47 protein-coding genes and 3 tRNA genes (2 of these 50 cut by a window edge) are annotated in these 56,927 nt (G+C 67.2%); 21 read left to right on the plus strand and 29 right to left on the minus strand.

The genetic code is table 11. The features are described from left to right. The 3 genes in view from ACZK2R_RS06785 to ACZK2R_RS06795 are tightly spaced (at most 7 nt apart) and all read right to left on the minus strand, a layout consistent with a single transcriptional unit that may run on beyond the window. Nucleotides 1–1,903, minus strand: partial view of a fimbria/pilus outer membrane usher protein gene (locus tag ACZK2R_RS06785; protein WP_180838115.1) — the 5' portion only. The gene continues 476 nt to the left of window position 1, outside the view; the window shows 1,903 of its 2,379 coding nt (coding positions 1–1,903); its start codon is at nucleotides 1,901–1,903; its stop codon lies off the left edge, out of view. A 7-nt stretch (nucleotides 1,904–1,910) separates the two neighbouring features. After that, a complete protein-coding gene (locus ACZK2R_RS06790) occupies nucleotides 1,911–2,660 on the minus strand; it encodes a fimbrial biogenesis chaperone (RefSeq protein ID WP_049399527.1) in 750 nt (249 codons plus the stop codon). Continuing rightward, nucleotides 2,660–3,190 (minus strand): Csu type fimbrial protein, encoded by a 531-nt coding sequence (locus ACZK2R_RS06795; protein WP_032127934.1) that lies wholly within the window; start codon nucleotides 3,188–3,190, stop codon nucleotides 2,660–2,662. Before ACZK2R_RS06795 ends, ACZK2R_RS06790 begins: the two co-directional genes overlap by 1 nt. 173 nt (nucleotides 3,191–3,363) lie before the next feature. On the opposite strand from ACZK2R_RS06795, the gene map reads away from it, so the two are divergent. The 6 genes from map to dapE are packed head-to-tail and all read left to right on the plus strand — an operon-like array spanning nucleotide 3,364 to nucleotide 10,380. Continuing rightward, nucleotides 3,364–4,206 (plus strand): type I methionyl aminopeptidase, encoded by an 843-nt coding sequence (gene map, locus ACZK2R_RS06800; protein WP_478487914.1) that lies wholly within the window; start codon nucleotides 3,364–3,366, stop codon nucleotides 4,204–4,206. Nucleotides 4,207–4,226: 20 nt separating this feature from the next. Next, nucleotides 4,227–6,836, plus strand: coding sequence for a [protein-PII] uridylyltransferase (locus tag ACZK2R_RS06805; RefSeq protein ID WP_478488030.1), 2,610 nt, complete (start codon nucleotides 4,227–4,229; stop codon nucleotides 6,834–6,836). After that, a complete protein-coding gene (gene dapD / locus ACZK2R_RS06810; protein WP_180838117.1) occupies nucleotides 6,836–7,975 on the plus strand; it encodes a 2,3,4,5-tetrahydropyridine-2,6-dicarboxylate N-succinyltransferase in 1,140 nt (379 codons plus the stop codon). The genes ACZK2R_RS06805 and dapD overlap by 1 nt, the downstream gene beginning before the upstream one ends. A 2-nt stretch (nucleotides 7,976–7,977) precedes the next feature. Next, on the plus strand, nucleotides 7,978–8,844 hold the full coding sequence (locus ACZK2R_RS06815) for a hypothetical protein (protein ID WP_180838118.1): 867 nt from the start codon (nucleotides 7,978–7,980) through the stop codon (nucleotides 8,842–8,844). A 31-nt stretch (nucleotides 8,845–8,875) separates the two neighbouring features. Beyond that, entirely contained in the window at nucleotides 8,876–9,247 is a 372-nt protein-coding gene (locus ACZK2R_RS06820) for an arsenate reductase (RefSeq protein WP_180838119.1), read from the plus strand. After that, nucleotides 9,244–10,380, plus strand: coding sequence for a succinyl-diaminopimelate desuccinylase (dapE, locus tag ACZK2R_RS06825; protein ID WP_180838120.1), 1,137 nt, complete (start codon nucleotides 9,244–9,246; stop codon nucleotides 10,378–10,380). Before ACZK2R_RS06820 ends, dapE begins: the two co-directional genes overlap by 4 nt. Nucleotides 10,381–10,446: 66 nt before the next feature. On the opposite strand, the gene ACZK2R_RS06830 is transcribed toward dapE, so the two are convergent. Continuing rightward, a complete protein-coding gene (locus tag ACZK2R_RS06830; RefSeq protein ID WP_180838125.1) occupies nucleotides 10,447–11,325 on the minus strand; it encodes a tetratricopeptide repeat protein in 879 nt (292 codons plus the stop codon). Between the two features lie 339 nt (nucleotides 11,326–11,664). Here ACZK2R_RS06830 and asnB point away from each other — a divergent pair, with 339 nt between their 5' ends. After that, a complete protein-coding gene (gene asnB, locus ACZK2R_RS06835; protein WP_180838121.1) occupies nucleotides 11,665–13,356 on the plus strand; it encodes an asparagine synthase B in 1,692 nt (563 codons plus the stop codon). A 100-nt stretch (nucleotides 13,357–13,456) separates the two neighbouring features. Beyond that, the gene (locus ACZK2R_RS06840) at nucleotides 13,457–14,842 is read left to right on the plus strand and encodes a cation:proton antiporter domain-containing protein (RefSeq protein WP_180838122.1); all 1,386 of its coding nucleotides are present in this window, start codon (nucleotides 13,457–13,459) and stop codon (nucleotides 14,840–14,842) included. A 92-nt stretch (nucleotides 14,843–14,934) separates the two neighbouring features. On the opposite strand, the gene ACZK2R_RS06845 is transcribed toward ACZK2R_RS06840, so the two are convergent. Beyond that, nucleotides 14,935–17,262, minus strand: a complete 2,328-nt coding sequence (locus ACZK2R_RS06845) for a penicillin acylase family protein (RefSeq protein WP_125893856.1) — start codon at nucleotides 17,260–17,262, stop codon at nucleotides 14,935–14,937. 123 nt (nucleotides 17,263–17,385) lie between these two features. Between ACZK2R_RS06845 and bfr the strand changes: the two genes are divergently transcribed. Then, nucleotides 17,386–17,874, plus strand: a complete 489-nt coding sequence (bfr, locus tag ACZK2R_RS06850) for a bacterioferritin (protein ID WP_004151115.1) — start codon at nucleotides 17,386–17,388, stop codon at nucleotides 17,872–17,874. A gap of 342 nt (nucleotides 17,875–18,216) precedes the next feature. On the opposite strand, the gene parC is transcribed toward bfr, so the two are convergent. Both parC and ACZK2R_RS06860 read right to left on the minus strand, forming a co-directional pair. After that, nucleotides 18,217–20,460 carry a DNA topoisomerase IV subunit A gene (gene parC, locus ACZK2R_RS06855; protein ID WP_121503835.1) on the minus strand — a complete coding sequence of 748 codons (2,244 nt, stop codon included), beginning with the start codon at nucleotides 20,458–20,460 and terminating at the stop codon, nucleotides 18,217–18,219. 60 nt (nucleotides 20,461–20,520) lie between these two features. Continuing rightward, a complete protein-coding gene (locus ACZK2R_RS06860; protein ID WP_180838123.1) occupies nucleotides 20,521–21,402 on the minus strand; it encodes a helix-turn-helix domain-containing protein in 882 nt (293 codons plus the stop codon). A gap of 172 nt (nucleotides 21,403–21,574) precedes the next feature. On the opposite strand from ACZK2R_RS06860, the gene emrR reads away from it, so the two are divergent. Genes emrR through emrB form a run of 4 tightly spaced genes read left to right on the plus strand, consistent with a single transcriptional unit; the run spans nucleotide 21,575 to nucleotide 26,292 of the window. After that, entirely contained in the window at nucleotides 21,575–22,018 is a 444-nt protein-coding gene (gene emrR / locus ACZK2R_RS06865) for a multidrug efflux system transcriptional regulator EmrR (RefSeq protein ID WP_125893862.1), read from the plus strand. Next, complete coding sequence (gene emrC / locus ACZK2R_RS06870; protein ID WP_049463707.1) at nucleotides 22,015–23,508, plus strand: multidrug efflux transporter outer membrane subunit EmrC; 1,494 nt, start codon at nucleotides 22,015–22,017, stop codon at nucleotides 23,506–23,508. Before emrR ends, emrC begins: the two co-directional genes overlap by 4 nt. An 11-nt stretch (nucleotides 23,509–23,519) precedes the next feature. Then, a complete protein-coding gene (gene emrA / locus ACZK2R_RS06875) occupies nucleotides 23,520–24,698 on the plus strand; it encodes a multidrug efflux MFS transporter periplasmic adaptor subunit EmrA (protein WP_125893864.1) in 1,179 nt (392 codons plus the stop codon). A 7-nt stretch (nucleotides 24,699–24,705) separates the two neighbouring features. Further along, nucleotides 24,706–26,292 carry a multidrug efflux MFS transporter permease subunit EmrB gene (emrB, locus tag ACZK2R_RS06880; RefSeq protein ID WP_032127920.1) on the plus strand — a complete coding sequence of 529 codons (1,587 nt, stop codon included), beginning with the start codon at nucleotides 24,706–24,708 and terminating at the stop codon, nucleotides 26,290–26,292. A gap of 110 nt (nucleotides 26,293–26,402) precedes the next feature. Here emrB and ACZK2R_RS06885 read toward each other — a convergent pair whose 3' ends face one another. The 3 genes from ACZK2R_RS06885 to ACZK2R_RS06895 form a co-directional block, all read right to left on the minus strand. Continuing rightward, complete coding sequence (locus ACZK2R_RS06885; protein ID WP_125893866.1) at nucleotides 26,403–26,681, minus strand: hypothetical protein; 279 nt, start codon at nucleotides 26,679–26,681, stop codon at nucleotides 26,403–26,405. A gap of 324 nt (nucleotides 26,682–27,005) precedes the next feature. Continuing rightward, nucleotides 27,006–27,090 (minus strand) — tRNA-Leu (locus ACZK2R_RS06890). Nucleotides 27,091–27,140: 50 nt separating this feature from the next. Then, a complete protein-coding gene (locus tag ACZK2R_RS06895; RefSeq protein WP_125893868.1) occupies nucleotides 27,141–28,040 on the minus strand; it encodes a LysR family transcriptional regulator in 900 nt (299 codons plus the stop codon). A gap of 99 nt (nucleotides 28,041–28,139) precedes the next feature. Here ACZK2R_RS06895 and ACZK2R_RS06900 point away from each other — a divergent pair, with 99 nt between their 5' ends. Beyond that, on the plus strand, nucleotides 28,140–28,886 hold the full coding sequence (locus ACZK2R_RS06900; protein ID WP_107433349.1) for a sulfite exporter TauE/SafE family protein: 747 nt from the start codon (nucleotides 28,140–28,142) through the stop codon (nucleotides 28,884–28,886). A 78-nt stretch (nucleotides 28,887–28,964) separates the two neighbouring features. Here the strand turns inward: ACZK2R_RS06900 and ACZK2R_RS06905 are convergent. Both ACZK2R_RS06905 and ACZK2R_RS06910 read right to left on the minus strand, forming a co-directional pair. Next, a tRNA-Leu gene (locus ACZK2R_RS06905) sits at nucleotides 28,965–29,049 on the minus strand. Nucleotides 29,050–29,212: 163 nt separating this feature from the next. Continuing rightward, nucleotides 29,213–29,297, minus strand: a tRNA-Leu gene (locus ACZK2R_RS06910). Between the two features lie 128 nt (nucleotides 29,298–29,425). Here ACZK2R_RS06910 and rnr point away from each other — a divergent pair. The 3 genes from rnr (at nucleotide 29,426) to rlmB (ending at nucleotide 33,347) form a co-directional block, all read left to right on the plus strand. Further along, nucleotides 29,426–31,891 carry a ribonuclease R gene (gene rnr, locus ACZK2R_RS06915; protein ID WP_125893870.1) on the plus strand — a complete coding sequence of 822 codons (2,466 nt, stop codon included), beginning with the start codon at nucleotides 29,426–29,428 and terminating at the stop codon, nucleotides 31,889–31,891. Nucleotides 31,892–32,015: 124 nt separating this feature from the next. Then, a complete protein-coding gene (locus tag ACZK2R_RS06920) occupies nucleotides 32,016–32,510 on the plus strand; it encodes a GFA family protein (RefSeq protein WP_125893872.1) in 495 nt (164 codons plus the stop codon). Between the two features lie 93 nt (nucleotides 32,511–32,603). After that, entirely contained in the window at nucleotides 32,604–33,347 is a 744-nt protein-coding gene (gene rlmB, locus ACZK2R_RS06925; protein ID WP_005408775.1) for a 23S rRNA (guanosine(2251)-2'-O)-methyltransferase RlmB, read from the plus strand. Between the two features lie 159 nt (nucleotides 33,348–33,506). Here the strand turns inward: rlmB and ACZK2R_RS06930 are convergent, their stop codons facing one another. The 3 genes from ACZK2R_RS06930 to ACZK2R_RS06940 are packed head-to-tail and all read right to left on the minus strand — an operon-like array spanning nucleotide 33,507 to nucleotide 38,139. After that, nucleotides 33,507–34,946: an efflux transporter outer membrane subunit gene (locus tag ACZK2R_RS06930; RefSeq protein WP_049463608.1), complete on the minus strand. Its 1,440-nt coding sequence runs from the start codon at nucleotides 34,944–34,946 to the stop codon at nucleotides 33,507–33,509. Further along, on the minus strand, nucleotides 34,943–36,901 hold the full coding sequence (locus ACZK2R_RS06935; RefSeq protein WP_180838436.1) for a MacB family efflux pump subunit: 1,959 nt from the start codon (nucleotides 36,899–36,901) through the stop codon (nucleotides 34,943–34,945). Before ACZK2R_RS06935 ends, ACZK2R_RS06930 begins: the two co-directional genes overlap by 4 nt. Continuing rightward, nucleotides 36,898–38,139 carry an efflux RND transporter periplasmic adaptor subunit gene (locus ACZK2R_RS06940; RefSeq protein ID WP_180838437.1) on the minus strand — a complete coding sequence of 414 codons (1,242 nt, stop codon included), beginning with the start codon at nucleotides 38,137–38,139 and terminating at the stop codon, nucleotides 36,898–36,900. The genes ACZK2R_RS06935 and ACZK2R_RS06940 overlap by 4 nt, the downstream gene beginning before the upstream one ends. 204 nt (nucleotides 38,140–38,343) lie before the next feature. Between ACZK2R_RS06940 and ACZK2R_RS06945 the strand changes: the two genes are divergently transcribed. From ACZK2R_RS06945 to ACZK2R_RS06955, 3 genes are all read left to right on the plus strand, one after another. Then, nucleotides 38,344–39,072, plus strand: a complete 729-nt coding sequence (locus ACZK2R_RS06945) for a response regulator (RefSeq protein WP_005408779.1) — start codon at nucleotides 38,344–38,346, stop codon at nucleotides 39,070–39,072. A gap of 6 nt (nucleotides 39,073–39,078) precedes the next feature. Beyond that, nucleotides 39,079–40,488: an ATP-binding protein gene (locus ACZK2R_RS06950; RefSeq protein WP_032127908.1), complete on the plus strand. Its 1,410-nt coding sequence runs from the start codon at nucleotides 39,079–39,081 to the stop codon at nucleotides 40,486–40,488. 177 nt (nucleotides 40,489–40,665) lie between these two features. Continuing rightward, nucleotides 40,666–43,692 (plus strand): two-component regulator propeller domain-containing protein, encoded by a 3,027-nt coding sequence (locus tag ACZK2R_RS06955; protein ID WP_180838438.1) that lies wholly within the window; start codon nucleotides 40,666–40,668, stop codon nucleotides 43,690–43,692. Nucleotides 43,693–43,787: 95 nt separating this feature from the next. Here ACZK2R_RS06955 and rnt read toward each other — a convergent pair whose 3' ends face one another. The 11 genes from rnt to pstS (ACZK2R_RS07010) form a co-directional block, all read right to left on the minus strand. After that, nucleotides 43,788–44,372, minus strand: a complete 585-nt coding sequence (rnt, locus tag ACZK2R_RS06960) for a ribonuclease T (RefSeq protein ID WP_005408782.1) — start codon at nucleotides 44,370–44,372, stop codon at nucleotides 43,788–43,790. Nucleotides 44,373–44,607: 235 nt separating this feature from the next. Next, entirely contained in the window at nucleotides 44,608–45,129 is a 522-nt protein-coding gene (locus ACZK2R_RS06965; RefSeq protein WP_180838439.1) for an HvfX family Cu-binding RiPP maturation protein, read from the minus strand. A 27-nt stretch (nucleotides 45,130–45,156) separates the two neighbouring features. Then, on the minus strand, nucleotides 45,157–45,912 hold the full coding sequence (locus ACZK2R_RS06970) for an HvfC family RiPP maturation protein (protein WP_125895760.1): 756 nt from the start codon (nucleotides 45,910–45,912) through the stop codon (nucleotides 45,157–45,159). Beyond that, nucleotides 45,905–46,780, minus strand: coding sequence for an HvfB family MNIO-type RiPP peptide maturase (locus tag ACZK2R_RS06975; RefSeq protein WP_180838440.1), 876 nt, complete (start codon nucleotides 46,778–46,780; stop codon nucleotides 45,905–45,907). The genes ACZK2R_RS06970 and ACZK2R_RS06975 overlap by 8 nt, the downstream gene beginning before the upstream one ends. Beyond that, nucleotides 46,767–47,126 carry an HvfA family oxazolone/thioamide-modified RiPP metallophore gene (locus ACZK2R_RS06980; RefSeq protein ID WP_125895762.1) on the minus strand — a complete coding sequence of 120 codons (360 nt, stop codon included), beginning with the start codon at nucleotides 47,124–47,126 and terminating at the stop codon, nucleotides 46,767–46,769. The genes ACZK2R_RS06975 and ACZK2R_RS06980 overlap by 14 nt, the downstream gene beginning before the upstream one ends. 205 nt (nucleotides 47,127–47,331) lie before the next feature. Continuing rightward, a complete protein-coding gene (phoU, locus tag ACZK2R_RS06985) occupies nucleotides 47,332–48,039 on the minus strand; it encodes a phosphate signaling complex protein PhoU (RefSeq protein ID WP_008265615.1) in 708 nt (235 codons plus the stop codon). Between the two features lie 97 nt (nucleotides 48,040–48,136). Continuing rightward, nucleotides 48,137–48,967: a phosphate ABC transporter ATP-binding protein PstB gene (gene pstB, locus ACZK2R_RS06990; RefSeq protein ID WP_005408788.1), complete on the minus strand. Its 831-nt coding sequence runs from the start codon at nucleotides 48,965–48,967 to the stop codon at nucleotides 48,137–48,139. A gap of 19 nt (nucleotides 48,968–48,986) precedes the next feature. Then, nucleotides 48,987–49,850 carry a phosphate ABC transporter permease PstA gene (gene pstA / locus ACZK2R_RS06995; protein WP_032127902.1) on the minus strand — a complete coding sequence of 288 codons (864 nt, stop codon included), beginning with the start codon at nucleotides 49,848–49,850 and terminating at the stop codon, nucleotides 48,987–48,989. Further along, entirely contained in the window at nucleotides 49,850–50,818 is a 969-nt protein-coding gene (pstC, locus tag ACZK2R_RS07000) for a phosphate ABC transporter permease subunit PstC (RefSeq protein WP_049421601.1), read from the minus strand. Before pstC ends, pstA begins: the two co-directional genes overlap by 1 nt. Before the next feature lie 82 nt (nucleotides 50,819–50,900). Next, nucleotides 50,901–51,989, minus strand: a complete 1,089-nt coding sequence (gene pstS / locus ACZK2R_RS07005) for a phosphate ABC transporter substrate-binding protein PstS (RefSeq protein ID WP_125895763.1) — start codon at nucleotides 51,987–51,989, stop codon at nucleotides 50,901–50,903. Between the two features lie 511 nt (nucleotides 51,990–52,500). After that, entirely contained in the window at nucleotides 52,501–53,517 is a 1,017-nt protein-coding gene (gene pstS, locus ACZK2R_RS07010) for a phosphate ABC transporter substrate-binding protein PstS (RefSeq protein ID WP_180838441.1), read from the minus strand. 551 nt (nucleotides 53,518–54,068) lie between these two features. On the opposite strand from pstS (ACZK2R_RS07010), the gene ACZK2R_RS07015 reads away from it, so the two are divergent. After that, nucleotides 54,069–55,301 (plus strand): porin, encoded by a 1,233-nt coding sequence (locus ACZK2R_RS07015; RefSeq protein WP_032127900.1) that lies wholly within the window; start codon nucleotides 54,069–54,071, stop codon nucleotides 55,299–55,301. A gap of 81 nt (nucleotides 55,302–55,382) precedes the next feature. On the opposite strand, the gene nth is transcribed toward ACZK2R_RS07015, so the two are convergent. The 3 genes in view from nth to ACZK2R_RS07030 are tightly spaced (at most 4 nt apart) and all read right to left on the minus strand, a layout consistent with a single transcriptional unit that may run on beyond the window. Next, on the minus strand, nucleotides 55,383–56,081 hold the full coding sequence (nth, locus tag ACZK2R_RS07020; RefSeq protein ID WP_258015816.1) for an endonuclease III: 699 nt from the start codon (nucleotides 56,079–56,081) through the stop codon (nucleotides 55,383–55,385). Then, complete coding sequence (locus tag ACZK2R_RS07025) at nucleotides 56,081–56,434, minus strand: hypothetical protein (protein ID WP_049399879.1); 354 nt, start codon at nucleotides 56,432–56,434, stop codon at nucleotides 56,081–56,083. The genes nth and ACZK2R_RS07025 overlap by 1 nt, the downstream gene beginning before the upstream one ends. Before the next feature lie 4 nt (nucleotides 56,435–56,438). Beyond that, on the minus strand, nucleotides 56,439–56,927 hold the 3' portion of the coding sequence (locus tag ACZK2R_RS07030; protein ID WP_180838442.1) for an enoyl-CoA hydratase-related protein. It continues 294 nt past the right edge of the window; only the last 489 of its 783 coding nucleotides appear in the window; its start codon lies off the right edge, out of view — the gene reads right to left on this strand; it ends in the stop codon at nucleotides 56,439–56,441.

Genomic DNA, 56,927 nt, shown 5'->3' on the forward strand with positions numbered 1-56,927 from the left:
CAACACCATTGGTGCTGATCACCGCGAATGCATCGGAGACCTCGCGGGTGGCAAACGCGTGCCCGCCCATCCAGACCAGGCTGCCACTGGCGCTGCCGTAGGCATAGTTGAGCCCGCCCTGGCGCGAGGCCCCGAAGGAGTAGCGGCCGACGTCATTGAGGATGCCGACTTCGGCCAGGCCGCCACTGCCGTCCTCGCCGTGGCGCACCTGCGCGCGCCAACCGATGCCGCCTGCACTGCCATCGCCGGGCACCGGCTGGGTGACGTCGGCCACCCAGGTCTGGCTGTCGCCATTGCGCTGGCTGGACAGGCTGGCCTGGCGGTTGTTGCCCAGGCTGGCGGTTACCGACAGATAGATGCTGCGGTCATCACTCTGGTCCAGGTTCTGGTTCACCGAGAGGTAGGCTGACCAGCGCTGGCTCCAGGTCCGCGACCAGAACAGGCTGGCGTAGCGGTTGTCTTCGCCATCGGGGTAGCGCAGGCGCAGGTAGCTGGCGCTGAGCGTGCCCAGCCGCAGCAGGTCGGCGCCGACCGTGGCCTGTTCGCTGATGCTGGGTGGCAGGTTGCCCTGCAGTGCGCCCAGGTCGCGGTAATCACCATGGCTGCGCACGGTGCGCAGATTGACGTTGAGTCGGCGGTTGTTCCAGCTGTAACCCAGCGCCCACTGGCCACCCTGCAGGCCCTGGTAGTTGCTGTGCGCATAGGCGGCGTTGAACACGCCCGCGCCGCCGAGCAGCCACCCGCCGCCGATGCCGGCCTGGGCCAGGCCACCGCCGCCTTCGGCATGCGCTTCACCGGTGAAGGTATCGCTGATGCCGCCGCGCCAGCTGGCACTGGCCACGGTGCGGTCGTCGTAGGCGAAGGAGCGCTGGCCGAAGTCCTCGCGCAGTTGGCCAACACCGACCGACCAGTCCGACAGGCCCTTGGCCAGCAGTTGCTGGGTGCCATAGAAGCTGAAATCCAGGGTCTGCATGCGGCCGAATGCGTCGGTGACCACCACCTGTGCGCTGCCGGTGCCGCTGATGCCCGGCTGTGCGGCCAGCTGGAACGGGCCGACCGGGACCTGGCCGCTGTACTGGCGCAGGCCATCGACGTACAGCTCGACCGTGGACGGCACCACCGCCTGGCCGAGGAAACTGGGCGTGGGGGTCAGCACGCGATAGGGCTGCAGGCCGTAGTTGCGACCGATCTGCAGGCCACCCAGGCGCACCGGACGGGTCCAGTCGACGAAGCCGCTGTAGAAATCGCCGACCTCCAGCGTCATCGCCTGGTCGGGGAAATCCAGGCTCCAGCGCGTATCCAGGCGCACGCTCTCCCCTCGCCAGCGACGGTCGCCAGGCTGCTGGTAGCGCCTGCTGACCGCGGTGTTTTCGAAGGTGCCGTTGCCGACGCCGAACAGGCGCAGTTCGGAGCTCAGGCTGAGGTTGCCCAGCGTATCCACCCGGCTGCCATACACGTCGTAGTTGAGCAGCAGTCCGGGTGAGGCACTGCCTGCGGGCGCGCGTGTCTGCGGGCGGCTGAGCACGGTGGTTGGCAGGGTCAGCTGGTCCAGTGGCACGTCCAGCGCCAGGGTCTGCAGGCGTGCGTCATAGCGCACCACCGCGCCGCTGATCTGGTCCAGGTACACCGGTGCATCGCCGTGGGCGTTGAAGCCGAGCTGGCGCAGTACGTCGGGGCTGGCCTGCAGGCGGCCACGGTTCTCGATGAAAGGCAGCAGTCCGCGTGGGGTGCTGTTGAGCGAAACGTCCAGGTACAGCGTCTGGTTGGCGGTCAACGGTGTGGGCGGTGGCAGCATCGCATCGGCGGAGATGCCTGATACATCGGCGGTGGCGGTAGCCGCTGCACCGGACACATCGGCGGCTTGGGTCGCCGCAGGAGCCAGGGCAGCAAGCAGCGCGCCCATCAACGCCTCAGCGAGCCGATGGGGGCGACAGCGGCGTCTGTTCCGACTCGCCATTGAGCTTGGCCGTGATCTGGTCGTTGTCGCGGTCGATCGCCGTGCGCTCGATCGGCCAGCGCATCACCTGCCCGGGCAGCACGTAACCCAGCAGTCCGGGATGCACGATGCGTGGGCGCGTGGGGCTGCCCAGCGCAAGATCGGCGATCTGCGCATAGCTGTTGCCTGCGTTGGCCACCTCGACGCCGTTGCGGCCATCGGGCAACTGCACCAGGCGGGCCTGCAGCTGCGGCGCAAGCTTGCCGGCGGCGGGCTGCACGAACACCGGTATCGAATAGCGCAGCACGAACTGCATGCCGTCGGCGCGGGTGGCCAGGTCGGGCACCTCGTCGACAATCAGCCTGTAGTACTGCTGTGCCGGCGGTGGCGTCCTGTCCGGACGCATCACCCGGACCAGCTGCTGCTGCCCGGCAGCCAGTTCCTGCATCGGCGGGGTGACCACCAGTTCATCGGTGGGCAGCAGTTGCTCCTGGCCGTCCTGCTGCACCCAGCGGAACACCCGAACCTGCAGCTTCACCGGCGAGGTGCCACTGTTGGTCAGCCAAAGCTCGCCGGCACGCTGGCGCGCTTCCAGCTGCAGGCTGGTCGGGGCGACCTGCAGGCTGGTGGCTTCGACCGGGGCGGCGAATACCAGGCTCAGGACGAGCAGCGCCACGCCGGTGGCGCGCCACGGGCGGGGTCCGGCCATGCGGGCGTGCTCCATCAATAGGTGATCGTGGCGGTAACCGTATCCAGGTAGTTGCCGGTCGCCGGGTTGTTGGTGCTCAGGTTCAGGATCTGGCCGTAGACGATGTAGGGCACGGCCAGGCCGGTGCCGATGCCAGCCTGAGTGTTGGTGCCGGAGGTGGCACCCCAGACCAGGGTGTGCGCGGCGTCCTGGTAGAGCTGGTAGCCGACGTAGTTGTTGGCGGTCACCGCGGCGTTGGTGTTCTTCATCCGGCGAGTGGTGACGTCATTGGCGGTGCTGGCATTGGCACCCGCATTCAGTGAAATCGTGTACGGGGTCAGTGCCGAGCACTGGGCGGTCACCGTGCCCTGGCCCAGGGTGGGGGTCGCGGTGGTCGAGGCCGCCGTGCCGAAGTCAACGTTGGTGGCGGCAGCAGCCGTGATCGTGCAGGCCTTGGTCACCACCAGGGTGACATTGAAGGTGGTGGTGTCTGCGGCCAGGGCCGGGCCGGACAGCAGCACCCCGGCCAGGGCCCAGGCAAGCGGGGAACGAAGCGCGGATCGCATGGACAACCTCCCTGACCCGAAGGTCCGTTGAACAAGGCGAAGGCGGCACGTTCGGCACCGCTTCGGCGACGGTGACCCCAGCTTAGGAGGCGTAAGTGTCTGTATTCCGTGATAAACAGGGAGGCGAAAGGGGGGCGGCGATCACGCTTTCACTTTCCTTGCCGGAACCGTGCATGGCCCGGATCGCCAGTTGGGTGGCGTTCGTTCAGATTGTGGCCGGATCGGCGATAATGGGGGCCATGAGCGTGAATCTGAAAACCCCGCAGGAAATCGAGATGATGCGAATCGCCGGCCGCATGGCCAGCGAAGTGCTCGACATCGTCACCCCCCACGTCAAGCCCGGTGTCACCACCGAGGAACTGGACCGCATCTGCCACGACCACATCGTGAACGTGCAGGGCGCCGTTCCGGCCAACGTCGGCTACCGCGGCTTCCCGAAGACCGTGTGCACCTCGGTCAACAACGTCATCTGCCATGGCATCCCCAGCGAAGGGAAGGTGCTCAAGGATGGCGACATCATCAACATCGACGTCACCGTTATCAAGGATGGCTGGCACGGCGACACCAGCCGCATGTACTTCGTCGGCACCCCGTCGGTGATGGCCCGCCGCCTGGTGGAAACCACCTACGAAGCCATGTGGCGCGGCATCCGCGCGGTGCGTCCGGGCGCGACCCTGGGCGACATCGGCCATGCCATCCAGAGCTATGCCGAAGGCGAGCGTTTCAGCGTGGTGCGCGAGTACTGCGGCCACGGCATCGGCAAGGTCTACCACGATGAACCGCAGGTGGTGCATTACGGCCGCCCGGGCCAGGGCCTGGTGCTGCAGCCTGGCATGACCTTCACCATCGAGCCGATGATCAACGAGGGCACCCGCTACAACAAGGTGCTGCCGGATGGCTGGACCGTGGTGACCAAGGACCGCAAGCTGTCGGCACAGTGGGAGCACATGATCGCGGTCACCGAGACCGGCGTGGACGTGCTGACCCTGTTGCCGGGCGAGTCGCAGGTCTCCTGAGGATGCTGCCGGCGAGTTCGCTGCTGGACACGCCGGCCGCGTCGCTCAACGACCCGGACTGGGCTGCTGCCGCGCGCCAGGCGCTGCAGCAGGCCGACGCGCGCCTGTACCGCCGCTTCGACCAGCGCGACAACATCGAGCGCCTGCTGGCGCTGCGCGCGCGCGCTGCCGACCATCTGATCCGCCTGGCCTGGCAGCGCTGCCTGCCGGCCGACAGCGGGCTGTCGCTGTTCGCGGTCGGCGGCTATGGCCGCGGTGAACTGTTTCCGCGTTCGGACATCGACCTGCTGGTGTTCGGCGATCCGCCGGCACAGCTGGCCCATGAGGCGGCGCTGGCGCGCCTGTTCGCGCTGCTATGGGATTGCGGGCTGGCCGTCAGCCATGCGGTGCGTTCTGCATCGCAGTGCCGCGAGGCGGCAGTGGACCAGACCGTGCTGACCGCGCTGATCGAGGCGCGCCCGATCCTGGCCGATGATGTGGCGCGCCGCGCGCTGCGCGAGGCCGTCGACGATCGTGAACTGTGGCCGGCGCGCACCTTCTTCCTGGCCAAGCTGGAAGAGCTGCGCAACCGACACCAGCGCTTCGGCGATACCGCCGACAACCTGGAGCCGGACCTGAAGGATGGCCCCGGCGGCCTGCGCGATCTCAATACGCTTGGCTGGATGGCGTTGCGTGCCTTCGGCGTGCGTGACCTGGAGGCGCTGGTCGGGCTCGGCCATCTGGGCGCAGACGAAGCGGCAGCACTGAAGCGCGAACGTGCGGTGCTGGCGCGGCTGCGCTTTGGCCTGCATCTGGTCGCGCGTCGCCCGGAAGAGCGCCTGCGTTTTGATTACCAGAAGACCCTGGCGGCACGCCTGGGCTTTGAAGACGATGCCGAGAACCTCGGTGTCGAGAAGATGATGCAGGGCTTCTACCGCGCCGCGCTGGTCGTGCGCCGGATCAGCGACCGCCTGCTGCAGCGCTTCGAGGAACAGTTCGATGGCGAGGCGCAGCCGGAGCCGCTGACCGTGGGCTTTTCCCTGCGCCGTGGTTACCTGGCGGCCAACGAAGCCGACTGGCCGCGCGGCGACATCGGCCAGGTGTTCGCGCTGTTCGCCAGCTGGGCCAACAATCCGCAGGTGCGCGGCCTGCATTCGCTGACCGCGCGTGCGCTGGCCGAAGCGCTGCCACTGCTGCCGGCTTACGACCAGGCTGATGCCGATGCACGCGAGCAGTTCCTGGCGCTGCTGCGCGGCCAGCGCCCGGTCGATACGCTCTCGCGCATGGCGCGGCTGGGCGTGCTTGGCCAGTGGATTCCCGCGTTCGCCCAGGTCAGCGGGCGCATGCAGTTCGACCTGTTCCATGTCTACACCGTCGATCAGCACACGCTGATGGTCCTGCGCAACATCGGCCTGTTCGCCAGCAGTCGCGCCGACGAGCGCTTCTCGATCGCGCACGAAGTGTGGCCGCGCCTGCGCAAGCCCGAGCTGCTGCTGCTGGCCGGCCTGTTCCATGACATCGCCAAGGGCCGTGGCGGCGACCATTCGGAGCTGGGCGCGGTGGACGCGCGCGCGTTCTGCCAGGCGCATGCGCTGAGCACGTCCGACACCGAACTGGTGGCGTGGTTGGTCGAACAGCACCTGCGCATGTCGGTGACCGCGCAGAAGCAGGACATCGCCGATCCGGAGGTGATCCATCGCTTCGCCACCCTGGTCGGCAGCCGCGACCGCCTGGACTACCTGTACCTGCTGACCTGCGCCGACATCGCCGGCACCAGCCCCAAGCTGTGGAATGCATGGAAGGACCGCCTGCTGGCCGACCTGTACTTCGCCACCCGGCGCGCGCTGCGCGAGGGGCTGGAACACCCGGTGCCGGCGGCCGAGCGCGTGGCCGAAGCGCGTGACAGCGTGCGCGCGCTGGTGCGCGAGCGGGGTTACGACGATGCCACCATCGATCGCCAGTTCGCGGTGATGCCCGACGAAGGCTTCATCCGCCTGCGCCCGGAGCAGCTGGCCTGGCAGGCTGCCGCGCTGGTGCCGGTGAAGCAGGGCCAGGCGCTGGTGAAGGTACGCCGGATCAGTGTCGACGATCCTGCGCTGGAAGTCTTCGTGCATTCGCCGGACCGCGACGGCCTGTTCGCCGCGATCGTGATGACGCTGGACCGCAAGGGCTACGGCATCCACCGCGCACGCGTGCTGGACGGTCCGGCCGATACCATCTTCGATACCTTCGAAGTGAACCCGGCCGATACCTTCGCCGATGGCAGCAGTGCCAACCTGGAAGCGGCGCTGCGCGAGGCACTCAGTGGTGACCTGTCGCGCCTGCGGCCGTCACGCCGGGTGGTGCCACGGCAGCTGCGGCACTTCCGCTTCGCCCCGCGCATCGAATTCCGCGATGAGCCGGGCGCAACCCGTTTCGCCCTGGTCGCCCCCGACCGCCCCGGCCTGCTGGCCGATGTGGCGTTCGTGCTGCGCAATCAGGGCCTGCGCGTGCATGATGCGCGCATTGCCACGTTCGGCGAACGCGCCGAAGACACCTTCGTGATCAGTGACGAACACGACCTCCCCCTGACTGAACCTGCCCGGCAGCAGCTGCATGACGCGATGCTGGCCTGCCTGGACCCTGATCGAAACGCCGGAGACCCCGCCTGATGGCCACCAAGCCCGCCAAGAAGACCGCCGCGACCCCCAAGAGCGCAGCGGCCCGGAAACCTGCTGCTGCCGCACCGGCCGCGAAGAAGACCCCAGCGCCGAAGAAGGCCGCTGCGGTGAAGGCCCCGGCGAAGAAAGCGGCTGCGGTGACGGCCCCGGCGAAGAAAGCGGCTGCGGTGACGGCCCCGGCGAAGAAAGCGGCTGCGGTGAAGCGTGCTGTGAAGAAGCCGGCGCCGTCCAAGAGTGCCGAAGCGGTCCGCGCCGAAACCATCGCCCGCAAGTCGCTGCGCAAGCCTTCAGCCCCGGGCGTGGAAGAGCTGAAGTTCGGCATCGAGAGTGCCTTCGAGCGCCGCGCTACCTTGACCCTGCACGAGCTGGAAGGCTCGACCAAGCCGCTGGTCAACCGCGTGATTGACGGCCTGGAGAGCGGTGAGTTCCGTGTTGCCGAGCCGGACGGCCAGGGTGGCTGGAAGGTCAACGAGTGGCTGAAGAAGGCCGTGCTGTTGTACTTCCGTGTTAATGACATGGCCGTGGTCGACGCCCGTCCGGCGCCGTTCTGGGACAAGGTCGAATCGCGCTTCGCCGGCTATGACGAGGCGAAGTTCCGCCGTGGCGGCGTGCGCGTGGTGCCGGGCGCGATCGCCCGCCGCGGCACCTACTTCGGCAAGGACGTGGTGCTGATGCCGAGCTTCACCAACATCGGCGCCTATGTCGGCGAAGGCACCATGGTCGACACCTGGGCCACCGTCGGTTCCTGCGCGCAGATCGGCCAGCACTGCCACCTGTCCGGCGGCGCCGGCATCGGCGGCGTGCTGGAGCCGCTGCAGGCCAGCCCGACCATCATCGAGGACCACTGCTTTATCGGTGCGCGCTCGGAAGTGGTGGAAGGCGTGGTGGTCGGCCACCACAGCGTGATCGGCATGGGCGTGTTCCTCAGCCAGAGCACCCGCATCTACAACCGTGCCACCGGCGAAATCACCTACGGTTACATCCCGCCGTACAGCGTGGTGGTGTCCGGCTCGCTGCCGAGCAAGGACGGTACCCATTCGCTGTACTGCGCGGTGATCGTCAAGCAGGTTGATGCCAAGACCCGCAGCAAGACCAGCGTCAACGACCTGCTGCGCGGCCTGGCCGACTGAGGATGACGGCGCCGGAGGATCTGGCGCAGTCCGCGATCTACCAGCATCCGTCCGACACCCTGTTCGGGCGGATGCTGCCGCGCCTGCTGCACGCCCCGCGCTGGACCCGGCTGCGCCGCGCGCTGTCGCGGCGCTGGCCGATGCCGGCGCTGGTCAGCGATGTACGCGACGTGGTCTACGTGAGCTGGTGGATCGACGTACGCCACGCGCCGATGCCACCACCAGGCCATCACTACGTGGTCCACGCCGGGCGCACGCCCTACACCATCCTCAGCTACCGGCACGGGCACTTCGGGCCCGCGCTGGCCGGGCCGCTGCGTTTGCTGATGCCGTCTCCCAGGCAGAGCAACTGGCGCTGGTACCTGCGTCGCGACGACGCTCCGGATGGGGCGCCGGTGGTGCTGTTCGATCGCAACGTGATGGACCAGCTGGCCTTCGTCGCCGGCGCGCGCGCTTTCAGCGATGCCATGCAGCCGCACCTGTCGGTGCGCTTCACGCATGCGCTGGATGCCGAAGGGAGTGGCCACACACGGATCGAGGGCGGGCAGGGCAGTGCCCCGGCGCTGCACCTGCAGTGGCAGGCCGCCGCGGGCTGGGACGATGCCGGGTGGGCGGCGGCCTTCGGCAGCCATCAGGCCCTGCTGCGTTTCCTGACCTGCCAGGACGAGGCCATCGCCCGTACCTGCGACGGCCGCTGGGCCAGCACCCGCATCGCGCTGCCGGTGGAGATCGACAGCCTGCAGCCCCTGCGCCTGATCGGTGAGCAGCAGTGTCCGCGGCTGCAGGCGATGGACTTGGCGCTGCAGGAAGGGCTGGCCTTCCGGCTGCCACGGGTGCCGTTCCGGGTCGTGTCCGAGCGCCTGTTGTGAGATTCTGGCCCTCTGTTTTCCAGCATCACAGATGGCCATGAGCACCACTGTCTACGGTTTGAAGAACTGCGATACCTGCAAGAAGGCGACCAAGTGGCTGGACCGCTTCGGCGTGCCTTACACCTTCGTCGATTACCGCGAGAACAAGCCGAGCCCGGAAACACTGCTGGCGTGGGCTGGGCAGCTGGGGGGCCTGGCCGCGATGGTGAACAAGTCGTCCACCACCTGGCGGCAGTTGCCGGACAACCGCAAGGCCGCCGACTCCGAGGCCGAATGGAAGCTGCTGCTGCGTGAATACCCGCAGCTGATCAAGCGCCCGCTGGTGGTCACGGCCGATGGCACGGTCAGCCAGGGCTTCAGCGACAACGGTTTCAAGGCACGCTTCGGCGTGGGTGACGCATGAGTGCGGTCCTCGACCTGACCTGCGAACTGATCGCACGGCCTTCGGTGACACCGGACGATGCCGGCTGCCAGGCACTGCTGGCGGCACGCCTGAAGCAGGCCGGGTTCCAGTGCGATCACCTGCGCCTGGGCGAGGTCGACAACCTGTGGGCGACCCACGGCCAGGGCGCGCCGGTGCTGGTGCTGCTGGGCCACACCGACGTGGTGCCGACGGGCCCGCGCGAGGCCTGGGCCAGCGACCCGTTCACGCCGCAGATCCGTGACGGCGTGCTGTACGGCCGTGGCGCCGCCGACATGAAGGGCAGCGTGGCGGCGTTCGTGGTCGCCGCCGAGCAGTTTGTCGCTGCGCATCCCGATCACCCTGGCACGCTGGCGGTACTGCTGACCAGCGACGAGGAAGGCGATGCCATCGACGGTGTGCGTCACGTTGCACGGCTGTTCGCCGAGCGCGGCCAACGCATCGACTGGTGCATTACCGGAGAGCCATCGTCTACCTCGACGCTGGGTGACCTGCTGCGCGTAGGCCGTCGTGGCAGCCTGTCGGCCAAGCTGCGCGTGCAGGGCGTGCAGGGGCATGTGGCGTACCCGGAAAAGGCGCGCAATCCGATCCATCAGGCGGCACCGGCACTGTCCGACCTGAGCGCAAGGCGCTGGGATGAAGGTTATGAGAGCTTCCCGCCGACCAGCCTGCAGATCTCCAACATCCATGCCGGCACCGGTGCCAACAACGTGATTCCCGGCGAGCTGGAGGTGGATTTCAACATCCGCTACAACCCGCACTGGGATGCACCGAAGCTGGAGGCGGAGATCACCGCATTGCTGGGCCGCCATGGCCTGCAGTACACGCTGAAGTGGCACCGCAGCGGCGAGCCGTTCTACACCCCGGAAGGCACGCTGCGCGCCACCGCGCGTGCGGTGCTGGCCGAGCACATCGGCCGTGCGCCGGAAGAAAGCACCGGCGGCGGCACGTCAGATGCACGCTTCATCGCGCCACTGGGTGCGCAGTGCATCGAAGTGGGGCCGGTCAACGCCAGCATCCACCAGGTGGATGAGAACGTGCGCGTGGACGATCTGGAAGCGTTGCCGGGGCTGTACCAGCGCCTGGTGGAACGGCTGCTGGTGGGAACCCCATGACGGAATGAATCCCGCGAGGGTGGGTGCCGACCGTTGGTCGGCACGCCTCCCGCCGGGGCCGCTTCTCTACTCTGAAAAAATAAAGAACGGCGGCTCGACCGCTTTCTTCCAGTAACTTGGCGCGGCCATGTAGAAGTGTTGCGCCTCGGCTCTGGCGAACCAGCGCGCCGCCGCGTCGGTGTCTTTCTCCACACCCGGCGCACTGCGGCCCAGCAGCAGACCGGCGAAGTACTGGCCGAACACATTGCCCTTCTCACCGGCGCGCTGGTACAGCTGCAGCGCACGCGCCGGATCGCGCGGCAGTCCCATGCCTTTCTCCAGCAGCGCGCCCAGGTCGACCTGCGCTTCGGCGTCGCCGTGCTCGGCACGACGCTGGATCTGCGCCACCAGCGGATGCACGGTGTCACCCTGTGCGGCCACCGCATCCGGCAGTCGCGACGACGAACTCGGGTAGCGCTCGTAGATCATTCCGCGCAGGTCCCAGCGCAGCGCCTGCTGCGCGTCGCCTCGCTGGCGGTAGGCCTTGGCGAGCCCGTAGAATGCATAGGGATTGCCGTGGTTGGCAGCCGCCAGATAGGCGCGTTCGCCACGTCGCCAGGACGCGCGCAGGACAGGTGCAGGGTTGATGTGGGGGCTGTCGGCATGCTGCAGCCTGCCGGAGATCCAGATCCGGCCCAGTGCTTCTTCCGCTTTGGTGTTGTGGAAGGTCCAGGGCGTGACCGCGGCAGCACGCTCGTAGTAGGCGACGGCGCGCGGATCGTTGAAACGTTCGAAGGTCTGCGCGGTGTCCCAGGCTCCGTCGAAGCTGCCGTCGGTGCCGCGTTGCTCCAGTGCCTGCTGCTGCGCCAGCGGCAGCGTGGAGGGCGGAGGCAGGGTCTGGCAGGCGGCCAGGCCCAGGCAGAGCAGGGCGGCCAGCGCCGCGTTGCGTCCAGTGCGGTGTTGCATTTCCATTACACGTTTCACGGCGGGCCATTATGCGCGCCGGGGAGTGGTTGCCAACGCAACGGTTGCGCCGTGCCGGAAACCGGGGTAGGGTCGATGCCATGTCGATCCGCCTGGCCACCGCCGTCAATAACAACAACCGCAATAATCTGCGCGCGAATAATCGTGCGCGGCCGATGCGGGACTGCGCCCTGGGTAGATAGACAGCAACACACGCCCGGACACCAGAAAACCCGCATCAGCCGATGCGGGTTTTTTTGTGCCCGGGCGCAGCCCCACCCGGGCCTGGATGGCCGGTCGAACACCCTCCCACCCGTGAAATCCCCCAACAGGAGCTCTCCCATGTGTTCGATCTTCGGAATCTTCGGCCTGCAGGCCGGTGACGATCTTCCCGCCCTGCGCCGCCATGCGCTGGAACTGTCGCAGCGCCAGCGCCACCGTGGCCCGGACTGGAGCGGCGTATACCTCGACGAAGGTGCGCTGCTGGTCCATGAGCGGCTGGCCATCGTCGACCCGGCCGGTGGTTCGCAGCCGCTGCTGTCGGCCGATGGCCAGCTGGCGCTGGCGGTGAACGGCGAGATCTACAACCACCAGGCATTGAAGGCGGCGCTGACCACCGCCTACGACTTCCAGACCGGCTCGGACTGCGAGGTGATCAATGCGCTGTATCGCCAGGGCAGTTCGCCGGCGCAGTGGCTGGAACAGCTCAACGGCATCTTCGCCTTCGCGCTGTGGGACCGCGACAGCGGGCGCGTGCTGGTGGCGCGTGACCCGGTGGGCGTGGTGCCGCTGTACTGGGGCCACGATGCCCAGGGGCGCCTGCGGGTGGCCTCGGAAATGAAGGCGCTGGTCGATACCTGTGCCGACGTCGCACAGTTCCCGCCGGGTCACTACTTCGACAGTGCCAGCGGTGAGCTGGTGCGCTATTACCAGCAGCCGTGGCGCGACTACGCTGACGTGCAGGGCCGCCAGGCCGACCTGGCCGAACTGCGCCAGGCCTTCGAGCATGCGGTGGAGCGCCAGCTGATGAGTGACGTGCCGTACGGCGTGCTGCTGTCCGGTGGCCTGGACTCGTCGCTGGTGGCGGCCGTTGCCGCGCGCTATGCGCGTCGCCGCATCGAGGATGGCGGGCAGACCGAAGCCTGGTGGCCGCGCCTGCATTCGTTCGCGATCGGCTTGAAGGGTTCGCCGGATCTTGCTGCTGCGGCGATCGCTGCCGAGGCTCTTGGCACCGTGCATCACGGCTTCGAATACACCTTCGAGGAAGGCCTCGACGCGCTGCCGGAAGTGATCCGCCACATCGAAACCTACGACGTCACCACCATCCGCGCCTCGACGCCGATGTTCCTGCTGGCACGGCGGATCAAGGCGATGGGCGTGAAAATGGTGCTGTCCGGCGAGGGCAGCGATGAGATCTTTGGTGGCTACCTGTACTTCCACAAGGCGCCGGATGCACGTGAATTCCACGACGAGCTGGTGCGCAAGCTGGACGCGCTGCACAACTACGACTGCCTGCGCGCCAACAAGTCGATGATGGCCTGGGGCGTGGAGCCGCGCGTGCCGTTCCTCGATCGTGAGTTCCTTGATGTGGCGATGCGCTTCGATGCCGCGCACAAGATGGTCGGCGCCGGCTTCGGTGGGCGCCGCATCGAGAAGGCGGTGCTGCGCGAAGCATTCGAGGGCTACCTGCCGAACAGCATCCTGTGGCGGCAGAAGGAACAGTTCAGCGATGGCGTTGGCTACGGCTGGATCGACGGGCTGAAGGCGCATGCCGAAGCACAGGTGAGCGACCGTGTACTGGCGGCGGCCGACAAGCGCTTCCCGCACAACCCGCCACAGACCAAGGAGGCGTACTACTACCGCCACCTGTTCGAGCAGTTCTTCCCGAGCCGTGCGGCCGCCGAAACCGTCCCGGGCGGCAAGTCGATCGCCTGTTCGTCGCCGGCCGCCATTGCCTGGGACGCCAGCTTCGCCGCGGCGGCAGATCCGTCGGGCCGCGCGATCGCCGGGGTGCACGAACAAGCACTGGCCTAAGCCCTCAAAAAGGGGACGGAGGGGATTAAGTCGTTTGTGCCACTAACGACTTAATCCCCTCCGTCCCCTTTTTGTATGATCGCCCCCTGCGCATTGGGGAATGTTCATGGACGTACAGGCAGGTGGCGACGTGCCGCCCACGAAATGGGGATGGCGTTATCTGGCCTGGGCCGGGGTGCCGTTGCTGGCTGGCGTACTGCTGGCGCGGTATGCCGGGCCGGCGGCACCCGAGGCGGTTGCCCGCGCCACCGCCGCCGAAGGCAGCTGGGCGCAGCACCTTGCCTCACCGCTGGGCCTGTTCCTGCTGCAGCTGCTGGTGCTGCTGCTGGTGGCCAAGGGCGCGGGCGCGCTGCTCAAGCGCTTTGGACAACCGGCGGTGATCGGCGAGATGGCCGCTGGCCTGATGATGGGGCCGCTGGTGCTCGGCAACCTGCTGCCGCAGCTGCATGGTGCCTTGTTCCCGGCCAGCTCGCTGGGTCCGCTGGGCATGCTCAGCCAGCTGGGCGTACTGATGTTCCTGCTGGTAGCCGGTGCCGAGCTGGACCTGGCGGCGCTGCGTGGTCGCCGGCGCTTCGCCTTCACGGTCAGCCATGCCGGTATTGCAGTGCCGTTCGTGCTCGGCGTGGCGCTGGCGATCTGGCTGTATCCGCAGCACGGTCCGCAGGGTGTGGGCTTTACTGCATTCGCATTGTTCGTCGGCATCTCCATGAGCATCACCGCGTTCCCCGTGTTGCTGCGCATCCTTGCCGATCGTGGGATCACACAGACGCCATTGGGCCAGACCGCGATCGCCTGCGCGGCATTGGGCGATGCCACCGCCTGGTGCCTGCTGGCCTTGATCGTCGCCGCCGCCCAGGCCAGCGGCTGGTTGCCGGCCAGCCTCAACCTGCTGTGCGTGGTCGTGTTCGTGGCGCTGATGCTGGGGCTGGTGAAGCCGTGGTTTGCCCGCCAGCAGATCGCGCCGGGCCGTGAGGGACGTTGGTTGCTGGGTATCCTGCTGCTGTCACTGGCCAGTGCGCTGATCACCGAGATGCTGGGCATCCACGCGTTGTTCGGTGCATTCGCTGCGGGCGTCGCGGTATCGTCCAACGCGCAGCTGCGCGACCTGTTGATGGCCCGCGTCGAACCGTTCGCGGTGACCCTGCTGCTGCCACTGTTCTTCGCCATGACCGGCCTGCGCATGCGCGCCGATGCGCTGCAGGCCAGCGATGTCGTGTTGTGCGTGGTGGTGATCGCGGTGGCCACGACGGGCAAGCTGCTGGGTACCTTCAGTGCCGCGCGCAGTGCGGGCATGCCCACGCGCGAAGCGTGGCGGTTGGGGGCGCTGATGAACACCCGTGGCCTGATGGAGCTGATCGTGCTCAACCTGGGCTACGAGCTGGGCCTGCTCGGCGATCGGCTGTTCGCGGTGCTGGTGATCATGGCGTTGGTGACCACGGCGATGACCGGGCCGCTGCTGAACCTGATCGAGCGGCGCCGGGGCTGAGCGCTGGACGGTAGTGCCGGCCGCTGGCCAGCATCCATCCTCATGATGCTGGACACACCTGCATGGATGCCGGCCAGCGGCCGGCACTACCGCTACCGCGCCGGTACCAGCGTCATCGTGTGCTGCGCCTTGCCGGGCAGGAACGGTGTCGGCCGCCCATGCACCCAGTCCTCGTGGCCGGCGCCCCAGTACGGCGACAGCGGATGGCCGCTCTGGCCGCCGGGCATGTGCACGATGCCGTCGGCCTCATGTCCTGGCGAAACCACCATGCGTTCGGAGGCGCCGAAGTTCGGCGTCTGCACGCGCGGCATGTCACGGTCGCCGGGCAGCGGGTCGGCGGGCATGCACAGCCAGCGCTTGGCGATGTCCGGCAATGCACGCGCGATGGGATGGCAGAGCGCCGCGGTGTTGCGCTCTCCCCAGGTGCGCTGGGCCAGTGGGCCCTGCTTGGCCAGCTCGCTCTCGGTGCGGCGTGCGGCATCAAGCAGCAGCGCGTCCCAGCTGTCGTAGGCCGGTGGCAACAGGTTGGCGGGGCGTTGCTGCAGCATCGGCCAGGCCACGCCTTCCAGTTGTGCCAGGCGCGGGTCCAGATAGTCATCGCCCAGCTGCGCGTTGGCCGGCGCCAGCAGTGCTTCGGACAGGGTATCCATCACCTGCGTGCGGAACGCGCGCACCACCCGGTAGCTGACCGAGCTGGCCGAGGCCCGGCCACCCCATTGATGGCTGACCGCCTTCAAGCGCTTCAGTGCAGGGTCGTCACTGCGTTCGATGACGTCATGCAGCAACGCCCACCAGCGCTGCAGGAACACGGCGCGATCATCGAGCTGGATCGCCAGCAGGTCGTGTTCGTCGAAGCGGTCCTGGATGGCGAGCAGGTCGCGGATCTGCTGCGCACGCGCGCCGAGGTCATAGCCACCGTTGCCGACGCTGGCCAGTGCCTCGCCGTCGAGGACGCGTCCGTTGGCGGTCCACAGGCGATGGTTGGGGGGATCGATCAATGCAGGCGAGGCATCGCTGCGGATCGGCCACGGTGCGCAGTCCTGGTTGCTGGCGGCCGTGAAGCCGGCCGGCGCACAGCCGGGGCCTCGGTCAGGGCGGGCGCCGATCAGCCGCCAGGCAATGCGGCCGCTGCGGTCGCCGACCACCAGGTTCTGCGCGGGAATGCCGGCGCGGTCGGCGAAGTGCAGTGCACCGTCCAGGTCACCGGCGCGGGCCAGATCAGCGAAATCCAGGCGTACGGCGCCGGGCAGGTGTGCGACCCAGCGCAGGGCATCGCCACTGCCATCGGCATGGGTGTGCAGGATCGGCCCCCAGGCGGTTTCGCGTACCGGGAACAGCACGTCGGCCTGGCCGGCCACCGCAATGCGTTCTTCGTGCACGGTCACCGTGGCGTTGGCCGGTTCCGTGCGGTAGTCCGCCGTGTCGATGTAGCTGTTGGTGAAGCCCCAGGCGACGTGGCCGTTGCTGCCGACGATCACCGCCGGCAGGCCAGGCAGCGAGAAGCCAGTGACGTCGACCTGGCCGCCGGCGGCCTGCGGGTCCGGATAGCGCAGGCGCACCCGGAACCACAGCCCCGGCGCACGCAGGCCCAGGTGCATGTCGTCGGCAACGATCGCGCGGCCGTCGGCGGTGAGTGCGCCGGCCACCGCGAAGTTGTTGCTGCCGATGACGTCCGCCTCCTCCTGCTCGGTGCCCGGCTTTCCCTTCAATGTGCGCAGATCGAGCTGGCTGGCATCGGGCAGAATCGCATTGCCGGTGGCTTCGCCAAACAGCGGTGCATCCCATTCGGTGCCGTCGTGGGCAATCAGCGCGTACAGCGCCGGCGGCACCACCGCACGGATGCGGCTGAGGGCAAGCTCGGTCTGGTTGTTCGGGTCCTGCAGGTCGGCGTACATGGCCAGCCCGGCCAGCACGCTGTCGCTGGCCTGCCACGGTTGCGGTGACTGCCGCAGCAGCAGGTAGGCCCATGGCCGCACGGAGAGATCGGTAAGGCCTTCGTTGACGCCATCCACATAGGCGCGCACGACCGCGCCGTTGTCGCCCAGCGCGGTATCCAGATGCGCCTCGGTGCGGGCGCGCAGGCGGTGCACGCGCATGCGCTTGTCGGCGTCGATGGCCTTCGGTCCGAACAGCGCCGACAGCTCGCCGGCGGCACTGCGGCGCATCAGGTCCATCTCGAAATAGCGTTCCTGCGCATGCACATGGCCGAGTGCGCGCATCGCGTCGGCCTGGCTGCCGGCAGTGATGGTGACCACCCCCAGCGCATCGCGCTCGATGGTGACCGGCTTGGCCAGGCCCGGCAGCGCATGCTCGCCGTCCAGGTCGGCCAGGCTGCCGCGCAGCAGCAGCCACAGGGCCAGTGCGGTGACCAGCACGATGGCGACCAACACACCCAGCACCCAACGCCATGTACGTCGCATCGCACGTCCTTTCCGAACTCGTGGGCCGATTGTAGCCGCAGGCGCAACTGCGACTGATTCCGATTAGATCACCGTATTTTGAAATGCGGCACCCTATGCCACATCGATTCACAGGAGCCCCCCATGAAAGGCAACCCGGACGTCATCGCCTGCCTGAAGGAACTGCTGCGCGGCGAGCTTGCTGCCCGCGACCAGTACTTCATCCATTCCCGCCGCTACGAGGACCAGGGCCTGTTCGCGCTGTACGAACGCTTGAACCACGAGATGGAAGAGGAAACCCAGCACGCCGACGCGCTGCTGCGCCGCATCCTGTTCCTCGGCGGCGACCCGGACATGCGCCCGCATGCCACCGAGCCGGGCAAGACCGTGGAAGAGATGCTGCAGAAGGATCTCGACACTGAATACGCGGTTCGGAACAATCTCGCCGCCGGCATGAAGCTGTGCGAAGAGAAGGGTGACTACGTGAGCCGCGACATGCTGCTGGCGCAGCTGAAGGACACCGAGGAAGACCACGCCTGGTGGCTGGAGCAGCAGCTGGGCCTGATCAAGCGCATCGGCCTGGAGCTGTACCAGCTGAGCAAGATCGACGGCAACGGCGCCCCGGCGCACTGAGCCGGCACCGCGATCCGGTAGGGCCGACTGTTAGTCGGCCGCTCTCCAAACGGCAGCCGACTAACAGTCGGCTCTACCAGAGGCAAAAAGCAGCCGACCAGCGGTCGGCTCTACCAGAAGAAGCACAGCGTTCTGTCGCCCGCCAGCACCGGAGCATCGCCAGCCAGCTTTCGCCAGCCAGCCGCTCCACCGCCCGCCAGCCGACAACGAAAAAGCCGGGGAATGCCCCGGCTTTTTCGTGTCTGGTCTCCGGCAAGGCGTGTCAACCAAGGTTGACACCTACCAGGGACGTTGCCCGGGGTCAGAGCCCGTTCCGACGGAACGGGATCCGACCCCCAGCCCTCATTCCACCGACAGGCCTTCGACCTTCTGCCAGCCGCGCGGCAGCAGGTGGCCGCGGGTGGCGCGGGCGCCGAGGTAGGCGTCGAGCTCGTTGAACTTCAGGCCCATCGTGCGCTGGCCACTGCGTACCTGCAGGGTCTGCCCCGGGCTGATCGCCACGATGGCGACCACGCGTTCGGTGGCGAGCTTGGCCTTGGGGATCTCGATGATCTTGTTGCCCTTGCCCTTGTCCAGTTCTGGCAGGTCGTTGGCGGCGATCGCCAGCAGGTTGCCCGAACTGGTCACCGCCACGATGCGGTCGGTGGCGACGTTGGCCACCACCGACGGGGTCAGCACGGTCGAACCGGCTGACAGGTTCAGCATCGCCTTGCCGGCCTTGTTGCGGCCGATCAGGTTCTCGAAGCGGGTGACGAAGCCGTAGCCGTGGGTGGAGGCCAGCACGAAGCGGGTGTCCGGCTCGGCGCTGGCCAGGGTCACGAAGCTGGTGCCCGCGGCCGGCGAGAAGCGGCCGGTCAGCGGTTCACCGTTGCCACGCGCGGAGGGCAGGGTGTGCACCGGCGTCGAGTAGGCGCGGCCCTCGCTGTCGAGGAACGCGACCTGCTGCGTACTGCGCGCACGCACCGCGCCCTGCAGGGCGTCACCATCACGGTAGGACAGGGCGGACGCATCGACGTCGTGGCCCTTGGCGGCGCGGATCCAGCCCTTCTCCGACAGCACGACGGTCATCGGCTCGCTCGGCACCAGCTCGGTCTCGTCGATGGCCTGCGCGGCCTGGCGCTGCACCAGCGGCGAACGGCGCGCGTCGCCGAATTTCTTGGCATCGGCGGTCAGTTCGTCGCGGATCAGCTTCTTCAGCTTGGCCTTGCTGTCGAGGATGCCGAGGATCTTCTCGCGCTCCTTGGCCAGCTCGTCCTGCTCGCCACGGATCTTCATCTCCTCCAGGCGGGCCAGCTGCTTCAGCTTGGTTTCCAGGATGTACTCGGCCTGGTCGTCGGACAGGCCGAAGCGCGCGATCAGCGCCGCCTTCGGTTCGTCCTCGGTACGGATGATGTGGATCACCTCGTCCAGGTTGAGGAACGCGACCAGCAGGCCTTCCAACAGGTGCAGGCGGCGCTCGACCTTCTGCAGGCGGTGCTGCAGGCGGCGGGTGACGGTGTTGCTGCGGAAGGTCAGCCATTCGCTGAGCAGCATCTTCAGGTTCTTCACCTGCGGACGGCCGTCCAGCCCGATCACGTTGAGGTTGACGCGGTAGCTGCGTTCCATGTCCGTGGTCGCGAACAGGTGGCCCATCAGCTGCTCGGCGTCGACGCGGTTGGAACGCGGCACCAGCACCACGCGCACCGGGTTGGCGTGGTCGGACTCATCGCGGATGTCTTCCAGCCACGGCAGCTTCTTGGCGCGCATCTGCGCGGCGATCTGCTCGATCACCTTCGACGGCGACACCTGGAACGGCAGCGCGGTGACCACGATGTTGTGTGCTTCCTTGGTGAAGGTCGCACGTGCGCGCACGCTGCCGTTGCCGGTTTCGTAGATGTTCCGCAGATCGTTGGCCGCGGTGATGATCTCGGCGCTGGACGGATAGTCCGGGCCCTGCACGTGCTCGCACAGGTCGCGCACGCTGGCATCGGGGTTGTCCAGCAGGTGCAGCAGTGCGCTGACGATCTCGTTGAGATTGTGCGGCGGCACGTCGGTGGCCATGCCCACGGCGATGCCGGTGGTGCCGTTCAGCAGCAGGTGCGGCAGCCGTGCCGGCATCCAGGTCGGTTCCTGCAGGGTGCCGTCGAAGTTCGGTGCCCAGTCGGTGGTGCCCTGGCCCAGTTCGCCCAGCAGCACTTCGGCAATCGGGGTCAGCTTGGATTCGGTGTAACGCATCGCCGCGAACGACTTCGGGTCGTCGCTGGAGCCGAAGTTGCCCTGGCCCTCGATCAGCGGGTAGCGGTACGAGAACGGCTGCGCCATCAGCACCAGCGCCTCGTAGCACGCGCTGTCGCCATGCGGGTGGTACTTACCGATGACGTCACCGACGGTGCGCGCGGACTTCTTCGGCTTGGACGCGGCATTCAGGCCCAGCTCGCTCATCGAATAGATGATGCGGCGCTGCACCGGCTTCAGGCCGTCGCCGATGAACGGCAGGGCGCGGTCCAGGACCACGTACATCGAGTAGTCGAGGTAGGCGCGTTCGGCGTACTCGCGCAGCGGCAGTTGTTCGAATCCGTGGAACACGGGGCGGGCAAGTTCGGTCATGCGGCGTTGTTACCTGTTGTCGGGAGGCGGCGACGGCGGTCGCCGCTCGCAATCCTGTGATTATCCGGATGCGGCGGGGGATGCCAAGCCGCGCGCAGGGTCCAGCCCGGTTTCCAGGCCGTGTCCGGCCCGTGCCAGGTAGCGCCCCGGTGGCAGCCCGAAGTGGCGGCGGAACACGGTGACGAAGGCGCTGGCGCTGCTGAAGCCCAGCGCGTGGGCGATATCGGCCACGCTGCGGCCGTCGGTCAGCTGGCGCAGGGCTTCGGACAGCCGGGCCTGCTGCCGCCACTGGGCGAAGCTGAGCGTGGTCTCGTCGCGGAAGTGGCGGGTCAGGCTGCGCGGCGACAGTCCGGCCCAGTGCGCCCATTCGGCCAGGCTGCGCTCGTCGGACGGGTCGGCCAGCAGCTGCGAGGCGATCTTCAGCAGGCGCCGGTCATGCGGCATCGGCAGGTGCATGCGCTGGCGCGGCGCGGTACGGATCTCGTCCAGCAGCACCTCGATGATGTGCTGGCGCTCGGGCGTGGTGTCGTAGCCCTGCGGCCATTCGCAGATGCGGTCGGCCAGCGCCTGCGCCAGCTTGGACAGGCCCAGTACGCAGGGATCGGCGGGCAGGGTGGCGCAGGCCGGTGCGGCCAGCGCCATGCCCCAGCCACGCAGCGGGCCGTCGAGGGTGACCGTATGCGGCTCCAGCGGCGGCATCCAGCCGGCCGAGCCCGGCGCCAGTGACCACGTTCCGTGCGAGGTGCGGGTGGTCAACAGGCCGCGTTCGACGCAGATCAGCTGCGCGCGCTGATGGTGGTGCCAGTCCACTTCACGGACCAGGCCCAAGGGGCTGTCGAAGCGGAAGGCGACAACCGGTGGCCCGTCATTGCGCTCGAACCAATCCAGGGCGTCGTCGCGCAGCAACCGCTTGGGAGGGGGGATTTCTGCCTTGTTCATCATATCCGCTGGCTGAAATGTGTCATCCATTGGCTGAATTGTACTACCGGGCCACCTGACCAGATCATTAAGGTAGGCGCCTTCGTTGATCCAGCCCGCTGCTGCAACACAGCATTCGATGCCAGATCGAATATTTCCATTGAGAAATATTTTTTTTGGAAGAGAATGCTCCCCCATGATCTGTCCTGCAACCACTCCCCCCAGCTTCGGCCTGCTGCTGCGCCAGGTGCGCGATGGCCTGGTCCGTCAACTCGACGCGTCCATGGCTGAAGAAGACCTGGGTATCGGCTTCACCCATTACATCGGGTTGAAGGTGCTTTCCAACATGGCTCCGTGCACGGCCAACGAGCTGTCCCAGGCCATCGACCAGGTGCCCAGTGCGGTGACCCGCCTGCTGGACAAGCTGGAGTCGCTGGGCTGCGTCCGCCGCGAACCGCATGCCCAGGACCGGCGTGCGCTGCAGATCGTGCTGACCGATGAAGGCCGCGCACTGTGGGCGCGGCTGAAGCTGCGTGGCGACGCGGTGATGGATTACGCCCTGCGTGATCTTTCCGCCGACGAGCGCACGCAGCTGCTGTCCCTCCTCACCCGAATCCGCGATTCCCTGACGACCCCATGAACCCGATCCCGCAATCCACTCTCCGCCGGTCCGGGCGCGCGCTGCTGGTATCAGCGCTGGCCCTGGCCCTGGCCGCCTGCGCCAGCAGTCGTGGCCTCAACCCGCAGGGCCACGTGCTCGACGTGGACAGCCTGCACAGCGAACGCACCCTGGCCGACACCGACCTGAGCGCCACCGGCTTCCCGGCGCAGGACTGGTGGAAGGCACTGGGCGATGCGCAGCTGGACGCGCTGGTCGCCGAGGGCCTGGCTGGCCACCCGAGCCTGGACGCTGCCGATGCGCGCCTGCGCCAGGCGCAGTCGCAGGTCGGTACCGCGCGTGCCGATCGCCTGCCGAGCCTGTCGGTGTCCGGTGGTTACACCGGTCTGCGCCTGCCCGAGTCGATGGCCGGCAGCGAGATGGGTGGCCATTACGCTGGCAGCAGCCAGGTCGCGTTTGATTTCAGCTATGGCGTGGACCTGTGGGGCGGCAAGCGCGCTGCCTGGGAAGCGGCCGTGGACGGCGCCCATGCCGCCACTGTCGAAGCCCAGGCTGCACGCCTGAACCTGTCCACCGGCATCACCCAGGCCTATGCCGACCTGGCGTATGCATGGCAGCTCAATGACGTGGCCGAAGAAGAGCTGGGCCGCTCGCAGAAGTCGCTGGAATTGACCCGCCAACGCCGCAGCGCCGGCATCGACAGTGATCTGCAGGTGCGCCAGGCCGAGGCCCGCGTGCCCGCCGCGCAGCAGCAGGTGCAGGCCGCGCAGCAGCGCATCGATGCGGCCCGCACCGCGCTGGCCGCGCTGGTCGGCAAGGGTCCGGACCGTGGCCTGTCGATCCAGCGCCCGCAGGCGTTGAATCCGATGGCGCTGCAGCTGCCGGGCGTGCTGCCCAGCGAACTGTTGGGTCGTCGCCCGGACATCGTTGCCGCGCGCTGGCGCGTGGAAGCGGCCGACAAGCAGATCAAGGTCGCCAGGACCAAGTTCTACCCGAGCTTCAACCTGACCGCACTGGCTGGCGTCGTCGCACCGAACGTGGGCGATCTGCTGAAAAGCAGTTCGACCTTCGCCTACATCGGACCGGCGCTGAGCCTGCCGATCTTCGAAGGCGGCAAGCTGCGCGCCAACCTGGCCAACACCGATGCGCAGTACGACCTGGCGGTGGCCAACTACAACCAGACCGTGCTCGATGCACTGCGCGACGTGGCCGACCAGGTCAACGCGGTGCGTTCGCTGGCACAGCAGGCGCATTCGCAGCAGCAGGCGGTGGATACCGCACGTTCGGCCTTCGACCTGGCCCAGCAGCGCTACCGCGCCGGCATCGGCAGCTACCTGGACGTGCTGACCGCGCAGTCCACCCTGCTGCAGTCGCAGCAGCAGCTGGCCGGCCTGCAGTCGCAGCAGGTGCAGACCTCGGTGCGCCTGAGCAAGGCGCTGGGCGGTGGTTTCCAGCCCTCTGACGCCGACCGCGCACCGATCGCCTCCCATTCCGATTCCTCGCATTCCTGAAGACTTCCGCCATGAGCCAGACCCAAGACACTGCGGCCCCGGCCGCCCCCAACCGCCGCGGCAACCTGCTGCGCGGCCTGTTCGTGATCGTCGTGCTGCTGCTTGCCGCACTGGCGCTGTGGTACTTCATGTTCGGCCGTTGGTTCGAAGAGACCGACGACGCCTACGTGCAGGGCAACCAGGTGCAGATCACCCCGCTGGTGGCCGGTACCGTAGTCGCCATCAACGCCGATGACGGCATGCGCGTGGAGCGCGGCCAGCTGCTGGTGCAGCTGGATCCGTCCGACACCGCAGTAGCCCTGCAGCAGGCCGAAGCCAACCTGGCCAAGACCGTGCGCCAGACCCGCGGCCTGTACCGCAGCGTGGAAGGTGCGCAGGCGGACTTGAACGCCCGCCAGGTGACCCTGAAGCGCGTGCGCGACGACTTCGCCCGCCGCAAGGATCTGGCCGCCACCGGCGCCATCTCCAACGAAGAACTGGCCCACGCCCGCGATGAGCTGGCCGCTGCCGAAGCGGCCGTGGCCGGTTCGCGCGAGACGGTCGAGCGCAACCGCGCGCTGGTCGACGATACCGTGATCGCCACCCAGCCGGATGTGCAGGCCGCCGCCGCGCAGCTGCGCCAGGCCTTCCTCAACAACGCCCGCGCCGGCATCGTTGCGCCGGTCACCGGCTACGTCGCCCGTCGTTCGGTGCAGGTCGGCCAGCGCGTGCAGCCGGGCAATGCCCTGATGGCGGTGGTGCCGACCGAGCAGATGTGGGTCGAGGCCAACTTCAAGGAAACCCAGCTGCGCCACATGCGCCTGGGCCAGGAAGTGGAGCTGAAGTCGGACCTGTATGCCGGTGACGTGAAGTACAAGGGCCGCGTCCAGAGCCTGGGCCTGGGCACCGGCTCGGCGTTCTCGCTGCTGCCGGCGCAGAATGCCAGCGGCAACTGGATCAAGATCGTTCAGCGCGTGCCGGTACGCATCGCCATCGATGCCAAGCAGCTGGCCGAACACCCGCTGCGCATCGGCCTGTCGATGAAGGCCGAAGTGAGCCTGCGCGACCAGAAGGGCGAAGTGCTGCCGAGCACCCCGGCCAAGGGCACGGTGTTCGACACCGACGTGTATGCCAAGCAGCTGCATGATGCCGACGAGGTGATCCACACGATCATCCAGGGCAACCTGCCGCAGCAGGCGAAGGTGGGCTGAGGTCGCCATGTCCGCACAAGCTCCAGCCGCGCCCGGTGCTCCGGGCGCCCCGGCGGCGCCGGGTGCGGCCTCCGGGTTCCTGCCGCCCAGCGTCGCCCTGTGCACCGTCGGCCTGGCGATGGCGTCGTTCATGCAGGTGCTCGACACCACCATCGCCAACGTCTCGCTGCCGACCATCGCCGGTAACCTCGGCGCCAGTTCGCAGCAGGCGACCTGGGTCATCACCTCGTTCGCGGTCAGCACAGCCATCGCGCTGCCGCTGACCGGCTGGCTCAGCCGCCGCTTCGGCGAACGCAAGCTGTTCGTCTGGGCCACGCTGGCCTTCGTCATCACCTCGCTGCTGTGCGGCCTGGCGCAGAGCATGGGCATGCTGGTGCTGTCGCGTGCGCTGCAGGGTTTCGTGGCCGGCCCGATGTACCCGATCACGCAGTCGTTGCTGGTCTCGATCTATCCACGGGAGAAACGCGGGCAGGCACTGGCGCTGCTGGCGATGATCACGGTGGTGGCGCCGATCTGCGGCCCGATTCTCGGTGGCTGGATCACCGACAACTACAGCTGGGAATGGATCTTCCTGATCAATGTGCCGCTGGGCATCTTCGCTGCGCTCGTTGTGGGCAACCAGCTGAAGGGGCGCCCGGAGCACATCGAGAAGCCGAAGATGGACTACGTCGGCCTGGTCACCTTGGTGATCGGTGTCGGTGCGCTGCAGCTGGTGCTCGACCTGGGCAACGACGAGGACTGGTTCTCGTCGATGAAGATCGTGGTGCTGGCGTGTGTGGCCGTGGTCACGCTGACGGTGTTCCTGATCTGGGAACTGACCGACAAGGATCCGATCGTCGACCTGAAGCTGTTCCGGCATCGGAACTTCCGCGCCGGTACGCTGGCGATGGTGGTGGCCTACGCGGCGTTCTTCAGCGTGGCGTTGCTGATTCCACAGTGGTTGCAGCGTGACATGGGCTACACCGCGATCTGGGCGGGCCTGGCGACAGCGCCGATCGGCATCCTGCCGGTGATCATGACCCCGTTCGTGGGCAAGTATGCATCGCGCTTCGACATGCGCATGCTGGCTACGATTGCGTTCATTGTGTTGTCGATGACCAGCTTCCTGCGTTCGAACTTCAACCTGCAGGTGGACTACAACCATGTGGCGGGCGTGCAGCTGATCATGGGCATCGGCGTCGCGCTGTTCTTCATGCCGGTGCTGCAGATCCTGCTGTCGGACCTGGATGGACGCGAGATCGCGGCGGGCTCAGGCCTGGCCACCTTCCTGCGCACGCTGGGTGGCAGCTTCGCGGCGTCGCTGACGACGTGGCTGTGGGCGCGGCGCACCCAGGTGCACCACGCCGACCTGACCGAGCACATCTCGGTCTATCAGCCGGGCATGCAGGACCAGGTGACAGCGATGGGGCAGGGCGACCTGCAACATGGCGCAGCGGTACTGAACAACATGATCAACCACCAGGCATCGCAGATGGGCTTCAACGACATCTTCTTCCTGCTGGGCTGGATCTTCCTGGCGATCATCGCGTTCCTGTGGCTGGCCAAACCGCCGTTTGGCGCAGGCGCAGGTGCGGCCGCCGGTGGCGGACACTGAAACTCCCTGGAAACACGTGCTGTATTTTGACCCCGCCGCAAGGCGGGGTTTTTGTTTGTGCACCGCGGGTCGCACAGGCCCTGCCCTTGGGGTCCTGCCGTGGCGCAGGTTCAGCGCGTGCGATAGACGCGCTTGAACTCCACCCGATCGCAGAACAATCGGGAGATGGCCCACATTCCCGCCACAAGTACGGCGCCGCATGTGAGCCAGCCAGCCGTGGCCTGCAATCGGCTGCCGACCAGTGCGCCGCAGATGATGGCGGCAACAAAGACCAGCATTACGGCCTCCTTCGATGCGCCGTAGTGGACCTCGGCCTGGCATCCCACGCATACGCGTACGCCGTGGTTCGAGCCGGTATGGCAGTGAGGGCAGATGATGCTGCGCTGCATGGGTGCGTCCTTTGGGGAAGGGGGAGGGCGCTGGTCAGGTCGTGGCGATACACCTGCAACCGGCTTCTGTAAATCTGCCTTCCACCGAAAAGGAATCGGGTAAATCTCGACTAGGAAAAGTACGAAATGAACGGCTGACGTGAAATGCGCCCCAAAAGGAGGCCGTTCAAGGTCTGGTAACGACGCGCCGGGAGGCGGTATGCAGCAGCAGGCGACTGCCGGGTGGTGCTAGATACGACAGTTCCAGCGGTAGATGCGATGCCAGGCTCGCCAAACCCCGGAAACGAAAAAACCCGCTTTCGCGGGTTTGATCATCTTGAGTCATGGTGCCCAGGAGAGGACTCGAACCTCCACGGTTTTACCCGCTAGTACCTGAAACTAGTGCGTCTACCAATTCCGCCACCTGGGCGACTCAGGAGATGAATTATGGGGAGCGACAGAAGATGTGTCAACAACATTTCACACCTTTTTCTGCGGCTGTACGCCCAGGTGAAGCAGCAGGCTGCGCATCGCCGATGACAACTGCGCCCACTCGGCAAAACAGGCGCACAGGCGGCGCTGTGCCCATGCATCGGCGAGCGGTACGGCGACGGTATGCGTGTTGCGCCGATGCTGGCGGGCGATGGTCCGCGGCACGATGCCGACACCAATGCCGTGGCCGACCATGATGCATACGCCTTCGAAGGTCTTCATGCGGATGCGTACATCCAGGCGCCGCCCGATGTCGCGCGCCTGGTCCTCGATGTAGGTCTGCAGTGCATTGCCATCGGCCAGTGCGACGAAGGTCTCGCCGGCAACATCGGTGAAGGCCACGCTGCGCCGCGATGCGAAGCGGTGGTCTTCGGGCAGCAGCATCACCAGCGGATCTTCGGCGACCACATGCTGCTGCAGGCCGGCAGCGTCGACGGCATCGCTGATGATGCCGGCCTCGGCCTGGCCAGCACTGATCGCACGCACGACTTCAGGGCTGGTGCGCTCCAGCAGTTCCACGTGCAGGCGCGGGCGTTCGGCCAGCCATGGTGCGAGCCGCGAAGGCAGGTAGTTGGTCAGCGCTGCGGTGTTGGCATACAGATGCAGGGTGCCGCGCGCACCGTGCGCGAACGCCTGCAGTTCACCGCGCAGCTGTGCCTGCTGCTGCAGGATCAAGCGTGCATGGTGGGCGAGCGCGGCACCGGCTTCGGTCAGGCTGACGCCGCGTGGGTGCCGGTTCAACAGCGGGGTACCGGCATCGGCTTCGATCGTGCGCAGGCGCTCACTGGCTGAGCCCAGTGCCAGGTTTGCCTGCGCGGCACCGGCCGTGATGCTGCCCGCCTCGGCAATGGCCAGGAACAGGCGCAGGTCGGCGATATCCATCCGCATGTGATGCCCTCATCGCAACGCCTGCGCCTTCGGATCAGCCGAAGGCGAGGCCGGGAAGACCGCATTGTGCGCCGAGCGGCCGGCCGATCCAATGAAGGCATGAATGAATCGATGTACTTCTACGTGCTGCTGGTGGTGGTGTTCGTGCTGGCCGGTGTGGTCAAGGGCGTGACCGGCATGGGCTTGCCGACAGTGGCGATGGGTCTGCTCGGTGGCGCGCTGTCGCCGGTGGCGGCGGCATCGATGCTGTTCATCCCCACCTTCGTCACCAATGCGTGGCAGCTGTTGTCCGGCCCCTCACTGGGCCACATCGTGCGGCGCCTGTGGCCGATGATGCTGGCCGTGGTGGTGGTGACGCTGGGTTCGGCAGCGCTGCTGGTGCGGGTCGATCGCACCTGGTCGCGTGTTGCGCTGGGCGTTGCGCTGGTGGTTTATGCGGCCTATGCCCTGCTTGCGCCGGTGTTCCGCGTGCCGCAGCGGCGCGAGCGATGGCTGGGGCCGCTGGTGGGGGCGTTGTCGGGTGTGGTGACCGGCGCCACCGGCGTGTTCGTGATGCCGGCGGTGCCGTACCTGCAGTCGCTGGGGTTGCAGCGCGAGGAGCTGGTGCAGGCGCTGGGACTGGCGTTCACTGTGTCGACGATTTCGCTGACCACTGGCCTGGTGCTGCACGGCGCATTCGGCATCCAGCAGCTGGGGCTGAGTACGCTGGCGGTGCTGCCGGCATTGCTGGGCATGTGGCTGGGGCAGGTGATCCGGCAGCGCATCAGTGCGCGGGTGTTCCGCGCCTGCTTCCTGGGTTTCCTGCTGCTGCTCGGGCTGGAGCTGGTGCTGCGGCCGCTGTTGTGATGCCGGCCGCCGGTCGCGGCGATGCCGAATCACGGGCATGAAAAAACCCGCTTTCGCGGGTTTTTCTCATTCTCGACGTGGTGCCCAGGAGAGGACTCGAACCTCCACGGTTTTACCCGCTAGTACCTGAAACTAGTGCGTCTACCAATTCCGCCACCTGGGCGTCGAGGAGCGAGATTATGGGGTGTTGTTACGGGGGTGTCAACACCCTTGTGAAGATCATTGCCGATACCGGGTCGGAGTTCCTTCCTGGAGGAGAAAGAGTCGAGCCTCAGGGCCGGATTACAGGCAAAAAAAATCCCCGCCGAAGCGAGGAGTTTTTTCGTTGGTGCCCAGGAGAGGACTCGAACCTCCACGGTTTTACCCGCTAGTACCTGAAACTAGTGCGTCTACCAATTCCGCCACCTGGGCGTTCCAGAGGCGCAATTGTGAAGATGAATCCGCAGGCTGTCAACGACTTCCTGAATATTTTTCATGCAAGGCCTTCAAGACAGCCGCTGACCCGTTCTGCACGCCGTCAGCGGCTACCATGTAGGGCGATGACTACCAAAAAACCAAGCAAGGGCGGGAGCACCTCCCGCAGCCAGGCCCCGAAGAAGGGCGCCAAGGCGGGCACGGCCCGCACCACCAAGCCGGGCAAGCCGTTGCCGGGCTGGTTCCCCGAATTGAATGAAGGCGGCGCACCACCGCGTGGTCGCAAGGTCCGCAGCGCCGATGCCGCCGCTCCGGGCCCGGCCCCGGGCCGCAAGCTGCCGCCGACCGGCAAGGTGATCGACGATCCCTATGCCGCCCGCGAAGCCGAGAAGTACGAACAGCCCATCGCCAGCCGCGAGGCCATCCTGGCCCTGCTGGAGCGCTGCGAAGGGCCGCAGACCGCCGAAGAACTGGGCGCGCGCCTGGGCCTGACCGCGCCGGACCGGGCCGAGGCGCTGTCGCGCCGGCTCGGTGCCATGGTCCGCGACGGCCAGTTGGTGCAGAACCGTCGCGGCGGTTTCGCCCCGATCCAGACCCTGAATCTGGTCACTGGCGTGGTGATCGCCAACCCGGAAGGGTTCGGTTTCCTGCGCCCGGTCGAGGGCGGTGACGACCTGTTCCTGCCGCCGTATGAGATGCGCAAGGTCATGCACGGCGACAAGGTGCTGGCCCGTGTGACCGGCATCGACCATCGTGGCCGTCGCGAAGGCAGCATCGCCCGCGTGCTCGAGCGCGGCATGACCCGCCTGATCGGCCGCTTCAGCATCGAGATGGGCATCAACTACGTGGTGCCCGACGACAAGCGCGTGCAGCGCAACGTGCAGGTGCCGCCGGACCAGACCGGTGGTGCGCGCGATGGCCAGCTGGTGGTCTGTGAACTGACCCAGGCGCCGGACAGCCGCCGCCCGCCGATCGGCCGCATCATCGCCGTGCTCGGCGACAAGCTGACCGCCTCGCTGGTGGTGGAAACCGCCATCCACGGTCATGAGCTGCCGTTCGAGTTCCCGCAGGAAGTGTTGGACGAAGCCGCCTCGGTACCGCTGGTGGTCGAACCGGCGATGATCGGCGACCGCGTCGACCTGCGCAGCACGCCGCTGGTCACCATCGATGGCGAGGATGCCAAGGACTTCGACGACGCGGTGTACTGCGAACCGAATGCCGAGGGTTTCCGCCTGGTGGTGGCGATTGCCGATGTCTCGAACTACGTGCGCCCCGGCACGCCCCTGGATGAGGAGGCGCAGAAGCGCGCCACCTCGGTGTACTTCCCGGGCTTCGTGGTGCCGATGCTGCCGGAGACGCTGTCCAACGGCATCTGCTCGCTGATGCCGAAGGTCGACCGCATGTGCTTTGTCTGCGACATGCAGATCGACCGCGACGGCCTGGTCACGCATTCGCGCTTCTACGAAGCGGTGATGAACTCGCACGCGCGCCTGACCTACACCCAGGTGTGGAAGGCGGTGGGCGAGGACGATGCCGATACCAAGGCCTGGATGGGCGACCTGCTGCCGCAGGTGCAGCGCCTGCACCAGCTGTACAAGGTGCTGTCCAAGGCACGTGCCAAGCGCGGCGCCATCGAGTTCGAAAGCAGCGAAGTGCGCTTCGTGCTGGACAACCGCGGTGAAGTCACCCAGGCCGGCATGCTGGTGCGCAATGACGCGCACAAGCTGATCGAGGAATGCATGATCGCGGCCAACGTCGAGGCGGCCAGGTACCTGCTGTCGCGCCATGTGCCGGCCCCGTACCGCATCCACGAGAAGCCGCCGGAAACCAAGTACGCCGACCTGCTGGAATTCCTCAAGGAGTTCAAGCTGAGCCTGCCGCCGTGGTCCAAGGTGCGTCCGGGCGATTACACCAAGCTGCTGAAGAAGATCCGGGATCGCCCCGATGCCACGCTGCTGGAATCGGTGCTGCTGCGCAGCCAGAGTCTGGCGATCTACAGCCCGGAGAATCACGGTCACTTCGGCCTGGCGCTGGAGGCGTACGCGCACTTCACCTCGCCGATCCGTCGCTACCCTGACCTGCTGGTGCACCGCGCGATCAAGCACGCGTTGTCCGGCAAGCCGCTGGACAAGTTCACCTACAACGCACGCGAGATGGCTGCGCTGGCGCTGCAGTGCTCCGAGCGTGAGCGCCGTGCCGATGAGGCCGAGCGCGAGGTCGACGAGCGCTACCGCGCCGCGTGGATGGAAAAGCACGTAGGCGGCCAGTTCGATGGCGTGATCAGCGGCGTGACCAGCTTCGGCCTGTTCGTGGAACTGGACGAGTCAAAGGTGCAGGGCCTGGTCCATGTGACCCAGCTGCCGCAGGACTATTACAAGTTCGACGCGACCCGCAAGACGCTGACCGGCGAGCGCCGTGGCAGCAGCTACCGGCTGGGTGATCGCGTGCGCATCCTGGTGCTGAAGGCCAGCATGGAAGAGCGCAAGATCGACTTCCGCCTGGTCGAGCACAAGGGTGAGGATGAAGGCGATGGCCTGCCGCCGCTGCCCGAGCGTGGCAAGCCGGCCAAGCGCGCCAAGAAGCAGTATTGAAAGGTGTGCCGACCAACGGTCGGCACCCACCTCACCCGGTAGGTATCCACCTCACCCGGTCGGCACCCACCTCACCCGATAGGTGCCAACCGTTGGTTGGCACGACGTTTCGGAGGAACTCACAATGCAGGGCCAACCCGAATACAGCGGCGGCTGCCAGTGCGGCGCGATCCGCTTCCAGGCGCGAGGCGAGCTGACCGACAGCTCGATCTGCCATTGCCGGATGTGCCAGAAGGCCTTCGGTGCCTACTATGCGCCGCTGGTGTCGGTGCGCGGCGTGCAGTTCAGCTGGACCCGCGGCCAGCCACGCTATTTCCAGTCGTCCAACGTGGTGCGGCGTGGCTTCTGCGCCGACTGCGGAACGCCCCTGACCTACGAAGCCCCGGATGGCGTGGCCGTGGCCGCCGGTGCCTTCGACGAGCCGGAACGCCTGCCACCGACCATCCAGTACGGGGTGGAGCGCAAGCTGCCGTTCGTCGACAGTTTGTCCAGCCAGCCGGCGCGACGTACCGAGGAAGACGTCGCGGCGCTGGAGTTCCTGGCCACCATCGTGTCCCACCAGCACCCCGACCACGACACCCCGCACTGGCCGCCGCGCAGCCGCTCCGCCGAAGGCTGAGCTGCGGGTAGCGCCGGGCCGTGCCCGGCGAGCGCGCAGCGCGGTCGGCGCCGATGCTCTACCATAGCCACCCCCTTTCCGGTCCCCGCCCGCATGAGCAAGAACAGCCAGTGGATTGTCGGCGTCAACGCCGTCGCCTCCTCCATCGAGAACGACGCCGAGAACGTCCGCGAAGTGCTGGTCGAGGCCGGTGCGAAGAACCCGCGCCTGACCGAGATCGAGGAAAACGCCCGCCGCAAGGGCATCGACGTGCGCAAGGTGAACAGCCAGGCGCTGGACGGTGTCGGCGGTTCGGTACGCCACCAGGGCGTGGCCGCGCGCTATGCCGCCGCCCGCACCTACAGCGAGAACGAGCTGGAAGGCCTGGTCACTGCAGCCGAGGGCAAGGCCCTGCTGCTGGTGCTGGACGAGGTGCAGGACCCGCACAATCTCGGTGCCTGCCTGCGCTCGGCGGCTGCCGCCGGCGCGACTGCCGTGATCATCCCCAAGGACAAGTCGGCCACGGTCAATGCTACCGTGCGCAAGACCTCGGCCGGTGCCGCCGATCTGATCCCGGTGGTGGCGGTGACCAACCTGTCGCGCTGCCTGAAGGACCTGCAGAAGCAGGGCGTGTGGATCTACGGCCTCGCCGGCGAAGCCACCGCCTCGCTGTACCAGCTGGACCTGAAGGGCAACATCGCGCTGGTGCTGGGCGGTGAAGCCGATGGCCTGCGCCGCCTGACCCGCGAGAACTGCGATGGCCTGGTCAAGATCCCGATGCCGGGCGAGATCGAGAGCCTGAACGTCTCCGTCGCTGCCGGCGTCAGCCTGTTCGAGGCCGTGCGCCAGCGCGGTTGATCGGCTTTCCGGTAGCGCCGGGCCATGCCCGGCGGATTGCTTCGCCGGGCATGGCCCGGCGCTACCGGCGATCCGATTCACGCATGGCGTGGATCGGCCGTGTCGACCAAGGTCGACACCTACCGGTAGTCGCCAACCTTGGTTGGCGCTCTTGCCGCCTCACCCCGCGCTGCCGCCCAGTGCCTTGAACAAGGTGACGTCGTTGTTCAGCTGGCCCTGGCGCACGCGCGCCAGCGACAGCTCGGCATCGCGCCGGGTCTGCTGCGCTTCCAGCCAGGTGCGCAGGTCGGTGGCACCCACGCGGTAGCGCACTTCCTGCGCCCGTTCCACTTCCACCGCTTCGTCGTACGAAGCCTGCGAGGCCGCCACCTGGCGCGCCAGCTGCTCGCGTGCCGACAGCGCGTTGTCCACTTCCGAGAGCGCGGTATACAGCGTCTTGCGGAAATTGGTCGCGGCGATCTGGTAGGCGGTGCCGGCGATATCGGTATCCAGCTGCGCGCGCTGCAGGTTGAGGAACGGAAGCGACAGGCCGGCGCCCAGCGTGGCCACCGGGTTGCGCAGCACGTCACCCAGCGACGTTGCACTGGAGCCGAGGCTGCCGGTCAGGCTCAGCGCCGGGTAGTACTGGGTAGCGGTCACCTTGATGGTCTTCAGGCTGTTGCGCAGGCGCAGTTCGGCCGCGCGCAGGTCGGGACGGCGACCGAGCAGGTCGGTCGGCAGGCCCTCCGCGATGCTGGGGCTGCGTGCGCCGAGCAGGTCCTGCGGTTCGTCCTGCTGCGGCCAGGGCGTGCCGTCCAGCAGCACGGTCAGTGCATTGCGGGCCTCCACCCGCTGCTGTTCCAGCGCACTCTGCGAGGAACGCTGCGACTGCAGGTTCTGCAGTGCCTGGCGTACTTCCAGGCGCGATACTGCACCGGCGTCGAAGCGGGCCTGGACCAGTTCGCGGGTACGTTCCAGCCGCTCCAGGTTGGCCTGGCCGGTGGCGATGGACTGGTTGAGATAGGCCAGGTTCCAGTATTGGTTGATGGTGTCGCTGATCACCAGCAGCGCGGTGTTCTGCCGGTCTTCCTCGCTGGCCTCGGCTTCCCAGCGGGCGATGTCGCGCTGGGTGCGCAGGCGGCCCCACAGGTCCACTTCCCAGCCCAGCGAGACGCCGGTGGAATAGCTGCGGCGCCAGTCGTCGGCCTGGTCGGTGGCGCGGCTGGCGCTACCACTCACACCCGAAGACGAAGGCTGCGGCCACAACGCGTTGCTGGCCAGGCCGGCCTGCAGGCGCGAACGCTGCACGGCCAGGCCAGCGGCGGCAAGATCGCTGTTGGCGGCCAGCGCCTGCGCCACCAGACGGTCGAGACGTTCATCGCCGAAACCGGTCCACCAGGTGTCCTGGCGGATGTCGCGGCCCGGAGTATCCAGGCTGCTGCGCGGATCGTCGGCGGGCGCATTGAGGGTGGCATCGCCACGACCGTAGGTCGCCGCCACGTCGGGGGCCTGCACCGGATAGCGGCCCATCGATGCGCAGCCTGACAGAGCGAGCAGTACAGCGCCCGCCAGCAACAGGCGCGAGGGGGCAGGGAAGGGCAGTCGGGTCATCATCTTCATTCGCGGGCCAGGGCCTCCACCGGGTCGAGCTGCGCGGCGTTACGCGCGGGCAGGAAGCCGAACGCCACGCCGATCAGGGTCGAGCAGGCGAACGCGGCAACGATCGAGGCAGTGGAGAACAGCACCTGGAAGTCGCTGGCGAAGCGGCCGATCATCGAGCCCAGCAGCAGGGCCAGGCCGATGCCGAGCACGCCGCCGAGCAGGCACACCAGCACTGCTTCGATCAGGAACTGCTGGCGGATATCACTCTGCCGTGCACCGACGGCCATGCGCACGCCGATCTCGCGGGTACGCTCGGTCACCGACACCAGCATGATGTTCATCACGCCGATACCACCGACCAGCAGTGCGATGGCGGCGATGGCGCCGATCAGCAGGGTCATCGTGCGCGTGGTCTGCTCGATGGTCTGGCGGATCTCGGCGCTGTTGCTGAGGAAGAAGTCCTCGGTGCCATGGCGCATCGTCAACAGTCGGGTGATCGCTTCCTGTGCGGCGTCCATCGGCGTGGCGTCGTCCACGCGCACGGTAATGCTGGACACGTGGCTCTGGCCGAGCATGCGCGACATCACCGTGGTGTACGGCAGCCACACGCTCAGGCTGGTGCTGCCACCGAACCCGAAGCTCTGGCGCTTGGCCACGCCGACCACGCGCGCCGGCACGTTGCCCAGCAGGATCACCTGGCCGATCGGATCGACATCGGGGAAGAACTGGGCCTGGGTGTTCTCGTCGATCACCGCCACCTGGCCGAGGCCCTTCACTGCATCGGCATCGAAGAAGCTGCCGCTGAGCAGGGTCACGCCCTTGACCCGGAAGAACTGCTCGCCGACGCCGCTGACCTGGGCGGTGGAGGACTGGTTGCGGTAACGCGCGGTGACCGAGGTCGACACGCTGGGCGTGGAGCTGTCGACGTAGCTCTGCCGGGCCAGCGCATCGGCATCACTGGCTTTGAGCGTCTGCACGCGGGCCGAGCGCATGTCGCCGAAACCACGGCCGGGGTAGACATCGATGGTGTTGGTGCCGAGCGCGCTGATGTTCTGCAGGATCTGCTGCTGCGAGCCGTTGCCCAGCGCCACCACCGAGACCACCGAGGCGATACCGATGATGATGCCGAGCATGGTCAGGAAGGTGCGCAGCCGATGTGCATTCATCGCCAGCAACGCCATGCGGAATGCTTCGGTGAAGCGGTCGCGCGCGGCCCGCCAGCTGTTGCCGCGGGCGACGCCGGTGCTGGCCTCGCGCTGCGCGCGGTAGGTCGGTGCATTCGGGTTGGCGCGGTCGGCGATGATCTCGCCGTCGCGGATCTCGATGATGCGCTGCGCGTGTTCGGCCACGCTCATGTCGTGGGTGACGATGATGATGGTGTGGCCTTCGGCGTGCAGCTCGCCGAGGATCGCCATCACTTCCTCGCCGGATTTCGTGTCGAGCGCGCCGGTCGGTTCGTCGGCCAGGATCACCTCGCCGCCGTTCATCAGGGCACGGGCGATCGACACGCGCTGCTGCTGGCCGCCGGACAGCTGGCCCGGCTTGTGGTGCATGCGGTCGCTCAGGCCCAGCCGCTGCAGCAGTTGTTCGGCACGCGCGTTGCGCACCGGGCCGGGGCTGCCGGCGTACACCGCCGGCACTTCCACGTTGCCGCGTGCATCGAGGTCGCCCAACAGGTGGTAGCGCTGGAAGATGAAGCCGAAATGCTCGCGGCGCAGTTCGGCCAGCTCGTCCGGCTCCATCTTCCCGGTTTCGCGGCCGGCCACCTGGTAGCTGCCACGGGTGGGACGATCGAGGCAGCCGAGGATGTTCATCAGCGTCGACTTGCCTGAGCCGGACTGGCCGACGATGGCCACCATCTCACCGGCGTGGATGTCGAGGTTGACGTCACGCAGCACGGCGATCACATCGTCGCCGGCCGGGAATTCGCGTCGCAGGTCACGCAGGCGCAGCAGCGGCGCCGTCGTGCTCATCGGCGCCCCATGCCCGGGCCGCCGACCCGCATCTGCATGCCGCCGCGGTTGCCGCCGCCGGCGCTGGCACCGGCCGCACCGGCTTCGCCGACCACTACGCGCTCGCCTTCCTTCAGTCCCGACAGGATCTCGGCCGAGGCGCCGTTGTTGATGCCCACGGTAACCTTGCGCGGCTGCGGCTGGCCCTTGTCGTCCAGCACCCGCACCATGCGCTCGTCGCCACGGCGCTTCGGCCCCAGTGCCACCGCCGGCACCATCAGCACGCCCTTGGCCTGCTTCAGCAGTACCGAGACCTGCGCGGTCATGTCGATGCGCAGGGTGCCATCCGGATTCTCCACGTCGAACAACGCGTTGTAGTAGACCGCGCTGCTGGAACTGGAACTGGACGAGCTGCTGGAACTGGACGAACTCTCGTTGGCGATCGAGGCCGGCGCCGGATTGATCTGGCGCAGCGTGGCGTGGTACTTGCGATCCGGGTCACCCAGGGTGGTGAAGTACACCGGCATGCCGGCCTTGATCTTGACCACGTCGGCCTCGGAGATCTCGGCATTGACCGTGACCACGTCCAGCCGCGCCAGCATGACGATGGTCGGTGCAGTCTGGTTGGCGTTCACGGTGCGACCTTCCTCGGCCACCACCGCCACCACGGTGCCGTCCATCGGCGCGGTAATGCGGGTGTAGGCCAGGTTGGCGCGGGCGGTGCCCAGCTCGGTTTCGCGGCCCTTGATCTGCGCCTCGTAGGACTGCAGCTGGGCGCGGGCGGTCTTCAGCTGCGCCTCGGCGGCATCGTATTCCTGGCGCGAGGTGGCCTCGGCGGCCAGCATCTGCTGCTGGCGCGCGAATTCCAGTTCGGCCTGGCGCAGGGTGGCCTGCTGCACGGCGCGCTGGGCGGTGACCTGGTCCAGCGAGGCCTGCGCATTGAGCACCTGGTTCTGCTGGGTGGTGGCGTCGATCTCGGCGATCAGGTCGCCTTCCTTCACGGTGTCGCCCAGCTGCACCTTCAGCGATTTGATCTGGCCCGAGGCCTGGGCACCGACGCTGACCAGCTTGTAGGCGTCGATCACGCCGGTGGCTTCCACCGTCTGCTCGATGTCACCACGGCTGGCGGGCGTGGTCGCCACCGCCGGGGCGGCGGGCTTGCGCAGCAGCCACCAGGCGGCTGCGGCAACGGCAAGGGCGAGCAGGGCGATCAGTATCAGGCGACCCCGGCGGGTCGCGGGCAGCAGGCGGAACGTCACGTCGTGGCTTCACTCTCGGGGCCGCGGTGGCGGCGTTGGTGGGCATTGTGAAGACCGGGCGATGGGCGGCTCAATCCTCGGGGTATGTCTCTATGTAACACTGTCGGTGAATACGCGTAACCACAGGTATCCCGCCCATGGCTGGATACACTGGTACGCATTGCCCCGGATGCGGTTCAGCTGCCGACACGGGATGATCGCGACATGGAGACTGAAAACACGATGCATCGACTGCTGATCGTCGACGACGACAACGACATCCGCACCCTGCTGGCCGAACAGCTCGGCCGGGCCGGCTACCAGGTGAGCACGGCGGCAGACGGCACCGCCATGCGCCAGCTGCTGGACCGCGAACACGTGGACCTGATCGTGCTCGACCTCAACCTGCCGCGCGAGGATGGCCTGACCCTGTGCCGCGATCTGCGCGCGCGCTCGAACACGCCGGTGATCATGCTGACCGCGCGTGCCGAGCCAATCGACCGCGTGCTGGGCCTGGAAATGGGCGCCGACGACTACCTGGCCAAGCCGTTCGAACCGCGCGAGCTGCTGGCACGCATCCGCAACGTGCTGCGCCGGACCGAGGCGCTGCCGGCGAACCTGGAGCCGCTGGCGGTGCGCCGTGCGCGCTTCTCGCGCTGGGTGTTCGATCTGGAGCATCGCCACCTGGTGGACCCGGACGATCGCGTGGTGGTGCTGTCCGGCGCCGAGTTCCGCCTGCTGCGGGTGTTCATCGCCCACGCCAACAAGGTGCTGTCGCGCGAGCAGCTGGTCGCTCTCAGCAGCGGCCGCAACTACGAGGCACAGGACCGCGCCATTGATCTGCAGGTCAGCCGGCTGCGCAACAAGCTGGGCGACGACGGTGGCCCGGACGGACTGATCAAGACCGTGCGCAACGAAGGCTATGTACTGGCCTCCTCGGTGAACCTGGAATAAGCCGCGATGAAGCGCCTGCGCCATTTCCTGTCCTCGATGGTCGGGCGGTTGTTCGTGATCCTGCTGCTGGGCATGAGCGTGGCCGCGATCGGCGCGACCATGCTGGCCACCTCCAAGCGCCAGCAGGAGTTCGAGCGGCAGAACCTGAACCGCATCGCCGACCGCCTCCAGGGCTACGTCAACCTGCTCGACGGCAACCCCGAACTGCGCGAGCGCCTGCTCGAAATCGGTGGGCCGAGCGTGCGTGCGCTGCAACCCGGCGCACGCCTGGGACGGGCCGATACCGCGTTGATGGAAGTGCTCGATGACCGGCCCGGCCCGGTCGCACGCGCGCATGTGCACTTCGCTTCGTTCCGCTCCTGCATTCCCAAGCTGCAGGACCTGCTGCCCCCGCCGCCACCGGGGCATCGAAAGCATCCGCGCGAACGTGATCCGGCGTTCATCCCGCCCAAGTGCCGTGCGGTCGACGTGACCCTCAACGACGGCACGCTGCTGAAGCTGGCGCTGGATTCGCCGGCGGTGGCACACAACGGCATCCTCGCCGTGGACCCGTGGTTCCTGACCCTGCTGGTGCTGGCGATCGCGGTGCTGGCCTATATCGTCGCGCGCATGGCCAGCGCGCCGCTGCAGGAACTGGCCGCAGCCGCCGAAGACCTGGGCGACGACCTGCAGCGCGATCCACTGCCGCTGCGCGGCCCGCGCGAAGTGCAGCGCGCCGCAGAGGCCTTCAACGCCATGCAGCATCGCCTGCAGCGGCACCTGGCCGAGCGCACGCAGATGCTGGCGGCGATCACCCATGACCTGCAGACCCCGCTGACCCGGCTGCGCCTGCGCCTGGAGAATGTCAGCGACGAGGTGCTGCGTGAGCGCCTGATCGGCGATCTGGCCGCGATGCAGGCGTTGGTGCGCGAAGGCCTGGAGCTGGCGCGCAGCGCGGAGAGCGCCGAGCAGCGCGCCGCACTGGACCTGGATTCGCTGCTGGAGAGCATCGTTGAAGACACGGCCGAGGGCGGCGGTGATGTCGTCTTCGAAGGTGGCAGCGGAGCGGTGTTGATGTTGCGTCCGCTGGCCATGCATCGCCTGTTTTCCAACCTGGTGGACAACGCGGTGATGTATGCCTACCGGGTGCGGGTACGGGTCGAGCGTAGTGGTGGCGCGATCACCGTGGTGGTGGCCGATGACGGCCCGGGCCTGGCCGAGGATCAGCTGGAAGCCGTGTTCGACCCGTTCGTGCGGGTGGAAACCTCGCGTTCGCGCGAAACCGGCGGCGCCGGTCTGGGCCTGACCATCGCCCGCGCCCTGGCTGAGAAAGACGGGGCGCGGCTGTGGCTGCGCAACCGCGTTGAAGGCGGGCTGGAGGCGGTAGTGCAGTGGCCGGCCAGTGCACAGGTGACGCCGCCGGGCCGCGCGGGCTGAGCCTTCGCGGCTGGCGATGGTGACGCCCTGGGCCGGGTTTGGCCTATCATCTGCGCATCTTCCCAGTTCCCCCCCGATGAGCCAGCCCGTTCCCGCCGGCATGCCGTCCCGCGCTGCCCGGCAGTTCCCGCATGCTGCCAGGCCCGGCAGCCCTGCCTGGCCGCCGCCGCTGCACTGATGGCCGGACAGGGGGACATCGGGCGCTGGGTGGAGCGCTGCGGATCAGATATCGGTCGATGGCTGCGACAGGGCCTGCTGTGGCTGCTGCTGGCCCTTGCACTGCCGGTGGCAGCGCAGGAGGGGGCTCCGCCACTGCGCGACTACGCCATTGATGTATGGACGTCGCGCAACGGCCTGCCGCACAACTCGCTGCGCGACATCGCGCAGACCCCCGAAGGCCACCTCTGGTTCGCCACCTGGGAAGGCCTGGTGCGTTACAACGGGCTGGATTTCACCGTGTTCGACCGCAGTACCCGCCCGGGCCTGCGCGACAACGGCATCGGCGCGCTGTTCGTCGACCGCCAGGGTGGGCTGTGGATCAGTGATTCGCGGGGCAATGTCAGCCATCGCGGCAACGATGGCCAGTGGCGTGTCTGGGAGCACCAGGCCGATACCCCGCAGGTCCTGATCCAGTCCATGCAGATGGACAGCCAGGGCCGCCTGTGGCTGCTGTATGAAGGCAAGGGCATCGGCTATCTGACGCCGGACACCGGTATCGTCTACCAGGCTCCGGCCGCCGACCTGCCGATGGCGATGAGCTTCACCAAGCTGGTGGTCGACGCGCAGGACCGGGTCTGGGCCGGCACGTTGGATGGACTGGTGCTGCGCGACAACGACGGGGTGCTCAAGCGGGCGCCCGCGGCGTGGGGGCTGGGCGCCGGCAGTGGCCTGTCGTGGCCGTACCGCGCTCCAGATGGCGCGCTGTGGATCGTCGCCGGCGAGCGCCTGTACCGGGTGGAGGATGATCAGCTGGTGCTGATGCACCGCCTGCCGGGGCAGCTGCACCTGACCTCGATGCTGCAGGATCGCCATGGCGACCTGTGGCTGGGCACCGAGAACCAGGGCCTGCTGCGGATCTCAGCGCATGGCCTGGAGCGCCTGCCGGCGGGCCTGAACCTGCCGGGTGGGCGCGTGGTCAGCCTGCGCGAGGATGCCGAGGGCAGCATCTGGGTGGGTGCCAACGGTGGCCTGTACCGCCTGCGCGAAACACTGTTCAGCAGCTACACCGAGCGCGATGGCCTCAGTGGCGACTATGTGCGCACCGTGTTCGAGGACCGCGATCGCCAGCTGTGGGTCGGCAGTGCCAGCGGCCTCGACCTGCAGACTGCTGATGGCCGCTTCCGCGCGATGCCGCTGCACAACCGCGGCGGCAAGGCACCTTCGGTGCTCAGCCTGGCGCAGGGCCCGGACGGTGACCTGTGGGTCGGAACGTTCGGTGATGGCGTCTACCGTCTTGGCCCCGATGGCCGGCTGCGGCACAACTATGCCGCCGCCGATGGCATGCCGGGCGGCAACATCCGCGCGATCAGCGTGGACCCGCAGGGTGTGGTCTGGGCCGGCACCCAGAAGGGCGTGGTCCGCATCGACGGCGACCGCGTGCAGGTATCAAGCGTTGCGGGTATGCCCAGCGGCCTGATCACCGCGCTTGAGCACGATCACCAGGGCAACCTGTGGATCGGCACCATCGAGGGCATCCGCGTACTGCGCGGCGATCACTTGCAGTCGATCGACCTCGCGCCGATGGGAGGTGGCCGCAGCGTGTTCGGCTTCCATCAGCTGGGTGACGCGATGTGGATCAGCAGCGACCGTGGCCTGTACCGCTGGCGCAACGGCACGCTGGCACGGGTGGGGCTGGAGCAGGGCATGCCGGTGGATGCGGTGTTCCAACTGGTGCCGGATCGCCTTGGCAACGTGTGGATCAGCAGCAACCGCGGCGTGCTGCGCACCGACATGGCCACCCTCAACGCCGTGGCCGATGGCCGCGCACCCCGGGTGGTGGTGGAGCGCTACAACGAGATTGACGGCATGGCCAACGCGCAGGCCAACGGCAGCTCCGGGCCATCGGCGATCCTGCGCCAGGACGGCACGTTCTGGGTGGTCACCGCCGGAGGCCTGAGCACCGTCGATCCGCAACGCCTGCAGCGTTTCCGCGAGCGTCTTTCACCGCCGGCAGCGATTGAAAGCGTGCAGGTGGATGGCGCACCGGTGCATTGGGAAGGCCCGGACCGCAACTACATTCCCGGCGGTCGCCGCTTGGCGGTGAGTTATGTCGGCCTGAGCTACCTGATGTCTGACCGGATCCGCTACCGCACGCGGTTGGATGGCCTGGATACGGGGTGGGTCGAACGCGGCCCGCAGCGCAGCGTGGAGTTCGTTGGCCTGCCGCCGGGCGACTACACCCTGCACGTGGCCGCTGCCCATCCGGGTGGCAGTTGGGGCCAGCAGGAAGCGGTATGGAGCTTCACCGTGGAGCCGTTCTGGTGGCAGCGACGCAGCGTGCAGGTGCTGGGTGGCCTGTTGCTGCTGGCCGGGCTGGTGGCGCTGTACCGGCTGCTGCTGCAGCAGCTGAAGGCCAGCAACCTGCGCCTGGCACGGCGCGTGGACGAGGCGACCTTCGACCTGCAGGCCAAGACCGTGCACCTGCAGGCGCTGAACCAGGAAAAGACCGAACTGGCCGAGCGCCTCGCACGCCAGGCCGAGGCATTCGAACGGCAGGCCCGCGAGGATGCACTGACTGGCCTGGCCAACCGCCGTGCCTTCGATGAAACGCTGGCGCGTGACTTCGCGCGTTCGCAGCGCAGCGGTCATCCGCTGTGCCTGGTGGTGCTGGATATCGACCACTTCAAGGACGTCAACGACCGCCACAGCCACAGCATCGGTGATGCGGTGCTGGTGCAGGTGGCGCGGTTGATCGCCGCCGCCAGCCGCGATTCGGACCTGCCGGCGCGGACTGGCGGCGAAGAGTTTGCGCTGCTGCTCAACGACACCCGCCTGGAGGAAGCCGCACAGCTGTGCGCGCGCCTGCGCGGCCTGTTCCATGACCACCCCGACTGGGCCGGCGTGGACGGACTGCGCGTGACCTTCAGCGCAGGGCTGGTGGAGCTGGATGCCGACGACCGCACCCCGGCACTGCTGTACCAGCGCGCAGATCGCGCGTTGTACCGCGCCAAGAGCGACGGCCGCGATCGTACGAGTATTGGTTGATCGCATCCACGCATGGCGTGGATCTACCGTCCGGTGAGTGGTGGGTGCGGACCGTTGGTCCGCACTGCGTGGATGCGGTTGCGCCGTTGGCTGGCTTACCGCGGCCAGGCGTTGGCGATGGTGCAGAACAACCGCGCGGTCTGCTCGGTGTCATACACCGCGCTGTGCGCCTCGTTGGCATCCCAGCCCAGCCCGGCGGCGGTGGCCGCACGCGCCAGCACGGTCTGCCCGTAGGCGATGCCGGCCAGGGTCACCGTATCGAACACGCTGAAGGGATGGAACGGATTGCGCTTGTGGCCGGTGCGCGCCACGGCGGCATTGACGAAGCCGAGGTCGAAATGCGCGTTGTGGCCGACCAGGATCGCGCGCTGGCAGCCGTACTTCTTCATGGCCGCGCGTACCGGGGTGAAGATGTGGTCCAGTGCCGCCTTCTCTTCCTTGGCCAGCCGGAACGGGTGGTCGAGGATGATGCCGGTCACTTCCAGCGACTTCGGGTCGATCTCCAGGCCCTCGGCCGGCACCACGTGGGCACTGGCGGTCTGGCCGGGGTAGAGCAGGCCGTTCTCGTCCATCTCGATCGGCACGGCGGCGATTTCCAGCAGTGCGTTGCGCTGGCTGTCGAAGCCGCCGGTTTCCACGTCCACCACCACCGGCAGGAAGCCGCGGAAGCGTTGTGACATCGCGCGCTGCGCCTGGGGGACTGCGGAATCGTGAGCGGCGGCAGGTGCGGGGGTGGGGTCAGTCATGCGTGAATTCTAGCAGAGCGACCCTGAGCGCCCGGCCAGCCTTCGGTGCATGCGTTCCCTGCGCGGGCGTGTGTCGACCAAGGTCGACACCTACCGGGGCAGCGCGCGCTCAGGATTCCGGTAGCTGCCAACCCTGGTTGGCACACGGTGCGCCGACCAGGGTTGGCGATTACCGGACTGCTGGCCGTGCAGGCGTGGCCGAGGGAGACCACCTCGCCAGCCACGCATCCACGCTCAGCCTGCCGGCGCCGGTGAGGATCAGCGGCAGCAGCATGGCCATGAACAGCACCGGCAGCTTGAAGTTGCCGAAGCCCTGGTCAGTGATCGCGTAGCCCATGGCGAGGTCGGCCAGCGAGTTCCACTCCATCGGCCAATGCACCGCATAGGTAGCCACTACGGTCAGCACCAGCAGGCTGGCGGCGGCGAAACGGGTGCCGAAACCGAACAACAGGCAGGCCGCGCCGAGCAGTTCGAACCAGGTGGCAAGCTGCCAGTTCAGCGCGGCCGGCAGCTGGTCGAACGGGAACGGGAAAGCGTCCTGCAGGTCGGCGAACCAGTTCTGGCCGCGCAGTTTCTCGCGGCCGGATTCGAAGTATTCCCAGGCCAGCAGCAGGCGCAGGCCGAGCGGGGCCAACCAGGGGGCGAGACGGTCCAGCTGGCCACGCGTGGCGGCCAGGGTCGGAAGGTTCATCGGTGGTTCTCCGTGGGGGAAAGGGCGTCAGCCAGGGACTGTGAGCGGGCCGATCACGCCGGCCTGCAGGAACTGCTGCAGCAGCGCGGCACCGGGCCCGGCCAGCGCCTCCTCAGCCAGGCCGTTCGCAGCGGCCAATTGCCGCAGATAGGCATGTCCATCGAGGCCGGGTCGTTCGCCGACGCTGGACAGCAGGTATACCGCCAGCGGGCTGAGCACGGCGAAGCGCACTTCGCCATCGGCCTCGCGGCGGACCAGCAGGCCGGTCGGTTCCGCCGGCGGCTGCATTGGCGCATCCTCGGCACCGAGTCGATGCACCGGCCACTGATACAGCAGCGGCCACGCCAGGGGTGAGCGCTGCAGCGGTACCTGCAGCGGATCGATGTCGCCGGGTGCCGGCAGCGGCTCGGCCTGCAACTGGTACAGCGCGGTCTCCACCCACTCGTAATGAGCGAGTTCGGCCAACGCCGGGTGCGGCAGCTGCGGCTGTGCCTGCAGCCACTGCACGAATTCGGCGGCCAGTTCGGTGAACAGCGGTGTCTGGCAGCGATGGGTGGCGAAGTAGTGGCGCACCAGGTCGCTCCAGGCGGGCTCGCCGAGCAGGCGCACGCAGACCGGGAAGCCGTTGCTCAACAGGCCGAGCAGATTGTTGAACAGCAGCCGTTGGTACACCGTGACCCGGCGTGCCTCCAGCCCAGCCGGCGGTGGAACGCCCTGCGGATCGCGCAGATGGGCAGTGAACGCGTGCTGCTGCGCGCGCAGGGTGCCGCGAGCGTCAGTCATGTGCAGTCCCCCCGTGCGTCGCCTGCAGGCGGCGGATGGTCTGCAGTTCGCCCTGCAGCTCGGCGTACGGGGGGAAGTTGAAATCGCGTTCGAGCAGGGTGGGGCGTGGGCCGATGCGCGCGTAGGTACGCGCCAGCAGCTCCCAGACCGGGTCGATCACCGCGCTGCCATGGGTATCGATCTTCAGGTCCGGTGCCTCGTCCAGGTGCCCGGCCACGTGCAGGCAGACGACGCGCTCTGCGGGCAGCCCGGCGATGAAGGTGTCGGCATCGTAGCCGTGGTTGCAGGCGTTGACGTAGACGTTGTTGACGTCCAGCAGCAGATCGCAGTCGGCTTCGGCAAGCACCGCATTGGTGAAGGCCAGTTCGTCCATCGCCGGTTCTGGTGCCAGGTAATAGGACACGTTCTCCACTGCAATGCGGCGGCCCAGCAGATCCTGCACGTGAGCGATGCGTGCCGCAGTGTGGCGCACGGCTTCGTCGGTGAACGGAATCGGCAGCAGGTCGTACAGGTGACCGTCGTCGCTGCAGTAGCTCAGGTGCTCGCTGTACAGCGGCACGCGGTGCTTTTCCAGGAACTGGCCGACCTGTTCCAGCAGCTGCGTATCCAGCGGCGCGCTGCCGCCAAGCGACAACGACAGGCCGTGGCAGCTCAACGGATGGCGCTGCGCCAGTTCGGCCATTGCATCCCCGGCGGGACCACCCACATGGATCCAGTTCTCCGGCGCGCATTCGAGGAAGTCGAAGTCACCGGCCGGTGCATCGCGCAGATCCTGCAGCAGCGCCCGGCGCAGCCCCAACCCGGCGGCCGCCGCACGAAGCGGCGACCGCAGGTGGACGGCGCTGGCGCGGACGTCAGTGCTTGGCACCGCACTTGCCTTCGCCGCACTTGCCTTCAGCCGACTTCTTGTCGCCTGTCTTGGCAGCGGCTGCACCAGCAGCCTTGCCCTTGTCGGCACCGCACTTGCCTTCGCCACACTTGCCTTCGGCAGCCTTGCCCTTGTCACCGCCGCACTTGCCTTCAGCGGTCTTGCCGTCGGCGCCGCACTTGCCTTCGGCGTGCTTGGTATCGGCAGCCTTTGCCGCCTGGCCAGCCACCAGGTAGCCCTGGGCCAGGTCGCTCATGCTCAGGGCCGAGGCACTGGCGGTCATGCCCAGGCCGGCGGCCAGGGCCGTAGCGGTCAGCAGGGACAGGGTCTTGTTGGAACTGCTCATCGGTCTTACTCCTAGGTGGTGGGCAGGCGCCCGGGGTGAATCGATGGTGCAGCGATCCTACTCAACGAATCCTCGCCAAGAACTCAAATTTTCGTGAGATTTGTTACAGAGCGGGAGACCGGTGGCCAGAACGCCCAAAACAAAAGGGCCGCTGTCACCAGGACAGCGGCCACCTTGGAGTCAACTCCGGTGTTGCAGTGCAGCGTCAGGGCTGTCCGGTGCTGGAGGTTTCGTCGCGTTTTTCACGCGGCGGCAGCGGCTGCTCGCCATGCACCAGGAACCACACGTTCTCGGCGATGTTGGTGGCGTGGTCGCCCACGCGCTCCAGGTTCTTGGCCATGAACAGCAGGTGGGTGCACGGGGTGATGTTGCGCGGGTCTTCCATCATGTAGGTCAGCAGCTCGCGGAACAGCGCGGTGTACTGCGCGTCCAGGCGGGCGTCGTCCTCGCGCAGCGCCAGCGCAGCGTCGGCATCGTTGTCGCGGTAGGCGGCAATGGCGCGGCGCACCTGCTGCGCGGCCAGGCGGCCGAGCGCCCGCAGGCCCTGGATCTGTGGCAGCGGCGGCACTTTGCCCAGCGCGATCGAACGCTTGGCAACGTTGGCCGCATAGTCGCCGATGCGCTCGATGTCGGCCGGGATGCGCAGGCCGGCCAGGATCTCGCGCAGGTCGCGCGCCATCGGCCCACGCAGCGCCAGGCGCATCACGTCATGGCTGATCTGCTGCTCCAGCGCATCGATCGCTTCGTCGTTGGCGATGATGCGATGGGCGGCGTTCTCGTCGCGCTTCTCGATCACGTCCATCGCCGCTTCGAGCTGAGCGACGGCCATCTCGCCCATGCGCACGATTTCGGCCACCAGCCGCTGCTGTTCTTCGTCGTAGCTCTTGACGATGTGGTCGTTGGGAAGATTCATGGTCTGCAATCCGGGTAGAGCCAGGCCATGCCTGGCTGGCGTGATTTGTAGAGTCGAGCCATGCTCGACTGACATTGTCTGTCTGTCGACTGACGTTTCAGCCGAAGCGACCGGTGATGTAATCCTCGGTCTGCCGCTGCGACGGCTGCGAGAAGATCACTTCGGTGCGGTCGTGCTCGATCAGGTCGCCCAGGTACATGAAGGCGGTGTAGTCGGACACGCGCGCGGCCTGCTGCATGTTGTGGGTGACGATGACGATGGTGTACTCGTGCTTGAGCTCTTCCACCAGCTGCTCGATGCGGCTGGTCGAGATCGGATCCAGCGCCGAGGTCGGCTCGTCCAGCAGCAGCACCGACGGGCGCAGGGCCACGGCACGGGCGATGCACAGGCGCTGCTGCTGGCCACCGGACAGGCCCAGTGCGCTCTGCCCCAGCTTGTCCTTCACTTCGTCCCACAGCGCGCCCTGGCGCAGTGCCTGCTCGACGCGGTCGGCCATGTCGGCCTTGCTCAGCTTCTCGTGGTGGCGGATGCCGTAGGCCACGTTCTCGAAGATGGTCATCGGGAACGGCACCGGCTTCTGGAACACCATGCCGACCTTGCTGCGCAGGCGGTTCATCGGGTACTTCGGCGACAGGATGTTTTCGCCGTCCAGCAGCACTTCACCACGCGCCTCCAGCTTCGGGTACAGCGCGTAGATGCGGTTGAAGATGCGCAGCAGGGTCGACTTGCCGCAGCCGGAGGGACCGATCAGCGCGGTCACGCGCTTTTCCGGGATCTCCAGGTTGATGCCCTTCAGGGCATGGAACTTGTCGTAGTAGAAGTCCAGTCCACGCGCAGCCAGCTTCACCGGCGACGGCGTGTGCAGGCTCTCGTGCGAGGACGGCACGGCGATGCGCTGCATCGGCACGGCGTTGGAAAGGTCGTTCATGGCGTTATCCACGGAAAGGTCAGTCATGGGAGATACGGTTGCGCAGCAGGATGCCGCGGGCGGCAAGGCTGACCAGCAACACGAAGACGGTGAGCACCAGGGCACCGGCCCAGGCCAGCACCTGCCAGGATTCATACGGGCTGCCGGCGAACTGGTTCATCACCACCGGCACCGAGGCCATCGGCTGGAAGATGTTGTTGTTCCAGTACTGGTTGCCGAAGGCAGTGAACAGCAGCGGTGCGGTCTCGCCGGAGATGCGGGCCAGCGCCAGCAGGATGCCGGTGATGATGCCGGCCGAGGCACTGCGGTACAGCACCTGCACGATCACCTTCCACTGCGGGATACCCAGCGACAGGGCTGCCTCACGCATCTGCGAGGGCACCAGGCGCAGCATCTCGTCGGTGGTGCGCACCACCACCGGCAGCACGATGAAGGCCAGCGACAGTGCACCGGCGAACGCCGAGAAGTTGCCGCCGGTCTGCATCACGTACAGCGTGTAGACGAACAGGCCAAGCACGATGGATGGGGCCGACAGCAGGATGTCGTTGACGAAGCGGACCACGGTGCCGGCCTTGCGGGCGTTGCCGTACTCGGCCAGCCAGGTGCCGGCCAGCACGCCCAGCGGGGTGCCGATGCCGATCGCCAGCGCACACATCACCGCACTGCCGAAGAAGGCGTTGGCGAGACCGCCTTCCTGCATCGGCGGCGGCGTCATCTTGGTGAACAGATCCCAGTTGATGCCGGCCAGGCCCTTGGAGGCCAGGGTGAACAGGATCCAGCCCAGGAAGAACAGGCCGAACAGGGCGGTGGCGCAGGAGGCGGTGATCGCAACGACGTTGCCGATGCGACGGCGCAGGTACAGCGAATCAGCGGTGGTGGACATCAGTTGCCCTCCTTGCGGGACAGGCGCATCAGCATCAGGCGGGCGATGGCCAGCACCACGAAGGTGACGATGAAGAGGACGAAGCCGAGCAGCAGCAGGGCCGAGCGGTAGGTTTCAGTGGCTTCGCCGAAATCGTTGGCGATCAGCGCGGCGATGGTGGTGCCCGGTTCCAGCAGCGACGGCGACAGGCGCACGCTGTTGCCGATCACGAAGGCCACCGCCATCGTCTCGCCAAGGGCGCGGCCGAGGCCGAGGAAGATGCCGCCGATCACTGCCGAGCGGGTGTAGGGCAGCACGATGTCCCAGCTCACTTCCCACTTGGTGGAGCCCAGCGCGTAGGCCGATTCCTTCAGGCGGGTCGGCACGGTCAGGAACACTTCGCGCATCACCGAGGAGATGAACGGAATGACCATGATGGCCAGCACGAAACCGGCGGTGAGCATGCCGATGCCCAGCGGCGGGCCCTGGAACAGCGGGCCGATGATCGGCATCTCGCCCAGCGTCTCGTTGAGGAACGGGGTGACGTACTCGGTCATCACCGGCACCAGCACGAACAGGCCCCACATGCCGTAGATGATCGAGGGAATGCCGGCCAGCAGTTCGATGGCGGTACCGACCGGGCCACGCAGCCAGCGCGGCGCGACTTCGGTGAGGAAGAAGGCGATGCCGAAGCTGACCGGCACGGCGATGACCATCGCGATGAGCGCGGTGACCAGGGTGCCGTAGATCGGAGCGAGGGCGCCGAACTTGTTTTCGACCGGATTCCAGTCGGCGGAGAAGAAGAAGCTCAGGCCCTGCATCTGCAGGGCATGGCGGCCGCCCCACAGCATGGACAGCGCAGCGCAGGCCAGGGCGATCAGGACGAAGATGACGGTGCCGACCAGCACCCATCGGAACAGTTTGTCGTTGCGGGCATCACGCGCATCACGCGTGGACGGGGCGGCTACAGGCTGGGCGATGGCATTCATGGGGACGGCAGGGCCAGGAAGGGGCGGGGCGGCACGGCGTGGAAGAAGCGGTGCCCGCGCGGGGCGGGCACCGTCGTGTCCATCACTTCAGGTCGGTCGCCCAGTAGGCCTCGATCTGCTTGACCAGTTCGGCCGGCAGCGGCACGTAGTGCAGCTCGTTGGCCTGGGCCTGGCCGTTCTCGAAGGCCCACTTGAAGAAGGCCAGGGTGTCCTGGTTGCGCTTGGCGTCCTTCGGCTGCTTCTGCATCAGCATGAAGTTGGTGGCGGTGATCGGCCACGCCTGCTCGCCCGGGGCGTTGGTGATGACCAGGTTGAAGTCCTTGGCGCTGGCCCAGTCGGCGCTGGCAGCCGCAGCGGCGAAGGTTTCCGCGCTCGGTTCGACCCAGTTGCCGGCCGCATTCTGCATGGCGGTGTACGGCATGCCGTTCTGCAGCGCGTAGGCCAGTTCGACGTAGCCGATCGAGCCCTTGATCTGCTTCACGTAGGAAGCGACGCCTTCATTGCCCTTGCCACCGACGCCGTCCGGCCACTGCACCGAGGTGCCTTCGCCGACCTTGCTCTTCCACTCCGGGCTGACCTTGGACAGGTAGTTGGAGAAGTTGAAGGTGGTGCCCGAACCGTCCGAACGGTGGACCAGGGTGATCTTGCCGTCCGGCAGCTTCACGCCCGGGTTGGCGGCGACGATGGCCGGGTCGTTCCAGGTCTTGACCTTGCCCAGGAAGATGTCGGCCAGCAGGGCGCCGCTGAGGCGCAGCTTGCCGGTTTCCAGGCCTTCGATGTTGACCACCGGCACCACGCCGCCGATGGCGGACGGGAACTGCGCCAGGCCGGCCTGGGCCAGCTCTTCGCTGCTCAGCGGCTTGTCGGAGGAGCCGAAGTCGACGGTGCCGGCCTTGATCTGGGCGATGCCGCCACCGGAGCCGATCGACTGGTAGTTGATCTTGGCGCCGGTGCTGGTGTTGTAGTCAGCCGACCACTTGGAGACCAGCGGGAAGATGAAGGACGCGCCCGCGCCGGACACTTCGGCGGTCACCTTGGCACCGGCAGCGGCCGGGGCGGCGGCACCGTCGGCAGCCGGCTGCTGCGCGGCCTGCTTGTCGCCACCGCAGGCCGACAGGCCCAGGGCGATGGCCAGGGAAAGGGCGGCAAGGCCGGCCGAGTGCAGTTTCATGGTCACTCCATAGCGGGGAAGAGCCGACGTCGTCGGCGGATGCGGCTATGAAATGATGTTTTTGTTACAGCCGTATTACGACCATGACAGAGGTGTCCTGGATCACGTTCTGACAAGGGTTTCACGGAGTTGGCCACGGTCCGGGAGACCCCCGGAGACCCCGGATCTGCGCACCGATATGACGGCCGGGGCTCTACAAACGCTCTTGCCTTTGCTCCTGCCTTTCATGACCCCACCGCGCCCCCGATGAACTGTCCAGAGTCGGCGCAGGGCCTAGCCCGGGACCGTTCGCGCCATGGATGGCGCGATCGAGCCCCCATGGACGGGTTTACGGCGTGTCCCGGGCTGGGCCCTGCGTCGGCTCCGGCCAGTAGATTGGAAGCGCAGCGCTCTTCACGTCCAACCCCCAAAAACAAGAAGAGCGCGAGATCTCGAGGATCTCGCGCCCGGGGTGGGATCGGTGGGGGAGAGAGGACCCGCCGATCCCGTTCCTGCGGGGGAACGCGCTTGCTTACTTCAGGTTCTGCGACCAGTAGGTCTCGATCTGGCGGACCAGGCTGTCCGGCAGCGGCACGTAGTCCAGCTGGCGGGCCTGGGCATCGCCGCTCTTGTAGACCCAGCGGAAGAACTCCTGGGTGGCCTTGCCGTTGGCAGGGTTCTTCGGCTTCTTGTGCACCAGGATGAAGTTGGTGGCGGTGATCGGCCAGGACTCGGCGCCCGGGGCGTTGGTCATCACCAGGTAGAAGTCCTTGGCGCTGGCCCAGTCGGCGCTGGCAGCAGCGGCGGCGAACGACGCGTCGCTCGGCTGCACGAAGCGGCCGGCGGCATTCTTCATCGCGGTGTACGACAGCTTGTTCTGCAGCGCGTAGGACAGTTCGACGTAGCCGATGCCGCCCTTGATCTGCTTCACGTAAGCGGCAACGCCTTCGTTGCCCTTGCCACCGATGCCGGCCGGCCACTGGACCGAGGTGCCTTCACCGACCGAGCTCTTCCACTCCGGGCTGACCTTGGACAGGTAGTTGACGAAGTTGAAGGTGGTGCCCGAACCATCCGAACGGTGCACGACGGTGATCTTGGCGCTCGGCAGGGTCACGCCCGGGTTCAGTGCGGCGATGGCCGGGTCGTTCCAGGTCTTGATCTTGCCCAGGAAGATGTTGGCCAGCACGGTGCCGTCCAGCTTCAGTGCGCCCGGGGCGATGCCGGCCACGTTGACGACCGGCACCACGCCGCCGATCACCGACGGGAACTGCGCCAGGCCCGAAGCGGCCAGTTCTTCCGGCTTCAGCGGAGCATCGGAGGAGCCGAAATCAACGGTCTTGGCCTTGATCTGGGCGATACCACCGCCGGAACCGATCGACTGGTAGTTGACCTTGTTGCTGGTGGCGGCGTTGTAGTCGGCCGACCACTTCGACATCACCGGGTAGATGAACGAGGCGCCCGCGCCGGTGATTTCAGCGGCGTTGGCGGCGAACACGGACGACGCTGCGAAGACGGCAACGGCAACGCGCGACTTGAAGGCGTGGATCACGGGGTGGCTCCTGGGTTGATGGGATGCGGGGTTACCCGCCCGGCGCACATTCCATAACGGTTCGATGACAGCGCAGGGACCGTTGTATGACGCAACCGTTACAGCGCTACCGGGCGCCCGCACAGCCAGGGGCGTGAAGGTTCTGAGTGCTGCGGGCAACGTGATGACCATGCGCCGGAGACGGACGTGGCCCGGTTGCGATCACGTTCTATATGTCGCTGATGGACTGCCCGGTGTGGTCGTCAATGCCATCCCGGCCTGGCATTCCGCAGTGATGCCGCGTCATCCACACGAAACCATCAATGCAGGTGAGCGCTGCGCGGCGGTCGGCCCGGGCCGGGACGCTGATACGTGACGCCATATGCCGCAAGGGATCGACAAGCATGTGGCGGCAAATGAGTCGTACGCATGACCGCACGAAGAAATCTGTGGTTGGTGCTCAGGTTGTCATTCGGCTGTCATGGTTTTAACGGAATGTTCGCAAAACGCTTGACCGGCCAGCCGGCGTGGCGTTCTGCCCAAGCCATTCCAACCCTCTGGAGAAATCCAAAATGCGTTCCCATTTGCTCGCCGCCGCGGTCGTTGCAAGCCTCGGTCTGGTTTCCGCCGACGCCTTCGCAGCTCCCGCCAGCACGGGCGTATCCCAGGCACAGCTGCAGCAGCTGCAGGCGCAGATCGCTGCCCTGCAGGCCCAGGTCCAGCAGTTGCAGAACGATTCGCAGGCGCTGCAGGCACAATCTGACGCACAGTCCGAAGTGAACATCACCCAGGCCCAGGCCCTGGAAGGTGCACAGAAGACCCAGACCAGCGTCGACAAGCTGGCCAAGCTGGTCAATGACAACAAGATCGGCGGTCGCATGTTCTTCGACCTGACCAACATCGACAAGACCAGCAACGGCAAGGACACCGCCGCCAGCGGCACCGGTCTGGACGTCAAGCGCTTCTACCTGACCGTCGACCACAAGTTCAACGACATCTGGTCGGCCAACCTGACCACCGACTTCCAGTACAGCTCGGCCATCGGCAACACCGAGCTGTTCGTCAAGAAGGCCTACGTGCAGGGTAGCTTCGACCCGGCCTTCAACCTGCGCGTCGGTGCCGCCGACATGCCGTGGATCCCGTACGTCGAGAAGTTCTACGGCATGCGTTATGTCGAGAACACCCTGACCGACCGCCTGAAGTACGGCAACTCGTCCGACTGGGGCCTGCATGGCTTCGGCAACCTGGGCAACAACTTCAACTACGCGGTCTCGGTTGTGTCCGGCGCCGGTTACAAGAACCCGACCCGCAGCAAGGGCATGGACGTGGAAGGTCGCGCGGCCTATACCCCGAACGAGAACTTCGTGGTTGCCGTCGGTGGCTACAGCGGCAAGCTGGGCAAGGAAACCGACATCCAGAGCGCCGAGAACACCTATACCCGCGCCAATGCGATGGTGGCCTACGCCAGCAGCGACTTCCGCGTCGGTGGCGAGTACTTCCAGGCCAAGAACCTCAACAACGTGATGACCGTTGCCACCGACAAGACCAGCGGCTGGTCGGTGTGGGGCAGCGTGCGCGTCACCGACGGCGGCATCAACGTGTTTGGTCGTTACGATGACACCGACGTCAGCAAGACGCTGGACCCGACCCTGAGCGACAAGTACTGGAACGTCGGCGTCGAGTTCCCGGTCATGAAGAACCTCAAGCTGTCGACCGTGTACAAGTACACGCACCTGGCCAACGCCAGCGACAAGAAGAACGACAAGACCAAGGAGTTCGGCGTCTGGGGCGACCTGTCGTTCTGATGTCCTGAAGCACTCTTGTCTACAAGCAAAGACGGCGGGCCCTGCGCCCGCCGTCTTTGTTTTGCCACACCACGAACGCGGTCACGCCTCGGCCGGGGTCTTTTCCTTGAACCGGCACAGGTCGGCGATCACGCAGCCCGGGCAATCCGGCTTGCGCGCCTTGCACACATAACGTCCGTGCAGGATCAGCCAGTGATGCGCGTCGAGCAGGAACTCGGCCGGAATCACCTTCACCAGTTTGTCTTCCACTTCGCGCACGTTCTTGCCCGGGGCCAGGCCGGTACGGTTGGAGACGCGGAAGATATGCGTGTCCACCGCCATCACCGGCTCACCGAACGCAGTGTTGAGCACCACGTTGGCGGTCTTGCGGCCCACGCCCGGCAGCGCTTCCAGTTCATCGCGATCGCGCGGCACTTCACCGCCGTGCTTCTCCAGCAGGATCGCGCAGGTGGCGATCACGTTCTTCGCCTTGGCGTTGAACAGACCGATGGTGGCGATGTACTGCTTCAGCCCGTCCTCGCCAAGCGCGAGGATCTTTGCCGGGGTATTGGCCACCGGGAACAGGCGGCGCGTGGCCTTGTTGACGCCCACGTCGGTGGCCTGCGCCGACAGCGCGACCGCCACCAGCAGTTCGAACGGCGAGCTGTACTCCAGTTCGGTCTTCGGGTGCGGATTGAGTTCGCGCAGGCGGGTGAACATTTCCACCACATCGGCGCGCGGCATGCTGCCACCGCGTCGCGCCGGCGCGCGCGGGGTCTTCTTCGCATTCGCAGCGGCCATTACTGCTCCTTGCCGGTGGCGCGGGCCTTGGCCCGGGCGAGAATCGCGGCGGCCGCCGGGGGCAGGGCGGGCTTCACGTCCGGCGCCGGGGCTGGCGTGCGTCGCGCATCGCGTTCGGCCTCGCGGCGCGCCAGGCGCACGGCACGGGCACGGTAGCGTTCGCGTGCGGCCCAGGCCGCGTGCAGCTGCTGCTGGGCCTGCTGCAGGCGTCGTGGAAGGTCCGGGTGGCCGGGCAGCAGCTGTTCGTCGCCGGCACGGGCAACGTAGTCCATGAGACCGGCCTGCAGGGCGCCATCGAGATCGTCTGCCTGGACCCGGGCGAACAGCTGCGCGGGGTTGGGTCGGGATGCCATGGCGTCAGCGGTTCTGGAAGGCCGGCGGGCGGCGCTGCAGGAAGGCGCTGGTGCCTTCGCGCATGTCTTCGGTGGCGAACAGCAGGCCGAACTGCGCGCTTTCGTACTCCAGCCCAGCCTCCAGGCTGCATTCGCCACCCACGTGTACCGCGTCGAGCAGGCCACGCAGGGCCAGCGGGGCCGAGCGTGCCAGCTGGCGCGCGATGTCCTGTACACGGTTGTCCAGCGCATCGGCGGGCACCACCTCGTTGACGATGCCCAGTTCCAGCGCACGCGCGGCGTTGATCGGTGCACCCAGCAGGCACAGCTCCAGGGTGGCGGCGCGGCCGCACAGGCGCAGCAGGCGCTGGCTGCCGCCGAAGCCGGGAATCAGGCCGAGATTGATCTCCGGCTGCCCGACCTTGGCCGTATCGGCAGCGATGCGCAGGTGGCAGGCCATGGCCAGCTCCAGCCCGCCGCCCAGGGCGAAGCCGTTCACGCGTGCGATCACCGG

Source organism: Stenotrophomonas sp. 96582_Sma, assembly GCF_056480905.1.

Coding starts and splice junctions, on each gene's coding strand:
- ACZK2R_RS06790 (WP_049399527.1), bottom strand. CDS start 2,660: ATGGAGCACGCCCGCATGGCCGGACCCCGCCCGTGGCGCGCCACCGGC.
- ACZK2R_RS06795 (WP_032127934.1), bottom strand. CDS start 3,190: ATGCGATCCGCGCTTCGTTCCCCGCTTGCCTGGGCCCTGGCCGGGGTG.
- map (WP_478487914.1), top strand. CDS start 3,364: ATGGCCCGGATCGCCAGTTGGGTGGCGTTCGTTCAGATTGTGGCCGGA.
- dapD (WP_180838117.1), top strand. CDS start 6,836: ATGGCCACCAAGCCCGCCAAGAAGACCGCCGCGACCCCCAAGAGCGCA.
- ACZK2R_RS06815 (WP_180838118.1), top strand. CDS start 7,978: ATGACGGCGCCGGAGGATCTGGCGCAGTCCGCGATCTACCAGCATCCG.
- ACZK2R_RS06820 (WP_180838119.1), top strand. CDS start 8,876: ATGGCCATGAGCACCACTGTCTACGGTTTGAAGAACTGCGATACCTGC.
- dapE (WP_180838120.1), top strand. CDS start 9,244: ATGAGTGCGGTCCTCGACCTGACCTGCGAACTGATCGCACGGCCTTCG.
- ACZK2R_RS06830 (WP_180838125.1), bottom strand. CDS start 11,325: ATGCAACACCGCACTGGACGCAACGCGGCGCTGGCCGCCCTGCTCTGC.
- asnB (WP_180838121.1), top strand. CDS start 11,665: ATGTGTTCGATCTTCGGAATCTTCGGCCTGCAGGCCGGTGACGATCTT.
- ACZK2R_RS06840 (WP_180838122.1), top strand. CDS start 13,457: ATGTTCATGGACGTACAGGCAGGTGGCGACGTGCCGCCCACGAAATGG.
- ACZK2R_RS06845 (WP_125893856.1), bottom strand. CDS start 17,262: ATGCGACGTACATGGCGTTGGGTGCTGGGTGTGTTGGTCGCCATCGTG.
- bfr (WP_004151115.1), top strand. CDS start 17,386: ATGAAAGGCAACCCGGACGTCATCGCCTGCCTGAAGGAACTGCTGCGC.
- parC (WP_121503835.1), bottom strand. CDS start 20,460: ATGACCGAACTTGCCCGCCCCGTGTTCCACGGATTCGAACAACTGCCG.
- ACZK2R_RS06860 (WP_180838123.1), bottom strand. CDS start 21,402: ATGATGAACAAGGCAGAAATCCCCCCTCCCAAGCGGTTGCTGCGCGAC.
- emrR (WP_125893862.1), top strand. CDS start 21,575: ATGATCTGTCCTGCAACCACTCCCCCCAGCTTCGGCCTGCTGCTGCGC.
- emrC (WP_049463707.1), top strand. CDS start 22,015: ATGAACCCGATCCCGCAATCCACTCTCCGCCGGTCCGGGCGCGCGCTG.
- emrA (WP_125893864.1), top strand. CDS start 23,520: ATGAGCCAGACCCAAGACACTGCGGCCCCGGCCGCCCCCAACCGCCGC.
- emrB (WP_032127920.1), top strand. CDS start 24,706: ATGTCCGCACAAGCTCCAGCCGCGCCCGGTGCTCCGGGCGCCCCGGCG.
- ACZK2R_RS06885 (WP_125893866.1), bottom strand. CDS start 26,681: ATGCAGCGCAGCATCATCTGCCCTCACTGCCATACCGGCTCGAACCAC.
- ACZK2R_RS06895 (WP_125893868.1), bottom strand. CDS start 28,040: ATGCGGATGGATATCGCCGACCTGCGCCTGTTCCTGGCCATTGCCGAG.
- ACZK2R_RS06900 (WP_107433349.1), top strand. CDS start 28,140: ATGAATGAATCGATGTACTTCTACGTGCTGCTGGTGGTGGTGTTCGTG.
- rnr (WP_125893870.1), top strand. CDS start 29,426: ATGACTACCAAAAAACCAAGCAAGGGCGGGAGCACCTCCCGCAGCCAG.
- ACZK2R_RS06920 (WP_125893872.1), top strand. CDS start 32,016: ATGCAGGGCCAACCCGAATACAGCGGCGGCTGCCAGTGCGGCGCGATC.
- rlmB (WP_005408775.1), top strand. CDS start 32,604: ATGAGCAAGAACAGCCAGTGGATTGTCGGCGTCAACGCCGTCGCCTCC.
- ACZK2R_RS06930 (WP_049463608.1), bottom strand. CDS start 34,946: ATGAAGATGATGACCCGACTGCCCTTCCCTGCCCCCTCGCGCCTGTTG.
- ACZK2R_RS06935 (WP_180838436.1), bottom strand. CDS start 36,901: ATGAGCACGACGGCGCCGCTGCTGCGCCTGCGTGACCTGCGACGCGAA.
- ACZK2R_RS06945 (WP_005408779.1), top strand. CDS start 38,344: ATGGAGACTGAAAACACGATGCATCGACTGCTGATCGTCGACGACGAC.
- ACZK2R_RS06950 (WP_032127908.1), top strand. CDS start 39,079: ATGAAGCGCCTGCGCCATTTCCTGTCCTCGATGGTCGGGCGGTTGTTC.
- ACZK2R_RS06955 (WP_180838438.1), top strand. CDS start 40,666: ATGGCCGGACAGGGGGACATCGGGCGCTGGGTGGAGCGCTGCGGATCA.
- rnt (WP_005408782.1), bottom strand. CDS start 44,372: ATGTCACAACGCTTCCGCGGCTTCCTGCCGGTGGTGGTGGACGTGGAA.
- ACZK2R_RS06965 (WP_180838439.1), bottom strand. CDS start 45,129: ATGAACCTTCCGACCCTGGCCGCCACGCGTGGCCAGCTGGACCGTCTC.
- ACZK2R_RS06970 (WP_125895760.1), bottom strand. CDS start 45,912: ATGACTGACGCTCGCGGCACCCTGCGCGCGCAGCAGCACGCGTTCACT.
- ACZK2R_RS06980 (WP_125895762.1), bottom strand. CDS start 47,126: ATGAGCAGTTCCAACAAGACCCTGTCCCTGCTGACCGCTACGGCCCTG.
- phoU (WP_008265615.1), bottom strand. CDS start 48,039: ATGAATCTTCCCAACGACCACATCGTCAAGAGCTACGACGAAGAACAG.
- pstB (WP_005408788.1), bottom strand. CDS start 48,967: ATGAACGACCTTTCCAACGCCGTGCCGATGCAGCGCATCGCCGTGCCG.
- pstA (WP_032127902.1), bottom strand. CDS start 49,850: ATGTCCACCACCGCTGATTCGCTGTACCTGCGCCGTCGCATCGGCAAC.
- pstC (WP_049421601.1), bottom strand. CDS start 50,818: ATGAATGCCATCGCCCAGCCTGTAGCCGCCCCGTCCACGCGTGATGCG.
- pstS (WP_125895763.1), bottom strand. CDS start 51,989: ATGAAACTGCACTCGGCCGGCCTTGCCGCCCTTTCCCTGGCCATCGCC.
- ACZK2R_RS07015 (WP_032127900.1), top strand. CDS start 54,069: ATGCGTTCCCATTTGCTCGCCGCCGCGGTCGTTGCAAGCCTCGGTCTG.
- nth (WP_258015816.1), bottom strand. CDS start 56,081: ATGGCCGCTGCGAATGCGAAGAAGACCCCGCGCGCGCCGGCGCGACGC.
- ACZK2R_RS07025 (WP_049399879.1), bottom strand. CDS start 56,434: ATGGCATCCCGACCCAACCCCGCGCAGCTGTTCGCCCGGGTCCAGGCA.